Below are 56,407 nucleotides of genomic sequence, written 5' to 3'. Positions count from 1 at the left end.
TGACCGCAATGACCTCAAGCCTGGCGATCTGATTTTCTTCAACATCAAGAGCCGCCGAGTCAATCATGTTGCCATTTACCTGGGCAATGACCGCTTCATCCACGCCCCACGCACCGGTAAGCGGGTCAGCATCGACACCCTGAACAAGCCCTACTGGCGTAGCCGTTATGTCGTCGCCAAGCGGGTTCTGCCGAAAAGCCAGCAACTGGCACTGGCCAGCACCCACTAGATACTGCCATGCGCCCGCTCACGGGCGCAGTCAGGCTTGATTTCCCCGCGCGTTAAAAGGCCTTGCAGACAACTCTCCAGGGTCTGCATACCCAATGCCCCACCCATTTGTATCGTCGAATGAAGCTGCGCAACCTTGCCTTCGCGGATCAGATTGCGCACCGCCGGCGTGGCCAGCAGAATTTCATGGGCCGCCACCCGGCCACCTCCGACTCGCTCGACCAGCACTTGGGCCACCACCGCCTGCAGCGCTTCACTGAGCATGGCGCGTACCAATTGCTTCTCCTCGGCGGCAAACACATCCACCAGACGGTCGATCGTCTTGGCGGCCGATGCGGTATGCAGAGTCGCCAACACTAGATGCCCGGTTTCAGCAGCGCTCAGGGCCAGGCGAATACTTTCCTGGTCGCGCAGCTCGCCGAGCATGATCACATCCGGGTCCTGGCGCAGCGCCGCGCGCAGAGCCTGGGCAAAGCCATGGCTGTGCCTGCCCATCTCGCGCTGACTGATCAAGCTGCGCTTTGGGCTGTGGATAAATTCGATAGGATCTTCCAGGGTCAGAATGTGGAGCTGCCGCTCACGGTTCAGATGATCGAGCAGCGCCGCCAATGTGGTGGATTTGCCTGACCCAGTAGGTCCAGTGACCAGCACCAGGCCACTGGGCAACTCGGCAATCCGCCGAAACACCTCACCCAGGCCCAGCTCGGCCAGGCTGCTGACCTGCTCTGGAATTATTCGCAGCACAGCCCCTGGACCTCGCAGTTGATTGAAGGCATTGACGCGAAAACGGCCAATGCCCGGCACGGCCAGCGAAAAATCGACCTCCAAGCGTGTTTCAAAATCCTCTTTCTGCCCCTCGGACATAAGTTGCGCGAGAATGTTTTGCACTTGCTCGACGCTCAATATCGGCAGCTGCAGGCGGCGAATGCGTCCGTCCAGGCGAATTGCCGGTACTTCATCGGTAGCCAAGTGCAGGTCCGAAGCCCCTTCCCTTATTGCCAGGGCCAGCAGTTCAGTCACATCCATGAGACTCCCCAAAGGCTTCCAAGCAGGTAGAATGCCGCAGACCCAAAGAGCCGCTGGCATCGATCAATGTCCACCATAGCAGACAACCTTTTCACGCTCGCCACACGTATCCGTGCCGCCGCGCTGGCCGTCGGGCGCGAGCCCTCGGCCGTCCAGTTGCTGGCCGTGAGCAAGACCAAACCCGCCGCTGCCGTGCGCGAAGCCTTCGCCGCCGGGGTGCGCGATGTCGGTGAGAACTACCTGCAGGAAGCCCTGAACAAACAGGGCGAATTGACCGACCTGCCCTTGACCTGGCACTTCATCGGCCCCATTCAGTCGAACAAGACTCGTGCAATTGCCGAACATTTTGACTGGGTACATTCCGTGGACCGCCTGAAAATCGCCCAACGCCTGTCCGAGCAACGACCTGAGGGCCGCGAACCACTGAACATCTGCCTGCAGGTGAACGTCAGTGGCGAGGCCAGCAAGTCCGGCTGCACGCCTGCAGAGCTACCCGCGCTGGCCACGGCCATCGCCGCGCTGCCCCGGCTGAAGCTGCGCGGACTGATGGCGATTCCCGAGCCGACCGATGATCGTGCCGCGCAACAGGCCGCTTTTGCCCAGGTTCGCCAATTGCAAGACAGTCTCGGCCTGGGCCTGGACACCCTTTCCATGGGCATGAGCCACGACCTGGAAGCAGCCATTGCCCAGGGCGCAACCTGGGTCCGTATCGGTACTGCGCTGTTCGGCGCACGTGACTACGGCCAGCCCTGACCTATGCCATTTTCAACTTTCCCCCTAAAGGACCTGACATGAGCAAGACTCGTATTGCCTTTATCGGCGCCGGCAACATGGCTGCCAGCCTGATCGGCGGCCTGCGCGCCCAGGGCCTGGACGCCGCGCAGATCCGCGCCAGCGACCCGGGTGCCGAACAACGGGCAAAAATCCACGCTGAGCATGGGATTGAACTGTTCGCCGACAACGCCCAAGCCATCGAAGGCGCCGACGTTGTTGTACTGGCGGTCAAGCCTCAGGCCATGAAGGCGGTGTGCGAAGCACTCAAGCCGAACCTCACGCCTGAACAACTGGTGGTCTCGATCGCCGCCGGGATCACCTGTGCGAGTATGAACAAATGGCTTGGCGCACAACCCATCGTGCGCTGCATGCCCAATACCCCCGCGCTGCTGCGCCAAGGTGTCAGCGGCTTGTACGCCACTGCTGAGGTCTCTGGCGCACAGCGCCAACAGGCCGAACAACTGCTGTCGGCCGTAGGCATTGCCCTGTGGCTGGACAACGAGCAACAGCTCGACGCTGTCACCGCCGTCTCCGGCAGTGGCCCGGCGTATTTCTTCCTGTTGATCGAAGCCATGACCGCTGCGGGTGAGAAACTGGGCCTGCCACGGGAAACCGCCGCCAAACTGACTCTGCAAACCGCCCTCGGTGCGGCTCACATGGCCGTCAACAGCGATGTTGACGCCGCTGAACTGCGTCGCCGTGTCACCTCCCCTGCCGGCACTACTGAAGCGGCGATCACGTCGTTCCAGGCCGATGGATTCGAAGCGCTGGTGGAAAAAGCGCTGGGCGCGGCCGCACATCGCTCGGCCGAAATGGCCGAACAACTGGGCAACTAAGGAGCCGAACATGATCGGATTGAACACCGCTGCCATTTACATCCTGCAAACCCTGGGCAGCCTTTACCTGCTGATCATCATGCTGCGTTTCATCCTGCAGCTGGTTCGCGCCGACTTCTACAACCCGCTCAGCCAGTTCGCCGTGCGCGCAACTCAGCCGCTGCTCAAACCCATGCGCCGGATTATTCCGAGCCTGTTCGGCCTGGATATGTCGTCGCTGCTACTGGCGATCATTGTCCAGTTGCTGATCATGGGCCTGACCCTGCTGTTGGCCTATGGCACTACCGGCAACCCGCTGCAGTTGCTGGTCTGGTCGATTATCGGCGTGACTGCGCTGTTCCTGAAGATTTTCTTCTTTGCCCTGATCATCAGCGTGATCCTCTCCTGGGTTGCCCCGGGCAGCCACAACCCAGGTGCTGAACTGATCAACCAGATCTGCGATCCGTTCCTGGCGCCGTTTCGACGCATCCTACCGAACCTTGGCGGCCTGGATATCTCGCCGATCCTGGCGTTCATGGCGCTGAAACTGATCGATATGCTGGTGATCAACAATCTGGCGGCAATGACCGGGATGCCAGAGATGCTGCGGCTTTTGGTCTGATCCGAAACCTCGCGGTAACCATCGCCGGCAAGGCCGGCTCCTACAATGGGAGCCTACCTCGCCGGCGATGCTGTTAATGGCCCGGGTACATTGCTTGCTGCATACCCCAGTGGTCTTTAGACTTACGCCTCATTTAAGCGTGAGCAGGGTCGATGTCCACTGTCTTTCCCGAAGATTCGGTCGGTCTGGTAACACCGCAACTGGCACAGTTCAATGAGCCATTGGCTCTGGCTTGCGGGCGCTCGCTGGCCAGCTATGAACTGATCTACGAAACCTACGGCGCCCTCAACAGCACGGCCAGCAATGCTGTGCTGATCTGCCATGCGTTGTCCGGTCACCATCATGCGGCGGGCTACCACAGCGCCGATGACCGCAAGCCAGGCTGGTGGGACAGCTGCATCGGACCGGGCAAGCCGATCGATACCAATCGCTTCTTCGTGGTCAGCCTGAATAACCTCGGCGGTTGCAACGGCAGTACCGGCCCCAGCAGTGTCAATCCGCTTACCGGCAAACCCTACGGCGCCGACTTCCCGGTACTGACCGTGGAAGACTGGGTGCACAGTCAGGCACGTCTGGCCGACCGCCTAGGTATCGGCCAGTGGGCTGCGGTCATCGGCGGCAGCTTGGGCGGCATGCAGGCCCTGCAATGGACCATCACCTACCCCGATCGCGTACGTCATTGCCTGGACATCGCCTCGGCGCCCAAGCTTTCGGCACAGAACATCGCCTTCAACGAAGTGGCCCGCCAGGCCATCCTCACCGACCCGGAGTTCCATGGCGGCTCGTTCCAGGACCAGGGCGTGATCCCCAAGCGCGGCCTGATGCTGGCGCGCATGGTCGGCCATATCACCTACCTGTCCGACGACTCCATGGGCGAAAAATTCGGCCGCGAGCTGAAAAGTGACAAGCTCAACTACGACTTCCACAGCGTCGAGTTCCAGGTCGAAAGCTACCTGCGCTACCAGGGTGAAGAGTTCTCCGGGCGCTTTGATGCCAACACCTACCTGTTGATGACCAAAGCGCTGGACTACTTCGACCCGGCCGCCGCCCACGGTGGCGACCTGGCCAAGACCCTGGCCAATGTCAGCGCGGATTACTGCGTGATGTCGTTCACCACCGACTGGCGCTTCTCGCCAGCGCGTTCGCGGGAGATCGTCGACGCCCTGATTGCCGCGCGCAAGAACGTTTGTTACCTGGATATCGACTCGCCCTACGGCCACGATGCCTTCCTGATCCCGACCCCGCGTTACATCACGGGATTCACGAACTACATGAACCGCATCGTCTGCTGAGGACCTTATGAGAGCCGACCTGGAAATCATCCAAGACTGGATCCCCGCCGGCAGCCGGGTGCTCGACCTCGGTTGCGGTACCGGTGAACTGCTGGCATCGCTGCGTGACAACAAGCAAGTTGCCGGTTATGGCCTGGAAATCGACCCTGAGAACATTGCCCAATGCGTGGCCAAGGGTGTCAACGTCATCGAGCAGGACCTGGACAAGGGCCTGGGTAATTTCGCCAGCAACAGCTTCGACGTGGTGGTCATGACCCAGGCCCTGCAGGCCGTGGAGTACCCGGACCGGATCCTCGACGAAATGCTCCGTGTCGGTCGCCAGTGCATCATCACCTTCCCCAACTTCGGTCACTGGCGCTGCCGTTGGTACCTGGCGACCAAAGGTCGCATGCCGGTTTCGGACTTCATGCCGTATACCTGGTACAACACGCCGAACATCCACTTCTGCACCTTTGAAGACTTCGAGGCGCTGTGTAGCGAACGTCGCGCGCAGGTTCTCGACCGTCTGGCCGTCGACCATTTGCACCGTCACGGGTGGGCGAGCAAGCTATGGCCTAATCTTCTAGGGGAGATCGGCATTTATCGTGTTAGCAGCCCCGGCCTTACCGAACACAAGGTCGCGGTTTAATCCGCACACTGGAGGAGAACGATCATGCGCCGCTTGTTGAGTTTTTTACTGGTCGCCTGCCTGAGCGCAACGGCAGTCGCTGCCGACGCCATCAAGGGCGAACGCAAGGAAGTTTTCGGTGATACGACGGTGCACTACAGCACCTTCATCTCAACCTTTCTGCAGCCGGATACCGCCAAGGCCGCCGAACTGGTGCGCAGCAAGAACCAGGGCGTCATCAATGTGTCGGTGATCAAGGCCGGCAAGCCGGTGGTCACCCAGGTCAGCGGCAACGTTAAAGACCTGACCAGTGCTTCGATCCCCCTGAAGTTCAAGCAGATCAACGAACAAGGGGCGATCTACTACATCGCCCAGTTCCCTGTGGAGCAACAGGAAACCCGCACCTTTACCATCAACGTTGGAATTGACGGCAAGTCCGAAACCATCAGTTTCAACCAAGAGCTTTTCCCAGGCGACTAATGACTTTTCCACAACTCGTATTGGCCAGCCACAACGCCGGCAAACTCAAAGAGCTGCAGGCTATGCTCGGTGATACCGTGCAACTGCGCTCGATTGGTGAATTCAGCAGCGTCGAGCCGGAAGAAACCGGTTTGTCGTTTGTCGAGAACGCTATCCTCAAGGCGCGCAATGCTGCACGCATTTCCGGCCTGCCAGCGCTGGCTGATGATTCGGGTCTGGCCGTGGACTTTCTCGGCGGCGCGCCAGGCATCTACTCGGCGCGCTACGCCGATGGCAAGGGCGATGCCGCCAACAATGCCAAGCTGCTGGAGGTCCTCAAGGACGTTCCCGAAGCTGAGCGCGGCGCGCAGTTCGTCTGTGTGTTGGCGCTGGTGCGCCACGCTGATGACCCGCTGCCGATCCTCTGTGAAGGCCTGTGGCACGGCCGTATCCTTACCGAAGCCAGCGGCGAACACGGTTTTGGCTACGACCCGCTGTTCTGGGTGCCTGAGCGGAATTGCTCGAGCGCCGAGTTGAGCCCTGCCGACAAGAACCAGATCAGCCACCGTGCCCGTGCCATGAGCCTGCTGCGTCAACGTCTGGGCCTGGCATGACCGATCGTTCGCCGGCACAGCCACTGCACCTGGGCGAGGCTGGTTTTACTTCCCAAGCACCGCGGGCGGCCTTGTCACAGCTGCCGCCCCTGGCGCTGTACATCCATATCCCCTGGTGCGTACGCAAATGCCCGTACTGCGACTTCAACTCCCACGCCGCCACGCCTGAGCTGCCGGAAGAGGCCTATGTCGACGCCTTGCTGGCTGATCTTGAGCAGGAGTTAGGCGCGGTCTATGGCCGACCGATCAGCTCGATTTTCTTCGGTGGTGGTACACCAAGCCTGTTCAGTGCTCGTGCACTGGGCCGCCTACTGGTGGGTGTTGAGCAGCGCATCCCGTTTGCCAGCGATATCGAAATTACCCTGGAAGCCAACCCTGGTACCTTCGAGCAGGAGAAGTTCAAGGCCTACCGGCAACTGGGTATCAATCGCCTGTCGATCGGCATCCAGAGCTTCCAGCAAGCCAAACTTGAGGCCCTGGGCCGCATCCACAATGGTGACGAAGCCATTCGCGCCGCCGACATGGCGCGCAATGCCGGCTTCGACAACTTCAACCTGGACCTGATGCATGGCCTGCCTGATCAGTCCCTGGATGATGCCCTCGGCGACCTGCGCCAGGCGATTGCCCTGAACCCCACACACTTGTCCTGGTACCAGTTGACCCTGGAACCGAACACGGTCTTCTGGAACCAACCGCCGCTACTGCCTGAAGACGACATCCTCTGGGACATCCAGGAAGCCGGCCAAGCCCTGATGGCCAGCCATGGCTATAGCCAATACGAAGTCTCTGCCTACGCTCAGCCTGGTCGTGCTGCACGGCACAACCTCAACTACTGGAGCTTTGGCGACTTTATCGGTATCGGCGCCGGTGCACATGGCAAACTCAGCCATCCGGACGGACGCATCCTGCGTACCTGGAAGACGCGTCTGCCCAAGGACTACCTGAACCCGGCCAAGGCCTTCAAGGCGGGCGAAAAGCTGCTGCCATTGGATGAGCTACCGTTCGAGTTCCTGATGAATGCCCTGCGCCTGACTCAGGGCGTGGATGCCGAACTGTTCAGCCAACGCACTGGATTGCCGCTGGATCAGCTCACAGCGGCACGGCGTGAAGCCGAACAAAAGGGCCTTTTGCAGGTCGAAACGACGCGACTGGTCGCTACCCCGCGAGGCCAGTTGTTCCTCAACGACCTGCTGCAGTATTTCTTGACCTAAGGATTTCGAATGGACTTGGTACTCGACCTGCTTTCGACCGTTTCTCGCTGGAGTCGCAGCAACCTGTCGGAGATCGCACTGGCGCTCGTGGGCTGCTTACTGGTGCTGTTCGGCACCGACATCAAAGGCTGGGTAGAACAACGCCTGGGCGGCCTGGCAGGCGCCTTGCGCGTACCGTTCATGGCGCTGCTGGTGATGATCGGCAGTGGTGCGGCGCTGATCTACGCCACGCCGTGGGTGGTGAAAGGCCTGGCGCAGTTCAACAACTATGCGTTGGCGCCGGTGTTGCTGATTGTGCTGGTGTTGATTGGCGTGGTTGCGGATCGTCGCTGAAAAATAGCGCGCTTTCAGGGCTGCTTCGCAGCCCATCGCTGGCAAGGCCGGCTCCTACGTAGGAGCCGGCCTTGCCAGCGATCGAGCACAAAGCGGTCGCGAGGTTTACGCCAGCTTTTCGAACTTCAAATCCCAAACACCGTGCCCAAGCCGCTCGCCGCGGCGCTCGAACTTGGTGATCGGGCGCTCGGCCGGACGCTCCACGCATTTGCCGTCAGCCGCCAGATTGCGATAACCCGGGGCGACATTCATCACTTCCAGCATGTATTCGGCATAGGGTTCCCAATCGGTAGCCATATGGAATACGCCACCAACCTTGAGCTTGCTACGCACCAGCTCAGCAAACTCAGGCTGCACGATCCGACGCTTGTGGTGACGGCTCTTGTGCCAGGGATCGGGGAAGAACAGCATCAGCCGATCTAGGCTATTGTCCGCCACACACTTGTTCAGCACTTCGATGGCATCGCAGTCGTACACCCGCAGGTTCTTCAGGCTCTGGGTAAGCACGCCATTGAGCAGCGCACCAACACCCGGACGGTGTACTTCAACACCGATGAAGTCCTGCTCCGGCGCGGCAGCTGCCATTTCCAGCAGGGAATGGCCCATGCCGAAACCGATCTCCAGGGTGCGCGGCGCCGAGCGGCCGAAGACCTGGTCGTAGTCCACCGGGCTATCGGCCAGCGGCAGAATGAACAGCGGGCCACCCTGCTCCAGACCACGTTGCTGGCCTTCGGTCATGCGCCCGGCGCGCATCACGAAACTCTTGATGCGGCGGTGTTGGCGCTCTTCGCCTTCGGTGGAGATCGGCGTTTCTTGCGATTCAGTCATCAGGGGCTCTTACTTGATCAGACCATCCAGCGGCGACGAGGCGCTGGCATAGAGTTTTTTCGGCATACGCCCGGCGAGGTAGGCCAGACGGCCGGCAACGATGGCGTGTTTCATGGCTTCAGCCATCATGATCGGCTGCTGGGCGTTGGCGATTGCCGAGTTCATCAGCACCGCTTCACAGCCCATTTCCATGGCGATGGTGGCATCCGAAGCGGTACCGACACCCGCGTCGACCAGTACCGGCACTTTCGATTCTTCGAGGATGATCTGCAGGTTGTAAGGGTTGCAGATACCCAGGCCAGTACCAATCAGGCCAGCCAGCGGCATCACTGCGATACAACCGGCTTCGGCCAGCTGACGGGCAATGATCGGATCATCACTGGTGTAGACCATCACGTCGAAACCGTCCTTGACCAGCACTTCGGCGGCCTTGAGAGTTTCGATCACGTTGGGGAACAGGGTTTTCTGGTCGGCCAGCACTTCCAGCTTGACCAGGTTGTGGCCATCGAGCAGCTCACGGGCCAGACGGCAAGTTCGCACCGCTTCAACGGCGTCATAGCAACCAGCGGTGTTCGGCAGGATGGTGTAGCGATCCGGCGGCAGCACATCGAGCAGGTTCGGTTCGCCCGGGTTCTGGCCGATGTTGGTACGACGCACGGCAACAGTGACGATCTCGGCACCCGAGGCTTCGATGGCCAGGCGGGTTTCTTCAAGGTCACGGTATTTGCCAGTGCCGACCAGCAGGCGCGACTGGAAAGTACGGCCGGCCAGAGTGAAAGGCTTGTCGCTGCGAAGGTTGCTCATCGGAAATCCTCTGAAAGGTTGAGGGACTTGCACGGTAATCCTGGGGCTCTAGCCGCCGCCGATGGCATGCACGACTTCGACCTGATCGCCTTCACACAGCGCCGTCGCTGCGTGCTGGCTACGTGGCACGATATCCAGGTTGAGCTCTACCGCGACACGGCGCCCGACAAGGTCCAGGCGGGTCAGCAGGGCCTCGACGCTTTCGCCATCGGGCAATTCGAAGGGTTCACCGTTCAATTGAATGCGCATGCGCACGGCCACCATTATTTTTAGGGGCCCGCATTCTAGCCCCGATCAGGTGCTGCGACCAAGGCCAAGCATCGCCATTCGTCTCGATTCGGACCGCCGAGTCAACCCAGACGCCAGGCGGCAAGCCCCAGACACAGCCAGCCGCCGAGGAAGGCCAGGCCACCGATTGGAGTGATCATGCCCAGTTTGCCAATGCCACTGAGGGTCAACAAGTACAGGCTGCCGGAGAACAGCACGATCCCCACGGCGAACAAGCCCCCCGACCATGCTACCAAACGGCCAGGCAACTGCGTGGCCAGCACCGCAACGCCGAGCAAGGCCAGGGCGTGGACCAGTTGATAGGTTACCGCGGTATGAAAGATTGCCAGGTATTCGCTGCTCAGGCGGCCTTTGAGGCCGTGCGCGGCAAAGGCTCCGAGCGCAACGCCGGTGAACCCGAAAAAGGCAGCGAGCAAGAGCAAACTACGCAACATGAGGCGACTCCTAGTCATCACAGGGTCTGTATAATGGCCCGCTCATTCGGTTCGGCCAAGCCATCTCTATGTTGTCGTCCATTATCCGCCGTCTTACCCGCGCCCTGCTCTGGTTCGCCGCTGGCAGCGCCTTGCTGGTGCTGGTACTGCGCTGGGTACCGCCGCCGGGCACGGCGCTGATGGTCGAACGCAAGGTCGAATCCTGGTTCAACGGCCAGCCAATTGACCTGCAGCGCGACTGGGAGCCGTGGGAACGTATCTCCGATGAGCTCAAGGTCGCAGTGATTGCCGGCGAAGACCAGAAATTCGCTAATCATTGGGGCTTCGACTTCATCGCCATCCAGGCCGCTCTGGCCCATAACGAACGCGGTGGCAGCATTCGCGGTGCCAGTACCCTGAGCCAGCAAGTGGCCAAGAATCAGTTTCTCTGGTCGGGCCGTAGCTGGCTGCGCAAGGGCTTGGAAGCCTGGTTTACTGCGCTGATTGAGTTGCTGTGGTCCAAGGAACGGATACTTGAGGTCTACCTCAACAGTGCCGAATGGGGCGAAGGCGTGTTTGGTGCACAAGCCGCCGCGCAGCATCATTTCGGTGTCGATGCCAGCCGCCTGAGCCGTCAACAGGCCAGCCTGCTGGCCGCCGTGCTGCCTAGCCCGCTGAACTGGAGCGCCAGCCGCCCCAGCAGTTACGTGGCACGGCGTGCCGGCTGGATACGTCAGCAGATGCGTCAGTTGGGTGGCAGTGGCTATCTGGCGCAGTTGGAAAGCCCGCGCAAGGCGCCCTGGCATCAATAAAAAACCCGGCAAAGCGAAGACGTTGCCGGGTTTTTATTGTTTGCTGATTACTGGGTAATCGCCTTAGAACGCGCCCATGTAGTCACGCTTGCCCACTTCCACACCATTGTGACGCAGGATTGCGTAAGTGGTGGTGACGTGGAAGAAGAACTGCGGCAGACCGTAGGTCAGCAAATAGGCCTGACCACTGAAGCGCTTCTCTTTCGGCGTGCCCGGACGGGTGACGATTTCGATGCCTTCCTTGCCATCGATCTGTGCCGGCGCAACGCCATCCAGGAAAGCCAGAACCTTACTGATCAGCGCTTGCAGTTCAGCAAAGGTGGTTTCGCTGTCTTCGTATTTTGGCAACTCGACCTCTGCCAAGCGCGCCGATACACCCTTGGCGAAATCAACAGCGATCTGCACCTGGCGAACCAGTGGAAACATATCCGGATACAGGCGAGCCTGCAGAAAGATACTCGGATCAATGTTTTTCGCCGTAGCGTGAGCTTCGGCCTTGTTCAGAACCTCACTCAAGGCGTTGAGCATTTGCTTGAAAACAGGAACAGAAGCGGCATACAAGGAAATGGTCATAACAGTCTCGATATGGGTGACGGAAAAAGTGGCGGGGCCAGCGTGGCGCGATTATAGACCTGCGCTGGCGCCTGAAAGAGCTGGCACCATAAAAAAGCCCCGACAAGTCGGGGCCTTTTGTTTATTGCCGTTTCGCGATTCAGATTGCGATCAAGGCTTTCACCTTGTTCATCGCATTCTTCTCCAGCTGACGAATCCGCTCAGCGGATACGCTGTATTTCTCAGCCAGGTCATGAAGCGTGGCCTTTTCCTCGGCCAGCCAGCGCTGGTAGAGGATGTCACGGCTACGGTCGTCCAGGCCCTGCAGGGCTTCGTGCAGGTTGCTGGTGGAGTTGTCGCTCCAATCAGCATCTTCCAGCTGCAGCGCCGGGTCGTAACGATGGTCTTCCAGATAGTTGGCCGGCGACTGGAACGCGCTGTCGTCGTCGGCTTCGGCCGCTGGGTCAAAAGCCATGTCGTGACCGGTCAGGCGACTCTCCATCTCGCGCACTTCACGAGGCTCTACCCCCAGGCTTTCGGCAACACGATGAACTTCATCGTTGTTCAGCCAGGCCAGACGCTTCTTCTGGCTGCGCAGGTTGAAGAACAGCTTGCGCTGAGCCTTGGTGGTAGCGACCTTGACGATGCGCCAGTTACGCAGGATGAACTCGTGAATCTCGGCCTTGATCCAGTGCACAGCAAAGGACACCAGACGCACACCCATTTCCGGGTTGAAACGCTTGACCGCTTTCATCAGGCCAACATTGCCTTCCTGAATGAGGTCGGCCTGGGCCAGCCCGTAGCCGGAATAGCTACGAGCGATATGTACGACAAACCGCAGGTGGGCGAGCACCATTTGCCGAGCTGCCTCAAGATTCTGCTCATAGTAGAGACTCTCGGCCAGTTCACGCTCCTGCTCCGGCGTCAGCAATGGAATGCTGTTGACCGTGTGCACATAGGCTTCCAGGTTTGCGCCGGGAACCAGGGCATAGGCAGGTTGCAACGAAGTGGTCATACGAAAAAACCTCCGACTCACTAAACTCGTGCCCGCAGGCACTGCCAACATTGACCGGGAACCACGAAACAAGTTCCCTAAAAATGAAAAGAGTCAATACAAGCAAAAAGACACTATCGCGGTGCAAGCTCGCTCAGGTGGCGGGCGACCGCAATCCAAGCACCGATATACCCTAACAGTACCGCTCCAAGCAAGAGCGACAGACCATCGGCAGGTGGAACCCCGGCTAAGGAGAAATCACTGCCGTACAGCCCAGAGAGCCCGATTACCGCATCGTTCAACCAATTCAGGCCAAACGCCAGCACGCCCCAGGCCAATACCCCCGCACCCAGGCCGTACAAGGCGCCCATGTACAGGAAAGGCCGACGCACATAGCTGTCGGTGCCACCCACCAGCTTGATCACTTCAATCTCGGTACGGCGGTTCTCGATGTGCAGGCGAATTGTGTTACCAATTACCAAAAGCAGCGCCGAAACCAGCAAAACGGTCAACCCGAAGACAAAGCGATCACCCAGCTTGAGAATCGCCGCCAGGCGCTCGACCCAGACCAGATCAAGCTGCGCCACATCCACCTTTGGCAGCTCCGCAAGGCGCTGGCGCAAGGCTTCGAGGGCCGGCTTGTCAACCTCTGCCGGGGTTACCACGACCACACCGGGCAATGGATTCTCTGGCAGCTCGCGCAGGGCATCCCCCAACCCGGACTGTTGCTGGAACTCTTCCAGGGCCTGCTCGCGACTGACGTACTCTGCCTCGGCAACGCCCGGCAAGCCCTTTATCTGCTCGCGCAGGGCCTCACCATCGCGGCTACTGGCATCGAGCTTGAGGTACAGGGAAATCTGCGCTGCACGCTGCCAGGACCCACCCAGACGCTCTACATTGCTCAGCAGCAACGACAGGCCCATCGGCAAACTCAGCGCCACGGCCATCACCAAACAGGTGAAAAAACTGCCGATCGGCTGCTTGCCCAGACGGCGCAAGCTGTCGAGCAGGCTCGAACGGTGGCTTTCCAGCCAGGCATGCAACAAGGTGCGAAAATCCGGACCGTCGTCATCATGACTGCTGCGTTTGTTCTTTTCCGGCGCAGGATCAGCGGCTTTGGGCGCTACTCGCTCGGAAACCTTGGGACTGCGTGTCGCACTCATTGCCCGGCCTCCCCGTCGCCGATCAAGCGGCCGCGCTGCAGGGTCAGCATGCGATGGCGCATGCGCGCGATCAGTGCCAGGTCGTGACTGGCAATCAGCACGCTGGTGCCCAAGCGGTTGATATCTTCGAAAACACCCATGATCTCTGCGGCTAGACGTGGGTCGAGGTTACCGGTCGGTTCATCGGCCAGCAGCAAGGCTGGGCGGTGAACGATGGCACGAGCAATACCGACACGTTGTTGCTGGCCAGTGGACAGGTCACCGGGATACAACTCAGCTTTATCCGACAAGGCCACTCGCTCAAGCGCCGAGTCGACGCGTTTGGCCACTTCAGCTTTGGACAAGCCAAGGATCTGCAGCGGCAACGCGACGTTGTTGAACACGGTACGGTCGAACAATAGCTGGTGATTCTGGAACACCACACCAATCTGTCGGCGCAGGAAGGGAATCTGCGCATTGCTGATCTGCCCCAGATCCTGACCAGCCAGCAGCAGTTTGCCGCTGGTTGGTCGTTCCATGGCCAGCAGCAGGCGCAGCAACGTGCTTTTGCCGGCGCCGGAATGGCCGGTGACGAACAGGAATTCACCCCGACGCACCCGAAAACTCAACTCATGCAGGCCTACGTGGCCATTGGGGTAGCGCTTGGCGACCTGTTCGAATCGAATCATGGATGCTCCCGCTCGGCAAACAGTGCTTTCACGAAGGGTTCGGCTTCGAAGGTGCGCAGATCGTCAATACCCTCGCCCACGCCAATATAGCGGATCGGCAGGCCGAACTGCTTGGCCAGGGCGAAGATGACCCCGCCTTTGGCAGTGCCATCGAGCTTGGTCAGGGCCAGGCCAGTGAGTTCAACGCTCTGGTTGAAGTGCTTGGCCTGGTTGATTGCGTTCTGTCCCGTGCCTGCGTCCAGCACCAGCAGCACTTCATGCGGCGCGTCGGCATCAAGCTTGCCGATGACCCGACGGACTTTCTTCAACTCTTCCATCAGGTTGTCTTTGGTGTGCAGGCGACCAGCGGTATCGGCAATCAGTACATCGATGCCACGCGCCTTGGCCGCCTGAACGGCGTCGAAGATCACCGAAGCGGAGTCGGCACCCGTATGCTGGGCGATGACCGGGATCTGGTTACGCTCGCCCCAGACCTGCAGTTGCTCGACGGCAGCGGCACGGAAGGTATCACCGGCGGCGAGCATGACTTTTTTACCATCCAACTGGAGTTTTTTCGCCAGTTTGCCGATGGTAGTGGTTTTGCCCGCACCATTGACGCCGACGACCAGGATTACGAACGGCTTGCTCTGCGCCTGGATGCGCAGTGGTTGCTCGACCGGCTTGAGGAGGTCTGCCAGCTCATCTTGCAGGGACTTGTACAGCGCATCGCTGTCGGCCAACTGCTTGCGTGCGACCTTCTGGGTGAGGCTCTGGACAATCACCGAGGTGGCTTCGACGCCAACGTCAGCGGTCAGTAGACGGGTCTCGATCTCGTCGAGCAAGTCGTCGTCAATGGCCTTTTTGCCCAGGAACAGGCTGGCCATGCCTTCGCCAATGCTGGCGCTGGTCTTCGACAAGCCCTGTTTAAGGCGGGCGAAGAAACCACTTTTGCTCTCTTCGCTGCGAACCGGGGCGACTTCTTCGACAGGCGCGGGTTCGACAATCGGCTCGACGGTGGTTACAGGCGCTACAGGCGCTACAGGCGCAGGTTCGGGCGCTACCACCGGGGCCGCAACAGGTTCAGGTGCGACGAAAACCGGTTCAGGCGTCAGCACAACCGGCTCAGGTTCAGGCTCAACAATCACCGGTACAGGTTCGACCTGGGGCGCCAGCACAGGTGCCGGGCGCTCTGGGATTGGTGGCGGTGTGTGCGGTTCCAGGTCGGCCACCAGTGCTACTGGCTCTTCCGGAACAGGCAGAACTAACCCGACGGGCGGCATCTGCGGTGCGGGTGCGGGAGCGACCTGAACGGGCTCAGGTGCCGCAACCGGAGCGGGTGCGACTTCAACCGCAGCAACAACGGCTGGCGCGTCGCTGATCAGCGCGGCAGGCTGCTCCGATTCAATCGGTTCAGGGGCTGGTGGCTGCTCGGCAACGGGTTGCTGGGGCTTTTTACGCAGCCAGCCGAACAGGCCTTTTTTTTCACCGGGCGCGGCCGGCGTCTTTTTGTCGTCGTTGGAACCAAACATGGAAGACGGCTATCTCAGGGTAGCGATGCGCCACTGCGGCGCCTCGAAAATTCTTTTAACGCAGAACAGACTACTTTTATTCCGGCTCGTTCATGCGCAGCATTTTGTCATCAAGCCTGCGGGCTAGATCCGCAACAGGCATGGTCGTCAGGCAACCGGATCAGTATCCTAGCACCTCCTAGCCCGCCGACGCTAAGATCACGCGGGCAGTCCTACAGGTTAAACAACGTATGAATGCTCTAGCCCGCCGCGCCGCTGGCCTGTTGCTCAGCACAGTTTGTCTGCCGTTCGCCGCTTTTGCCGCCGATCCGCAACCCACCCACGAGTTCATTCTCGACAACGGCCTGAAAGTGGTCGTACGTGAGGACCACCGGGCGCCAGTGGTGGTCTCGCAAATTTGGTACAAGGTCGGCTCGACTTATGAATCACCCGGCCAGACCGGTCTTTCCCATGCGCTGGAACACATGATGTTCAAAGGCAGCGAGAAGGTCGGCCCTGGCGAAGCCTCGCGCATCCTGCGTGACATCGGCGCCGAAGAGAACGCCTTCACCAGCGACGATTACACCGCCTACTACCAAGTGCTGGCGCGTGATCGCCTGCCGATCGCCCTGGAGCTGGAGGCTGACCGCATGGCCAGCCTGCGCCTGCCGGCCGACGAATTCAGCCGCGAAATCGAGGTGATCAAGGAAGAGCGCCGCCTGCGCACCGACGATCAGCCCAATGCCAAAGCGTTCGAGCTGTTCAGCGCCATGGCCTTCCCGGCCAGCAGCTACCGCACTCCGACCATCGGCTGGATGGCAGACCTCAACCGCATGAAGGTTGAAGAACTGCGCCACTGGTACGAATCCTGGTACACACCAAACAACGCCACGTTGGTGGTAGTAGGCGACGTCACCGTTGACGAGGTCAAAGGTCTGGCCCAACGCTTCTTTGGTGCCATTCCCAAACGCGCCACTCCACCGGCCAAACTGCCACTTGAACTGGCTGAACCGGGCCTGCGGGAAACCACCCTGCATGTGCGTACCCAGTTGCCAAGCCTGATCTACGGCTTCAACGTCCCGGGCCTGGCCACCGCCAAAGACCCACGCACCGTGCATGCCCTGCGTCTTATCTCGGCATTGCTTGATGGCGGCTACAGCGCCCGCCTGCCAAGCCAGCTGGAACGCGGCCAGGAGCTGGTCTCCGGGGCTTCATCCAACTACAACCCGTTCACTCGCGGCGACAGCCTGTTCCTGATCTCGGCCACACCGAACCAGCAAAAGAACAAAACCCTCGCTGAGGTCGAAAAAGGCATCTGGAAGCTGCTCGACGAACTCAAGACCACACCACCCTCGGCGCAAGAACTGGAGCGCGTACGCGCCCAAGTGATCGCCGGGCTGGTCTACGACCGCGACTCGATCAGCAGCCAGGCCACCGCTATCGGCATGCTGGAAACCGTCGGCCTGTCGTGGAAGTTGATCGACCGTGAACTCGACGAACTGAAAAGCGTAACCCCGGCTGACATCCAGAACGCTGCGCGCACCTATTTCACCCGCGAACGCCTGAGCGTTGCCCACGTACTGCCCGAGGAGACCGCCCATGAGTGATCGCAGCGCACCCCGCTACACCCTGATCGGCCTCGGCGTGCTGGGACTGGTAGGCGCACTGGCCTTCTTTCTCGCCAACCCGGCGCAATCGGACAATGCCAGCCAGCCTGCTGTCAGCACTGCGGCCAAGCCGGCCAACACCCTACAGACATTGGCCGAGCTGGATGGCAAAGCACCCAGCCGCCGTCAGCTGAACATCCAGACCTGGAACACCGCCGAAGGTGCCCGCGTGCTGTTCGTCGAAGCCCGCGAGTTGCCGATGTTCGACCTGCGCCTGACCTTCGCCGCCGGCAGCAGCCAGGACGGTGATGCGCCAGGCTTGGCCACGCTGACCAACGCCATGCTCAACGAAGGCGTGGCCGGCAAGGACGTCACCGCCATCGCCGAAGGCTTCGAAGGCCTCGGCGCCGACTTTGGCAATGGCGCCTACCGCGACATGGCCGTGGCTACCTTGCGCAGCCTGAGCGCCGCCGATAAGCGAGACCCCGCACTGAAGCTGTTTGCCGAGGTAGTGGGCAAGCCGACCTTCCCGCAGGGCGCGCTTGATCGCATCAAAAACCAGATGCAGGCCGGTTTCGAATACCAGAAGCAAAACCCTGGCAAGCTGGCCGGCATCGCGCTGTTTGAGCATCTTTACGGCAATCACCCCTACGCCCACCCAAGCGATGGCAATGCCAAGAGCATCCCGCCAATCACCCTGGAACAACTGCGCGCCTTCCATGCCAAGGCCTATGCCGCTGGCAATACCGTCATTGCCTTGGTTGGCGATCTGAGCCGCAGTGAAGCCGAAGCCGTTGCCGCCCAGGTTTCGGCGGCCTTGCCGAAAGGCCCGGCCCTGGCCAAGGTACCTCAGCCCACTGAGCCCAAGCCTGGCACCACGCACATCGACTTCCCGTCCAAGCAGACCCACCTGATGCTGGCCCAGCTGGGCATCGACCGTAATGATCCGGACTACGCGGCGCTGTCGCTGGGTAATCAGATCCTCGGTGGTGGCGCCTTTGGCACGCGCTTGATGACTGAAGTGCGCGAGAAGCGTGGCCTGACCTACGGCGTATACTCGGTCTTCAGCCCGATGCAGGTGCGTGGCCCGTTCATGATCAACCTGCAGACTCGTGCCGAACTCAGCGAAGGCACGCTCAAGCTGGTCCAGGACATCCTCGGCGACTACCTCAAGACCGGCCCGACCCAGCAGGAGCTGGAAGATGCCAAGCGCGAACTGGCCGGCAGCTTTCCGCTGTCCAACGCCAGCAACGCCAGCATCGTTGGCCAACTCGGTGCGATCGGTTTCTACAACCTGCCGCTGACCTGGCTGGAAGACTACATGCAGCAATCCCAGGCCCTGACCACCGAACAGGTCAAGGCTGCACTGAACAAGCACCTCACTGCTGACAAGATGGTCATCGTCACGGCAGGTCCTAGCGTGCCGCAGCAACCGCTGCCGCCGCCCACTGACAAACCCGCCGAGCAAGCGCTTGGCGTACCGGAGCATTAATGGCCAATCCATCTGCAAAATCGGCCAAGCCGCACAACGGCCAAGGCCAGCTGCGTATCATCGCTGGCGAATGGCGCAGCCGTCGCTTGAGCTTCCCTGACGCGCCGGGCCTGCGTCCGACGCCGGACCGGGTGCGCGAAACCCTGTTCAACTGGCTCGCCCCGCACATCGAAGGCGCCAAGGTGCTGGATGCCTTTGCCGGTAGCGGCGCGCTGTATCTGGAAGCGCTGTCTCGCGGTGCCGCCGAGGCGGTAGCACTGGACAGCAATGCAGCCGCCATCGCCAGCCTGCGGCAGAACCTGGAACTGCTGCGCTGCCCGCGTGGCCAGTTGATCCAGAGCGATGCCCAGCGTTACCTGCAAGGCGAGCCCAAACTTGCTTTCGACCTGGTGTTCCTCGACCCACCGTTCCACCAGGACCTGCTGCCCACCACGTGCGCCCTGCTTGAAGAGCGCCAGTGGCTGGCGGCCAATGCCTGGATCTACACCGAAAGCGAAACCCCGCCTTCAACCTTGCAGCTGCCTGGCAACTGGCGCCTGCACCGGGAGAAGAAGGCTGGTCAGGTGTACTACGCACTCTGGCAACGTGGCTGATTCAAAGCACAAAGGCGCAACGGGCATTACACTTCAAGGCAACCGTTGCGCTTTCTTCAAGAGATTCCTCCGATGTCTTCTGTCCCCGCCAGCCCCTTCAAACCCGCCCTGGGGCTGGGCAATCCGCATATGCAAACATTGTGGGGGCCGCTGTGGCGCAAATCGACCGTATTGACCCGCCAACGCGAGCGGTTGTGGCTGACCGATGGCGACTTTCTCGACCTTGACTGGCATGGTCCGCACGAAGCGACAGCGCCCTTGGTGCTGGTGCTCCATGGCTTGACTGGATCATCCAGCTCACCCTATGTCCTTGGCTTACAGCAAGCACTGGCCGGTCGCGGCTGGACCAGTGTGGCCCTGAACTGGCGCGGTTGTTCAGGCGAACCCAATCTACTCCCGCGCAGCTACCATTCCGGCGCCAGCGAAGACCTTGCCGAAGCCATAGGACACCTGCGCACCAGTCGACCTCAGGCCCCGCTCTACGCCGTGGGTTACTCGCTAGGCGGCAATGTGCTGCTCAAACATCTCGGTGAAGCAGGCTCGAACAGCCAGTTGCAGGCCGCCGTGGCGGTGTCGGTGCCCTTTCGCCTGGACCACTGCGCCGACCGAATCGGCCTGGGTTTCTCCAGGGTCTACCAGGCACATTTCATGCGCGCCATGCTCGCCTACGTGAAAGACAAGCAACGGCATTTCCAGCATCACGGCCACCATGAAGGACTGGCGGCGTTAGAGCGTCTTGGATCACTGGAAAATTTGCGTACGTTCTGGGATTTTGACGGTCGGGTGACCGCGCCGCTCAACGGCTTTGTCGACGCCAAAGACTATTACCGCCGGGCATCCAGCCGCTATTTCCTTGGCGAAAACCGCACGCCGACGCTGATTATCCACTCCAGCGACGATCCGTTCGTGTTCAGTCATAGCTTGCCGTCGACCAACGAATTGCCAAAACAGACCACCTTCGAGTTGCACCCCCGTGGTGGTCATGTCGGCTTTGTCGATGGCAGCCTGCGCAATCCCGGGTATTACCTGGAAAGGCGCATTCCGCAGTGGTTGGAAGGCGCCTGAACCTTCGCGACTAGATCCCTTCCAGCACTCAGTCGCCCTTGGCTACCTGTCGCTGCGGATCGGTAATCCACTCGCTCCACGACCCCGCATACAGCTTGCCCAGCGGATAGCCCGCCAGTGCCAAGGCGAACAGGTTATGGCACGCCGTCACCCCTGAACCGCAATACGCCACCAGCTGCTCAGGTGCACGCTTGCCCAGTTTCTCGGCGAAGCGCTTTTTCAGTTGATCCGCCGACAGAAAACGCCCATCAGGCCCGAGGTTGTCGGTAAAGGCGGCGCACTGCGCCCCCGGAATATGCCCGGCCACCGGGTCGATCGGCTCGACTTCTCCGCGAAAGCGCGGGAGGCCACGGGCATCGATCAGGGTCAGGTCGGATTTGCCCAAACGTTCACCAAGCTGCGCAGCATCAAGTACCAGGCTCACGTCCGGTTCGCCGTTGAAGGTGCCTTCACGTTTTGCAGGAGAGTCCAGGCTCAGCGGCAACCCGGCCGCATGCCAGGCTTTCAAACCGCCATCCAGAATCGCCACGCCGCTACGCTTGCCGAGCCAGGTCAACAACCACCAGGCACGGGCGGCAAAGGCACCGGGACCGTCGTCATACAGAACGATTTCACTGTCATTGTCGATTCCCCAGGTACGCAGCCGTTCGACCAAGCGCTGCGGATCCGGCAAGGGGTGGCGACCGGTCACACCCTTGATGACCGGGCCACTCAGGTCCCGCTCCAGGTCGGCAAAATGCGCGCCTTCGATATGCCCCTCGGCATAACTACGCTGGCCATAATCGATGTCTTCCAAGGCAAAACGGCAATCCAGTATCACCAGCGCCGGCGCCTCCAGGCGTTCGGCCAATTGCTGGGCGGTGATCAGTTGCGCGAGGGGCATGACAATCTCCTGAACGATTGAACGGGTAGCGTCTGGGCCTTATTGCTCCAGCGCCTGATTGAGCGAAACGTAGAACTCCTGACACAGGGCATCCACCGCTGGGCGGGCCTGCGGCGTGACAAAACCGAGCTCCAACACCAGCACCTGATAAATGCCACGCTTGATCGCGTCTTCACTGAGGTGCGCGGTGTTCTCCCGAGTGGTGCACAGAAAACGCACCCAGGAGGTCAGCACGATCCAGGCATTGAGGGTCAACGACTCAATCTGCACAGCGTCCATCTGCACGATTCCGGCCTGAACGAAGCCACGATAGATGGCTTGGGCCTGGATCAGGCAACGTTGAGAAAAGCGCCGGTAACGCGCTGCCAGCTCCTTGTCGCTGTCGAGCAGATGTTCGAGATCGCGGTGCAGAAAGCGGTAGTTCCACATCGCCGCCAGCAGTTCCTTGAGGTAGTAACGCTTGTCGTCGACCGTCGAGGCTCGCCCTTGCGGCGGGCGCAGGAAGCTTTCCACCAGCTCTTCGTACTGGGTGAAGATGACGGCGATGATTTCCTGCTTATTGGCAAAGTGGTAGTACAGATTGCCCGGGGAAATCTCCATGTGGGCAGCAATGTGATTGGTACTGACGCTGCGCTCGCCTTGCTGATTGAACAACTCCAGGCTGTTCTGCACGATGCGCTCGCGAGTGTTGATACGCGGGGCCATGATCAGTTTCCGATGTCAGGCTCGAAGGAATACCCCCATCTTACGGTGTATCCGAACCAGGATGTACCTGCTTGTCCGACAAAAAACAGTCGCTAACGCCACGAATTAGAGTATAAGCTCTATAAAAACAACATGCCGTGGAGTTCCGTATGACCGCTGACGCTGCTCGCCTACTGCCTCCCACCGCCCTGGATGACCTCGCCGTGCAGTTCAGCGCCCAGCGACAGGCATTCGCTGGCAACCCGATGCCATCTCTGGAGCAGCGCCGCCAATGGCTCAAAAGCCTGCGCGAGCTGCTGGTCGCGCATCAACAAGCCTTGATAACAGCCATCAACGAGGACTTCAGCGGGCGCAGCGCCGATGAAACCCGCTTGGCCGAACTGATGCCGAGCATTCAGGGTGTGCGCCATAGCGAACGGCATCTCAAACAATGGATGAAAGCGTCACCACGCAACGTCGGCCTGGCATTCCAGCCCGCCAGTGCCAAGGTGGTGTACCAACCGTTGGGCGTAGTCGGCATTATTGTGCCGTGGAACTACCCGTTGTTTCTGGCCATGGGGCCTTTGACCGGGGCCCTGGCCGCCGGCAACCGGGTCATGCTCAAGCTCAGCGAAGCCACACCGGCAACCGGTTTGCTGCTCAAGCAGTTACTGGCATCGGTATTCCCGCAAGACCTGGTCAGCGTAACCCTTGGTGAAGCGGATGTCGGCGAAGCCTTCTCGCGCCTGCCCTTCGATCATTTATTGTTCACTGGCGCCACCAGCATCGGTCGCCATGTAATGCTCGCCGCCGCGCAGAACCTGACCCCGGTGACTCTTGAGCTGGGCGGCAAGTCGCCGGCGATCATCTCGGCCACCGTGCCGCTGGTCGATGCCGCCGAACGCATCGCCTTCGGCAAGACCATGAATGCCGGCCAGACCTGTGTAGCCCCTGATTATGTGTTGGTGCCGCGTGAGCGCATGGAGGATTTCATCAGCGCCTATCGCAAGGTTGTGCATGGTTTTTACCCGAGCCTGGCAAACAACCCGGACTACAGTGCGATCATCAACCCACGTCACTTGGCTCGTCTGGAAAGCTACTTGACCGATGCCCGCGACAAGGGCGCGACCGTCATCGACCTGTATCCGCAAGAGCCGCGCCAAGGCCGGCGCATGCCGCCTCACCTGCTGCTCCAGGTCAGCGATGAAATGCGTGTGATGCAAGATGAAATCTTCGGCCCCCTGCTGCCGTTAGTGCCTTACGACCATCTTGATCAGGCCCTGGATTACATCAACCAGCGCCCTCGCCCATTGGCGCTCTACTATTTCGGCTACGACCGTGCCGAGCAGCAAAAGGTACTGGAACAAACGCACTCCGGAGGCGCCTGCCTCAACGACACTTTGCTGCATGTAGCCCAGGATGACCTGCCCTTCGGCGGTGTCGGCCCGTCAGGCATGGGCCACTACCATGGACACGAAGGCTTCCTCACCTTCAGCAAGGCCAAAGCGGTGTTCGCCAAGCAGCGTTTCAATGCCGCGCGACTGATCTACCCGCCTTATGGCAAGTCTTTGCTCAAGCTAGTGTTCAAACTGTTCATTCGCTAACACACCCTTCAGGCACAACAACAATGACCACAAGCCTGCCAACCACTGCGAACCTGAGCCGCCGCGGGCTGCTCAAGTTCAGCCTCGGCGCCACGGCCTTCCTGGCCACCGCCGGGCTGGGCGCCAGCCTCACTGGCTGCACGGCGCAAACACCCGCCAGCGGTTTCATCACCTTGCGCCAGAGCGATCTGCCGATCCTTCACGCGCTGATGCCGGTGATTCTTGCTGGCACTGCGGCTGCCGACACCCGTGAGGCACTCCTGCATCGGCTGGACAACAAACTCGCCAGCCTGTCCCCGGCCATGCTCAAACTGACCCAGCAATTATTCGATGTGCTCGCCTTGCCGGTAACCCGCGGACCGTTGACGGGCATCTGGGGCCGCTGGGACAACGCCAGCAATGAGCAGATCGAAGCTTTTCTGCGACGCTGGGAGAACAGTTCGCTCAACCTGTTGAAAATGGGCCATGCCTCACTGCTGCAGCTGCTGCAAATGGCCTGGTACGAAATGCCTGAGTCCTGGGCCCAATGCGGCTACCCCGGGCCACCCAAAGTTTGATCCGAGAATAACGACAAGAGGCTGAAGATGCCCGTACCCGATTTGTTTCGTGAAGGCCTTGCGCGCGGCTGGAGAGCCCGTGACGCGTCGCGGTTGGACCAGGACCTGACCCTGGAAGCCGATGTCGCCATCATCGGTAGCGGCGCTGGTGGCGCCACCAGCGCTGAACTGCTCAGTGCCGCTGGTTTCAAGGTGCTGTTGATTGAAGAAGGCCCGCTCAAGACCAGCAGCGACTTTCACCTGCTCGAAGATCAGGCCTATGCCAGCCTCTATCAAGAAGGCATCGGCCGCATGAGCAAAGATGGCGCCATTACTATCCTGCAAGGCCGCGCAGTGGGTGGCACCACCCTGATCAACTGGACTTCAAGCTTCCGCACCCCTGAGCAAACCCTGCAACACTGGGCCAGCGAGCACGGCGTCAAAGGTTTGAGCAGTGCCGAACTGGCGCCCTGGTTCGAGCGCATGGAACAGCGCCTGGGCATCGCCCCCTGGATCATGCCGCCCAATGCCAACAATGATGTCCTACGGCGCGGCTGCGAGGCCCTCGACTATCACTGGAAAGTCATCCCGCGTAACGTTCGCGGGTGCTGGAACCTGGGTTATTGCGGCATGGGTTGCCCGGTCAATGCCAAGCAATCGATGCTGGTGACCACTATTCCGGCCACTCTGGACAAGGGTGGCGAGCTTCTCTATCTGGCCCGCGCTGAACGCCTGGTCCACGATGGCGAACGCATAAGCAGCCTGCAATGCATGGCCATGGATGAGCGCTGCGTGAACCCTACCGGGCGGCAGATTCAGGTCAAGGCGCGGCATTACATCCTCGCCGGTGGCGGCATCAACAGCCCGGCCTTGCTCCTTCGCTCGGACGCCCCGAACCCACACGAACGCCTGGGCAAGCGCACGTTCCTGCACTTGGTCAACTTCAGTGCCGGTCTGTTCAAAGAAAAGGTCAATCCGTTTTACGGCGCCCCACAATCAATCTACTCCGATCACTTTCAGTGGCTTGACGGCGTCACCGGCCCGATTGGCTACAAACTCGAAGTGCCACCGCTGCAGCCGGCGCTGGCGGCGACCTTGCTCGGTGGGTTTGGCAAAGACAGTGCCCTGCGCATGGAACAATTGCCCAACACCCATGTAATGCTCGCCCTGTTGCGTGACGGTTTTCACCCAGAAAGTATCGGCGGCCAAGTGCAGTTGCGTGACGACGGCTCGCCAGTGCTCGACTACCCTGTTTCGCCCTATGCCTGGAACGGTATACGCCGTGCATTTCACACCATGGCCGAGATCCAGTTCGCCGCTGGCGCCGAGGCAGTACTGCCATTGCATAGTGATGGCCGCTACGTGAAGACCTTGAGCGAAGCCCGCAAGCTTATCGATAACTTGAGCCTGGAACTGTTCCGTACGCGCCTGGGCAGCGCCCATGTCATGGGTGGCTGCGCCATGGGCGAAGACCCGCGCCAGGCGGTCTGCAACAGTCTGGGGCAGCATCATCAGCTGGCCAACCTGTCGATTCACGACGGCTCTTTGTTCCCCACCAGCATCGGCGCCAACCCGCAATTGTCGGTGTACGGGCTCACTGCGCGGCTCACTGATGGTTTGATCGAACGCCTGGTTGCCGGTAGATGACAACAAATGGGCACACTGTCTATAGTGCCTTCAGCATGCGCGGGCGACTTGGCCGACCGCCACTGCTGCGATACCATCCGACTCCCCAACGCACTCCTGCCAGGACGACGCGATGAACCGAGTGTTGTACCCAGGTACTTTCGACCCTATTACCAAGGGCCATGGCGATCTGGTCGAGCGAGCCTCACGGCTGTTCGACGAGGTGATCATTGCGGTCGCCGCCAGCCCCAAGAAAAACCCTCTGTTCCCGCTGGAACAACGGGTGGAACTGGCTCGTGAGGTCACCAAGCACCTGTCCAATGTCAGAGTCATCGGCTTCTCAACGTTGCTGGCGCATTTCGCCAAAGAGCAGCAGGCCAATGTGTTCCTGCGCGGCTTGCGTGCAGTCTCCGACTTTGAGTACGAGTTCCAGTTGGCGAACATGAACCGCCAGCTCGCGCCGGACGTGGAAAGCCTGTTCCTCACCCCTTCAGAGCGTTATTCATTCATTTCCTCGACCTTGGTCCGGGAAATTGCAGCGCTGGACGGCGACATCAGCAAATTCGTCCATCCAATCGTGGCCGAGGCGCTGACCGAACGCTTCAAGAAGTGACATCGGCGATTTGACCACGGCGCCCGCGTGCACTGCGGGCGCTAATGCGGCACAATTGTGCCCATTGGTTTTCAAATGCCAGGGTTACGAGCCCTGGCCGGAGTCCCCATGTCCCTGATCATCACCGACGATTGCATCAATTGCGACGTCTGCGAACCCGAGTGCCCGAACGCTGCCATCTCTCAAGGCGAAGAGATCTACGTGATCGACCCCAACCTGTGCACGCAGTGCGTCGGCCACTACGACGAGCCTCAATGCCAGCAAGTCTGCCCGGTTGACTGCATCCCACTGGATGAAGCCCATCCGGAGACCGAAGAAGAGTTGATGGCCAAATACCGTAAAATCACTGGCAAGGCCTGATGCCGTTTGTCGGCAAGTTCGTTCCGTTAGTACTTGGCGCCGCGCTGGCGCTAGGGGCCGTCAGTGCTCAGGCACAAGGCCCGGGACGTGCTGCGATTGCCAGCCCGCACGCTGACGCCAGCGCTGCGGCACGGGAAATCCTTGAGCAAGGTGGGAACGCCTTCGACGCCGCGATTGCCGTCAGCGCTGCCCTGGCTGTTGTTGAGCCCTATGGTTCCGGCCTGGGTGGCGGCGGATTCTTCCTGCTGCGCGAAGGCGACACACCCGCGCGCTATGTCTTCATTGATGCTCGCGAACGTGCGCCGGCCAAGGCCAGCGAAGCGATGTACCTGAAGGACGGCAAGGTGCAACCCGGCCTGTCGATCAACGGTCCACTGGCAGCGGCGATTCCCGGCTTGCCAGCAGCGCTCGCCGACCTCGCGGCGCACTACGGCAAACTGCCGCTGAAAAGCACCCTGGCTCCGGCCATTCGCCTGGCCAACCAGGGCTTTGCCGTTGACCGTATTTACCGTGATCGAGCCAAGATGCGCCTGAGCGCCCTGCGCGATGACCCTGAAAGCGCCCGGCTGTTTCTCATCAACGGTGAAGTACCCGCCCTTGGCGCACGAATCCGCCAACCTCAATTGGCTGTCACCCTTGAGCGCCTGGCCAACCACGGCAGTGACGGTTTCTATGCCGGCCCCACCGCCCAGGCCATGGTCCAAGGCGTACAGGCTGCTGGCGGTATCTGGAGCCTGGATGACCTGGCCAACTATCGCACGGCCAAACGCGAGCCGTTACGCTATAAGCTGGCAGACCAGCGTGAATTGATCAGCGCTCCGCCACCGTCAGCCGGTGGCGTTGCCCTGGCACAGAGCTTGGCTATGCTTCAACGCCTGCCGTGGCAAAGCGCCGAGCCGGTGCAGCGCAGCCATTACGTGCTGGAAGTACTGCGCAGGGCCTACCGCGACCGTGGCCTGCTGGGCGACCCCGATTATGTCGCCAACCCTGTTACCCAACTGCTTTCGCGCCCGTACCTGACAAGCCTGGCCGATAGCATCGAGGTGCACCAGGCGACGCCGAGCAGCCAGCTGCCGCCCGCGCCGCCCTGGCGTGAAGGCGATCACACTACCCATTTCGCAGTTATCGATGCCCAGGGCAACGCCGTGGCGGCAACACTGTCGGTCAACCTGCCCTTCGGTGCAGCCTTCAGTGCGCCGGGCACCGGCGTGGTGCTGAACAATGAAATGGACGACTTTGCCGCCGACCCTCACGGTAGTAACAGTTACGGTCTGGCGGGCAGCCAGGCAAATGCCGTGGCCGCTGGCAAGCGACCGCTGTCGAGCATGAGCCCAAGCTTCATCGAAAGTCCGACTCAGTTCGCTGCGTTCGGCACCCCGGGTGGCAGCCGCATTCCGAGCATGGTGCTGTTATCGATGCTGGGCTTTCTCGAAGGCAAACCAGTCGCCAGCTGGCCGGCAGTGCCACGCTATCATCACCAGTACCTGCCGGATGTGGTTGAACACGAGTTGGGCGCGTTCAACACCGAGCAGCAGCGTGAACTACAGGCGCGCGGCTACCAGCTCAAGGACCTCGGCCGGACCTACGGCAATCAGCAAGTGTTGTACTGGGACAAGGCCAAGCAGACCCTGGAGGCCGCCAGCGACCCGCGTGGCGTTGGCGTCGCTGAAGTGCTCAGCCCACGCTGAGCACCGTCACTTCTGGCAGCGCGGGCAGAACACGCTGGCACGCTGGCCTAGCTTGACCTCACGCAGAATGCTGCCGCAGACCTTGCACGGTTCTTCGCGCCGTCCATAGACAAACAACTCCTGCTGGAAGTAACCCGGCTGACCATCGCCGCCGACAAAGTCGCGCAATGTGGTACCGCCGCGCTCGATGGCACAAGCAAGGATGCGTTTGATTTCAATCGCCAGCTTCAGGTAGCGCGCCCGGGAAATCCCACCGGCTTCACGGCGCGGGTCAATTCCCGCTGCGAACAACGCCTCGGTCGCATAAATGTTGCCGACCCCGACCACCACCGCGTTGTCCATGATGAACGGCTTGACCGCCATGGCCTTGCCCCGCGACAGCTGGAACAGCCGCTCGCCATCGAACAGGTCGGTCAGCGGCTCAGGGCCGAGCTTGATCAGCAACTCATGGTTGAGCGGATCAAGGCTCCAGAGCATCGCACCGAAGCGTCGCGGATCGGTATAGCGCAAGGCCAGGCCCGACTCCAGCTCGATATCCACATGCTCATGCTTGGCTGCCGGCAAGCCGATTTCAACCAAGCGCAAATTACCCGACATACCCAAGTGACTGATCAGCGTACCGACCTCGGCATTGAGCAGCAGGTACTTGGCGCGCCGCTCCACTTTCACGAAGCGCTGCCCGGACAGGCGGATATCGAGATCTTCAGGGATCGGCCAACGCAAGCGCCGGTCGCGCACGATCACCCGGCTGACGCGCTGGCCTTCCAGGTACGGCGCGATACCGCGTCGGGTGGTTTCGACTTCTGGTAATTCCGGCATGAATCAGTGGCTGCCCATTTCGCGAATAGTCTGCTTGAGGTTCTCGAAGTCGTACTCGGAAAGCCCCACATAGTCGAGCACCAGGTGCCCAACGGCGTTCCACTCATGGTCGACACTCTGATTGCCCAGCACCCGGTACGAGGAACAGATGTGCTCAGCCATCTTCAAGATCGCCAAGAGGTTTTTCAGCTGGCTGTTACGCGCCGAGTCATCGCTGAACACAGCCAGTGCGTTGTGATGGTTGGCAATCGCGTTGCTCAGGTGCTCAGGCAAGCGCCAAGACTTGGCAGTGTAATAGCCGACCACCGCGTGGTTGGTATTGAACACCTGGTTCTCGGTGTCCACTACTCGCTGGCGGCTGCCAGCATTGGCGTACGCGTCTTCGAGTACGCCCATGTAATCAGGGAAGCGTTTGAGCATCAGCGGCACGCCGCAGTCGTGAAACAAACCCAAGGCGTAGGCCTCATCCACCGCTTGCGAGCCGATGCGCTTGGCCAGGGTCAGGCAGGTCATGGCCACATCCTGGGCGGTATCCCAGAATCGGTTGAGGGTGACAATCGTGTCGTCGCTCATCTCGCCCTTGATCGACTGGGCATTGATCAGGTTGATGATCGACCGGCTGCCGAGCAGGTTCACCGCGCGCTGGATCGAGGCAATCTTGTTGGTGAGGCCGTAGTAAGGCGAGTTGACCAGCTTGAGCAAAGCACCAGACAGGCCTGGGTCCTGGGCGATCAGTTTGGCGATCACCTCAAGGTCGGGATCAGGCATGTATTGCTCGAACTGCAGGTCAACCATGATCTGCGGTTGTGGCGGCACGCTGATGCCTTGCAAGGCGTGCTGGATCTGTTCGGCGGAGAGTTCCTGGGACATATGTACACACTCGGGGCTGAGCGGCGATTCTAACCCGATCATGCTGGCCAGAGGTGAAGCGAAAGGCCATCGCTTTAATGCAATTTGTCGCTATTCACGTCGGCGTAGCGAGCGTCAGGTTATACTCCCGCTCTTTTTTCCGGAGCGACGTCATGTCCCTGCCCAGCCTTCGTCTCAAAGCCAATGCCGACCGCCGCCTACGCGCCGGGCACCTGTGGGTCTACAGCAACGAAATCGACGTCGCCGCGACCCCGTTGCATGGTTTCAAGGCCGGTGACCAGGCGATTCTGGAAACCGCCGGAGGCAAGGCCCTGGGCGTCGTTGCCATGAGCCCGAACAACCTGATCTGCGCACGCCTGCTGTCGCGTGACGCTAAGCTTGCGCTGGACAAGTCGCTGCTGGTGCATCGCATCAACGTTGCCCTGTCGCTGCGCGAGCGTCTGTTCGACAAGCCGTTCTACCGCCTGGTTTACGGCGACTCTGACTTGCTGCCAGGCCTGGTGGTTGATCGTTTCGGCGACATTCTGGTGGTTCAGCTGGCTTCGGCGACCATGGAGCAGCACAAGGAAGACGTCATCGCCGCGCTGGTGCAAGTGCTCAAGCCTAGCGGCATTCTGTTCAAGAACGATTCGGCCGCACGCGATGCCGAAGGCCTGAACCGTTATGTCGAAACCGTATTCGGCCTGGTGCCGGAGTGGGTCGCTCTGGAAGAGAACGGTGTCAAATTCGAAGCCCCGGTAATGGAAGGCCAGAAAACCGGCTGGTTCTACGACCACCGCATGAACCGCGCCCGACTGGCCCCGTACGTTCAGGGCAAACGCGTTCTCGACCTGTTCAGCTACATCGGTGGCTGGGGTGTGCAGGCCGGCGTGTTCGGCGCCAGTGAAGTGTTCTGCGTCGATGCCTCAAGCTTTGCCCTCGATGGCGTCGAGCGCAACGCCGGGCTCAACGGCATTGCCGAGAAGCTCACCTGCATTGAAGGTGACGTTTTCGAAGCGCTGAAGGAACTCAAGGCCTCCGAAGAGCGTTTCGACGTGATCGTTGCCGACCCGCCCGCGTTCATCAAGCGCAAGAAAGACCTGAAAAACGGTGAAGGCGCCTACCGCCGCCTGAACGAGCAAGCCATGCGCCTGCTGACCAAGGACGGCATTCTGGTCAGTGCTTCGTGCTCGATGCACCTGCCCGAAGACGATCTGCAGAACATTCTGCTGACCAGCGCCCGTCACCTGGACCGCAACATCCAGTTGCTCGAACGCGGCGGCCAAGGCCCAGATCATCCGGTGCATCCGGCGATTCCAGAAACTCGCTACATCAAGAGCATCACCTGCCGCTTGCTACCTAACAGCTAAGGCTGTGCAGTTATAAATATCCCGGCCAAGTGCCGGGATTTTTTTTGCCAGCTGCATTACGAACAATCAACAGATAATGTTTCGCAAACAAATAACAGAAAGATAAATCATACAAACGTTCACGAAATCTCCCACACGCCACCCTATTGCTCATTAAAAATAAACGCATATTCTTTAAATCGATCCGTTCCATAACAATCAAAATTGCCACTCCACCCTCATTACTTCCAACAACTATAAAAAGGGGCTGTCATGCATCACCAACCGACATTCGTTGTCACTGCAAAACACGTGAACATCAAAACGGAACCGCTACATTAAAAAGGGCTATAAAAATGATAACAAGCCCATCCACAATCAAGAAAACCAACCCCGAACGGGCCATCGCGCTGTTACTAATAATGAGCCTGCTTGGGGTATTCCCGCTAGATGTAATACTGCCGTCGTTTCCAGCACTCAGCATTCACTTTGAAGTCGACACGACTCACATTGCCTATTCCATTAGTTTGTTTGCCTTATCCGTCGCTGCTGCACAACTTGTTTTAGGACCGTTGTCCGATAAAATTGGCCGCAAAAGGCTACTCCTGCTTGGTTTATTGACCTCTATCGTTGGCGCAGTGGGCTGTGTAATGAGTACCCACTACCTGACGTTCATCGGTTTCAGGATACTGCAAGCCGTGGGCTGCGGCTGTTTTGTGCTTACCCAGGCACTCGTTCAGGATCTGTTCGAGGGTAAGCAACGTAATGCGATGCGAATTCTGCAGACCAGTGCCAGCGGTCTATTCATCTCGTTGTCCCCCCTGACTGGAAGTTGGCTGCAGCAGGCGTTCGATTGGCCTGGCAGTTTCATAACTTTCACTCAGCTCGCTTGTATCGCACTACTGATGTCTTTATTTTTGCTCAGGGATGACACTCACAAAAACACGTCGAAGGTTGATTATTTCGCCATCTACCGCACACTTGTCCACGATCGTGAGTTTGTTGCCTATAGCGTAATCGCAGCCATAGCCTTTACCTGTCATTTCTCGTTCATTGTCGTAAGCCCACTGCTGTTCATAGACCAATTGGGGCTATCCCCTCACGATTTCGCACAGGTCTTCGTACTGTACGCGATTGCCTTTGTGGTGGGCGGTCTGGTCGCCGGATGTTTTAACCAGCGTCTGAGCACCTCGGTACAAATTTTGATCGGTCTTGGCTTGATTGTCCTGGCGGGTCTGATGATGGTGGTCGGGGCCTGGGCGCAACCACAGTCACTGATGTCGATACTGATACCCATGATTGTCGCCACCACTGGCACTACCTTAGCGCGCCCGGCAGCCACGAGTTGTGCGTTGGCGTTACAGCAAACCCGCGTGGGCGCAGCGGCATCAATGATCAATACCTTGGTACTCGCCGTGGGCGCCGCAGGAAGTGGTGTAATCACGCTGTTCAGTGAGCAAGTGGCAACGAGCCTAGGTATCGGCTTCATGCTACTGGCCACAGGATCAATGCTACTGCTGCCTCGTTATCCACACCGCCCACTAGACCCTGCCTGTTGATCGTACAGCCCCAGCGCCAACTGCTCAGCAGCCTGGCTGAGCAGCTAGCAAAGGTGGCCTACCTTCAGATATCCAGCACCTGTGAAGCTATCCCGAAATAGACAAGTACTCCGGCGGCATCGGCAATCGACGTCACCAAGGGCCCGCTAGCGGTGGCCGGGTCGAGTTTCATGCGGCTGAGCAGAAACGGCAGGCTCATGCCGATCAAGCTGCCTAGCAGGACAATCACCAGCATGCTGCTGGCCACGATCAGGGCAATATCCGGACCGCCGCGCAGGACGCCAAGCGAAGCCACTGCGACGGCCATGGTCGCGCCTAGGGCCAACGCTACCCCGCACTCACGGCCGAGCAGACTCAGCCAGTCGCGCATGACGACCTCTCCGGTAGCAAGTGCGCGAACCATCAGCGTTGCCGATTGGGCTCCGGCATTGCCGCCACTGTCGACCAGCAGAGGCAGGAAGAACACCAGGGCGATATGTGCGGCGATAGTGTCTTCAAATGCAGCGATACCTGCCCCGGAAAACAAATTGCCAAATACCAGCAACACCAACCAAAGCACCCGTTTGCGGTAAAGCAAGCCAACAGTAGCCGTCTTCAGGTTACCCAGATGAGTACCGATAAGAGCACCTTTGTGAAAGTCTTCGGTGGCCTCCTCGACCACCACATCCATGGCATCGTCACAGGTGACGATACCTACCAGCCGCCCACCGTGGTCCAACACCGGCATTGCCAACAGGTCGTGTTTACTGATCAGCCTGGCCACTTCTTCCTGAGCGGTAGAGGTACTCACACTGAGCACCGGGCGCACCATCAGTTGCTCAACGGGCAACTCGGGAATGGCCAGGATCAGCTCGCATAGGGACAACGTACCGAGCAGATTGCCCTGCTCGTCGAGCACATAGGATTGGTATATGGTCTCGGCGTCAGCCGCTTCGCGGCGCAGCATGTCGATGGCCTGGCTCGCACTCAGACCACTGCAGATGCAGGAATAGTGGCTACTCATCAGGGCACCGGCGGTGCCTGGTGCGTAGTGGCCGGCCTGCAGCAAGTCGTCACGACGGGCTTGTGCCTGCTCGCGGGGCAATGTCAGGCCGGCGATTTTCGCTTCGTGGGCAAATGTCATATCGATCTCCAGGCAGCAACGCAGGCGCCTGGAGGCCGACCGGCTGTCGGTCAGCTAACGGGCAGCCCTGACGCTACTGCGTTCAGTACCAGAATGTGGGTTCGCGATGAACTGAAACTGGGAAGGTCCATTAAGGGTGTCGTCTCGTGAGCCGCACATGCGGCGCGGGGATAATACCCAGTTGAACAGCCAAGAACAGCCGCTTTTCCGGGCTTCCAGGACTTTTCAGAACGGTCTTACACAGAGCGCCGACACAGCGATCGCAGAACAGGCTCAGCGCTGATCGGCACCAACCCTCTACAACGCCATTCCTTCACGGCGCCAGCGGTGTAGAATCGGGCTATTCATCGCCAGTCATCCCGGCGGGTTTATGAGCTCTGGCCGAGCGCACGGCGATCCCGCGGCGATCTCGGCTTCATCCGTACCAGCGGCCACATGCCTTCGGTGCAAAGGACAAGAGAAGCTCACTCCCCTTTTTGTTACCTGATTAGCCGCCAGGAGTGCTTCATGCCTGATTACCGCTCGAAAACGTCCACCCACGGCCGCAATATGGCCGGCGCACGCGCCCTGTGGCGTGCCACCGGGATGAAAGACGAAGATTTCAAAAAGCCGATCATCGCCATCGCCAACTCGTTCACCCAGTTTGTCCCAGGTCACGTACACCTTAAGGACCTGGGCCAACTGGTCGCTCGCGAGATCGAACGCGCCGGTGGCGTGGCCAAGGAGTTCAACACCATTGCGGTCGACGATGGCATCGCCATGGGCCACGACGGCATGCTCTATTCGCTGCCTAGCCGCGAAATCATCGCCGACTCGGTCGAGTACATGGTCAACGCCCACTGCGCCGACGCCATTGTCTGCATCTCCAACTGCGACAAGATCACCCCTGGCATGCTCATGGCCGCGCTGCGTCTGAACATCCCAGTAATCTTCGTCTCTGGCGGGCCGATGGAAGCCGGTAAGACCAAACTGGCCAGCCACGGTCTGGACCTGGTCGATGCCATGGTCATCGCTGCAGACTCGACCGCTTCCGATGAAAAAGTCGCCGAATACGAGCGTAGCGCCTGCCCGACTTGCGGTTCCTGCTCCGGCATGTTCACCGCCAACTCGATGAACTGCCTGACCGAAGCACTGGGCCTGGCCCTGCCGGGCAACGGTTCGACCCTGGCCACCCACAGCGACCGCGAACAGCTGTTCCTGCAGGCTGGCCGTACCATCGTCGAGCTGTGCAAGCGCTACTACGGCGACAACGACCAGAGCGTCCTGCCGCGCAACATAGCCAACTTCAAGGCGTTCGAGAACGCCATGATGCTCGACATCGCCATGGGTGGTTCGACCAACACCATCCTCCACCTGTTGGCCGCCGCTCAAGAAGCCGAGATCGATTTCGACCTGCGCGATATCGATCGCCTGTCGCGCAAGGTGCCGCAGCTGTGCAAGGTTGCGCCGAACATCCAGAAGTACCACATGGAAGACGTTCACCGCGCCGGTGGCATTTTCAGCATCCTCGGTTCGCTGGCCCGTGGTGGCCTGCTGCACACCGACCTGCCGACTGTGCACAGCCCGAGCATGGAAGAAGCCATCGCCAAGTGGGACATCACCCAGACCAACGACGAAGCGGTGCACCACTTCTTCAAGGCGGGCCCGGCCGGTATTCCGACCCAGACCGCATTCAGCCAGTCGACCCGCTGGCCGAGCCTGGATGACGACCGTGAAAACGGCTGCATCCGTAGCGTAGAGCACGCCTATTCGCAAGAAGGTGGCCTGGCCGTGCTGTACGGCAACATCGCACTGGATGGCTGTGTGGTGAAGACTGCAGGTGTCGATGAGTCGATCCATGTCTTCGAAGGCAACGCCAAGATCTTCGAGAGCCAGGACAGTGCGGTGCGCGGTATCCTCGCCGATGAAGTGAAAGAAGGCGACATCGTCATCATTCGCTACGAAGGTCCGAAAGGCGGCCCGGGCATGCAAGAAATGCTCTACCCGACGTCCTACCTGAAGTCCAAAGGCCTGGGCAAAGCCTGCGCCCTGCTCACCGACGGGCGCTTCTCCGGCGGCACCTCGGGCCTGTCCATCGGCCACGCTTCCCCAGAAGCTGCTGCCGGCGGTGCTATCGGCCTGGTGCAAGACGGCGACAAGGTACTGATCGACATCCCGAACCGTTCGATCAACCTGTTGGTCAGCGATGAAGAGCTGGCTGCTCGCCGCGTTGAACAGGACAAAAAAGGCTGGAAGCCAGTGGAGACACGGCCACGTAAAGTGACCACCGCGCTGAAAGCCTATGCTCTGCTGGCTACCAGTGCGGACAAGGGTGCGGTGCGTAACAAGGCGATGCTCGACGGGCTGTAAGCCGAGGCAGCAAACAAAAAAACCGGCGCCTTGAGCGCCGGTTTTTTTATGCCTGCGATTTATGCACTGTGGCCATCGCTACCCTGCGGCTCCCTGATTTTGTACCAGGCCACATACAGCGCTGGCAGGAACAGCAACGTCAGCAAGGTGGCAACGATGATCCCGCCGATCATCGCGTAGGCCATCGGCCCCCAGAACACCTCACGGGCAATCGGGATCATGCCCAGACTCGCCGCCGCGGCAGTGAGCAAGATCGGTCGACGCCGATGGTTGGTGGCCTCAAGCACCGCCGCCCAAGGTGAGTAACCCTGAGCCTCGTACTCGTCGATTTGGGTCACCAGGATCACCGAGTTTCGGATGATGATACCGATCAGCGCGAGAATCCCCAGGATCGCCACAAACCCCATCGGCGTTCCTGTCGGCACCAGCGCCAACACCACCCCGATCAGGCCCAACGGCGCCACACTGATCACCAGGAACAGCTTCTGTACGCTCTGCAGCTGGATCATCAGGAAGGTGCCCATCATGAACAGCATCAGCGGGATGACCTTGGCGATTGGCCCTTGCGCCTTGCCACTCTCTTCCACGGTACCGCCGGTTTCCACGTAATAGCCCACTGGCAGCTTACTGGCGAAATCGTCGATTTCGGGCTTGAGCTGATCGACCAGGTCGGTCGGCTGGATATCGCCACGCACCGAGGCCTTGATGGTGATGGTCGGTTTGCGGTCGCGACGCCATACCAATGGCTGCTCCAGCTCGTAGCGCACGGTGGCGAAGGCCAGCAGCGGGATCGAGGTACCGTTCGGCGTGACAATCTGCAGGTTCTGCAAGGTCTGCGGCGAACCACGCTCGGCATCCTCGGCGCGGGCAACTACATTGATCAGGTAGATGTTGTCGTTCACCTGGGTGATCGGCGCGCCGGTGACGATGCTGTTCATCACCTGGGCTACATCCTCCGACGACAGGCCTAACTGACGCGCCTTGTCCTGAGCGATCTCGACACGCAGCACCTTGCCCGGCTCGTTCCAGTCGTAAATCATCTCACCAATGTTGTCGTTGCGATCAAGCAGGGAGGCCAGGGCGATGGCATGCTTGCGCACTTCATCGATCTCCTTGCCACTGACCCGGTACTGGATCGGCCGGCCCACCGGAGGGCCCATCTCCAGCGACTGGACGTTGGTGCCGATGCCGACGAAATCCTCACGCAGACGCTTTTTCAAACGATCCATCAGCACTTCACGAGACTCGAAGCCCTTGCTAACAATCACCAACTGGGCGTAGTAAGGGTTCTGCAACTGTTGGTCCAGAGGCAGGTAGAAACGAATCGCGCCCTGGCCGATATAGGTGCTCCAGCGCACGATGTCCGGATCACCCTTGAGTGTCGCTTCAAGCCGGTCCACCGCCTTGCGGGTTTCCTCAATCGAGGCGTTTTGCGGCAGGTTGAGGTCGACCAGAATCTCTGGACGATCTGAAGACGGGAAGAACTGGTTCTGCACGAACCGCATGCAGAACACCGCCAGCACAAACAGCAGCACCGTGCCGATGATGGTCAACCAACGATTGCGCATGCACCACAGCAAACTGTGCTCGAACGCCTTGCCGACGCGCCCTGGCTCTTCATTGTGAGGTTTCACCTTGGCGCTGAGAATATGCACGCCAAGCACCGGGGCGAATAGCACCGCCACCACCCAGGACACCAGCAACGCTGCCGCAATAACCGCGAACAGGGTGTAGGTGTACTCCCCCGCCGAACTGCCATTGAGGCCGATCGGCACGAAGCCCGCCACCGTCACCAAGGTACCGGTGAGCATCGGAAAGGCGGTTGAGGTATAGGCGAACGTCGCCGCCTGCTCTTTACTCTCGCCCATCTCCAGACGCGTGACCATCACTTCCACCGTGATCATCGCATCGTCCACCAGCAGCCCCAGGGCAATGATCAACGCACCCAAGGAGATCCGCTGCATGGTGATGCCGCTGTACTCCATGAAGATGAATACCATGGCCAGTACCAGCGGAATCGAGCAGGCCACCACCAGCCCGGCGCGTACGCCGAGGCTGATGAAACTCACCACCAGCACGATGACGACGGCCTCAAACAGCGCGCTGGTAAAACCGCCAACGGCCTCTTCAACCACTACCGCCTGGTCGGACACGGTGTGCACACCGACGCCCACCGGCAACTCGGCGACCACACTGTCCATCTTCTTGTGCAAATCGGCACCGAAGACCTGGATGTTGCCGCCGGCTTTCATGCCAATGGCCAGACCGATGGCCGGCTCACCGTTGAAGCGGAACATCGGCGCCGGCGGGTCCACGTAGCCACGCTGGATCTCGGCAATGTCGGCCAAGCGGAAGAAGCGATCATTGATACGCAGGTTGACCGCCTCCAGGTCTTTCTCGGAGGCGAACTGCCCGGTGGTGCGCACCGAAATACGCTCCGGCCCAGCTTCGATCACCCCGGCTGGGGTCACCGCGTTCTGGGTCTGCAGGGCTTGCAGCACCTGGCGTTGATCGATACCAAAGGACGCCAGTTTGCGAGTGGAGAAGTTCAGGTACAGCACTTCATCCTGGGTTCCGATCATCTCGATTTTGCCCAGATTGGGCACTTCGCGGATCTCGGCACGCACCTGCTCGACGTAATCGCGCAACTGGCGCATGGTCAGGCCGTCGGCAGTAAAGGCGTAAATCGAACCGAACACGTCGCCGAACTCGTCGTTGAACGCCGGGCCCTGGATGCCTTGGGGAAACTGTCCACGAATATCCTGAATCTTCTTGCGTACCTGGTACCAGATCTCCGGGATATCTTCGGCCTTGGTGGTATCTCGCAGGTTGACGTACACCGTCGACTCACCCGGGCGGGTGTAGCTTTTCACATAGTCGAGCGAGTCCAGCTCTTCGAGCTTCTTTTCGATACGGTCAGTGACCTGATAGAGCGTTTCATCCTGAGTTGCGCCCGGCCAGCGGGTCTGAATAACCATGGTCTTGATGGTGAAGGAAGGATCTTCCTCACGCCCAAGGTTCATGTAGGAAAACACGCCCATCAGCAGGCCGACGAACATCAAGTACCAGACAAAGGATTGGTGCTTCAGCGCCCACTCCGACAGGTTGAAGCTTCCTTTCATTGCGGGTCTTCCTCGTCGACGATGACCTTCTGGCCTGGTTTGAGACTGTTCACGCCCGCTGTCACCACCCGCTCGCCGGCCTGTACGCCCGACGCCAGCACCACGGTGCCAGGCGTGCGCTCAAGCAGCTTCACATCGCGAGTAGCAACGGTTTTTTGCTGCGGATCGACGATCCATACGCGGGTCTTGCCTTCACTCTCCAGCAACGCTGATGCCGGCAGCTCGCTGCGCGGTGACACGCTGGAGGTCAACGTGACACTGATCGCCGTTCCCAGACGAAACGCAGTTGGCGTTTCGGCCAGGGTCAGTCGGGCGCGCCGGGTACGGGTGGTGGCCTCAGCCTGAGGCTCAAGCTCACGTAAGGTTGCGACGGTGTTGATGCTGGGGTCCAGCTGCGAGGCCACCAGAAATTTCAGCTCGGTCGTCAATTGTTCGGCCAGATACGTCGGCAAATCGATGACCGCTTCTTTGATCTCCGGGCGCGCCAGGGTGACCACAGCCTCACCAGCGCTGACGGTCTGCCCAGCCTCGGCCTGCCAATTGGTGACCACTGCAGCGTGATCACTGCGCAGGTCGCTATAACTGAGCTGATCGCGCGCTTGATCAACCGCCGCACGGGCTTGCTCCAGGGAGGCACCCGTGGTTTTCAGATTTGTCTGGGCGATATCCAATTGCGCCTGAGCGCCAACCCCTCGATCAAACAACTGCTGCTGACGACGGGCATCGGCCTGGGCGTTGATCCACAACGCCTGCACTTTGGCCAGGTCGCCCTCGGCAGCGCGCAACTGGTTGCGTTGATCGGTGGGGTCAAGGCTGGCCAGCACATCACCCGCTTTCACTTGGGCGCCGACATCGACCCAGCGCCTGGCGATGCGCCCGGGTACTCGAAAGCCCAGGGTGCTTTCAAATCGCGCCTGGATACTGCCGGCAAAACGCCCGAGACTGGCCTGCACCTGAGGCTCGACGATAACCGACAACACCGGACGAACCGGTTCAGGGGCGCTGGCCTCTTTTCCGCAACCAGCAAGCAGCAGTGCGCTGCCGATGACAAGGACGAGTGGTTTCATTGCACCACCCCGCTGTCCTTGAGCGGCGCGATTTCAACCTGCATACCTGGATTGAGCAGCTGCCCGCCTGACACCACCACCGTTTCCCCTCCTTTAAGGCCCTCGCCCACCACCACTTTCGAGGTGAGATAGCGAATGACCTGGACCTTGCGCAAACTGACCTTGTTGCCGTCACCCACCAGCCACACCGCAGGCTCGTGCAGGTCCTTGGTCAAGGCCGACCACGGCAGCTCGACGCTTGGCTTGCCCTGGACATTGCCGGTGGCGGTGACCGGTGAGCCCAGCTCCATGCCCGGTGGCACGTTGCGCAACGCTACCTTGACTTGCACCGTGCCGCTTTCTGCCGAGACCGTCGGGGTGACTTCGCGCAATTGTCCCTGCGCGGTGATTTTCGGGTTGTCGACCAAAGTGACTGTGATCGACTCATGGGTCGGTGGGGCGAGCAACAAGGCTTCGTAAACGTTGAATACCGCATCGCGGTCGCCATCGCGGGCCAAGGTGAAAATCGGCACCGTGGCCTGCACTACCTGGCCAACTTCGGCCTGGCGTTCGGTGATCACGCCGTCCGCTTCAGCCACCAGCGAGGTGTAACTCAGTTGATCACGAGCATTGGCCAACTGCGCTTGGGCAGCTTTCAAGGCGCTTTGGCTACTGCGCAATTGCGCCTGCGCCGAGTCGTACTCGCTCTGGCTGGTATAACCTTTGGGTAGCAACTTCTGTTGCCGAATAAAAGCGGCGCTCGATTGTGTAACCCGCGCCTGCTCGGCGAACACTTCGGCCTTGGCCGAGTCGAGATTGGCTTGCAGATCTTTGGGGTCGAGTTTGGCCAACACCTGATTAGCTTTCACATGATCGCCAACGTCGACGCTACGGGAGATAATCTTGCCGCCCACGCGAAATGACAGATCACTCTGCACCCGCGCCTGAATGTCGCCGGTCAGGGTCACGGACGCGGCGAAATCACTAGGTTCAACATGTTGAATGGCCACTCTGGGCAGTTCGGCTTCAGCGGCTTTTTTCTCGCCGCAGCCGCTCAGCACGAGCAACAATCCTAGGCTGACGATCAATACAGGATGCAACACCGTCATGCAGGCTCCTTGCATGTGCCAATTCGATATAAAGATGCGAGTGTTAGCGTAGATCAGGGTTCCATCTGCCGCTTGGAACAAAGGTAATTCATTCAAGCTTTTACAATCAGAAATACTTTATATCCGTTGCCCACGCAAGGACGCACTGATGCTAATCAACTTGGCCGTCGCCAACTACCGCTCGATCAATCACCTGGTGCTGCCGCTGGCGCGCCTGAATGTCATCACCGGGCCCAATGGCAGCGGCAAATCCAACCTGTACAAGGCCTTACGATTGCTGGCGGAAACCGCTCAGGGCGGGGTGATCAACGCCCTGGCGGGGGAAGGCGGTCTGGAGTCGACCTTCTGGGCCGGCCCTGAACGTATCAGCCGCCGTATGCGCCTTGGCGAGGTGGCCGTTGAAGGTGGCCCACGTCAGGAGGCCAAGCGTCTGCGACTGGGCTTTGCCGACGAGAATTTCGGTTATGCCATCAACCTTGGTCTACCGAGCGCCAGCGGTCACTTCATGCTCCCAGGGCAAGATTCGCCAATTCCCTCGCGCTTTACCCTCGACCCGCAGATCAAACGTGAATGCATTTGGGCCGGCCCACTCTACCGCCCGGCGAGCTTGCTGGTGGACCGCCAAGGCGCAATGGTTCGTGCACGCGAAGGACGTCAGTGGGAGGTGCTAGCCCAACACACACCAGACTTCGACAGCCTCTATGACCAGGTCGGCAACCTGCGTTCATCGCCGGAAGTGCTGCACCTGCGCGAGCGCATTCGCGGCTGGCGCTTCTACGATCACTTTCGCACCGACCGCGATGCCCCGGCGCGACGACCACAACTGGGGACGCGCACCCCGGTACTGCACCACGACGGTCGCGACCTGGCCGCCGCCCTGCAGACCATCATCGAGATCGGTGACGCTCAGGCGCTGTGGGAAACCATCAGCGATGCTTTTCCAGGCTCGCACCTGACCATTGATGCAGTACCCGGTGGCCTTTTCAGTTTGCAGTTCCATCAACAGGGCCTGCTGCGGCCACTGTCGGCGGCGGAGTTGTCGGATGGGACCTTGCGCTTCCTGCTGCTGATAGCCGCTCTGCTGAGCCCAAGAGCACCGACCATGATGGTGCTCAATGAACCGGAGACCAGCTTGCACCCCGATCTGCTACCCGCCTTGGCGCGTTTGATCATTCGCGCGACGGAACATTGCCAGGTATGGGTGGTGTCGCACGCACGCCGATTGGTGGCCGCGCTGGAACAGGATGCGACCTGCAATTCGATTGTGCTGGAGAAGGAATTGGGACAGACCCGAGTGGCGGGTCAGGGGATGCTCGATGCGCCGGCCTGGCATTGGCCGGATTGAGCTCACTCCAACGTGAGGCTTGCGTGACCTGTAGGGGCTGGTCTTGCCAGCGATGCAGGCGACGGGCAGTTACTGACACCGCGTCGACAGCATCGCCAGCAAGGCCGGCTCCTACACAGATCGCCTCAATCAGGAATCAGGCCGAAACCGGTGCCGGTGCGCGACGCACGTCTGGTTGTTTCCAGCCGTCAGCCGCGCTTTCTTCGATGGCTTGCTGGATCGCCCGACGACGACGCTCTTCAGCCCGACGGCTGAAGTACCAGACCATGAAGGTCACCAGCGAAACCGACAACAGGATCAAACTGGCTACTGCGTTGATCTCCGGCTTCACGCCCAGACGCACGGCAGAGAACACTTCCATCGGCAAGGTGGTCGAACCCGGACCGGACACGAAACTGGCCAGAACCAGGTCATCCAGCGACAGCGCGAACGACATCATGCCGCCCGCCGCCAGCGAAGGCGCGATCATCGGGATGGTGATCAGGAAGAACACCTTCCACGGCCGTGCACCAAGGTCCATGGCCGCCTCTTCGATCGACAGGTCCAGCTCACGCAGACGCGCCGACACCACCACCGCCACATAGGCCGCACAGAAGGTGGTGTGGGCGATCCAGATGGTGACGATGCCACGCTCCTGCGGCCAGCCGATCATCTGTGCCATGGCCACAAACAGCAGCAACAGCGACAGACCGGTAATCACCTCAGGCATTACCAGCGGCGCGGTGACCAAGCCACCGAACAGGGTACGGCCCTTGAAGCGTGTCACCCGGGTCAGCACGAAGGCCGCCAGGGTGCCCAGCGCCACGGCGGCGATCGCGGTGTAGCAGGCGATCTCCAGCGAGCGCATCACCGAGCCCATCAGTTGGCTGTTGTCGAGCAGGCCGACGTACCACTTCACCGACCAACCGCCCCACACTGTTACCAGTTTCGAGGCGTTAAAGGAGTAGATCACCAGGATCAGCATGGGCAGGTAGATGAACAACAAGCCCAACACCAACATCAGTTTGGAGAAACTGAAACGCTTCATGCCCGGCCCTCCATCTCTTTAGCCTGACTACGGTTGAAGAGCAGGATCGGCACAATCAGGATCGCCAGCATCACTACCGCCAGGGCGGACGCCACCGGCCAGTCGCGGTTGTTGAAGAACTCTTGCCAGAGCACTTTACCAATCATCAGGGTTTCCGGACCGCCGAGCAATTCCGGGATCACGAACTCACCCACCACCGGGATGAACACCAGCATGCAGCCGGCGATGATGCCGTTCTTGGATAGCGGCACGGTGATCTTCCAGAAGCTGTTGAACGTGCTCGAACCCAGGTCCGAAGCAGCCTCAAGCAGGCTCTGGTCGTGTTTGACCAGGTTGGCATAGAGCGGCAGGATCATGAACGGCAGGTACGAATAGACCACGCCGATATACACCGCCAGGTTGGTGTTGAGGATCTGCAGCGGTTGATCGATCAGGCCCAGCCACATCAGGAAGCTGTTGAGCAGGCCGTTGTTGCTGAGAATGCCCATCCAGGCATAGACGCGGATCAGGATCGCGGTCCAGGTCGGCATCATGATCAGCAGCAACAGCACCGTCTGAGTCTCTTTGCGCGCGTTGGCAATGGCATAAGCCATCGGATAGCCAATCAGCAGGCACAGCAGCGTGCTGAAGAAGGCCATCTTCAACGACCCCAGGTACGCGGCGATGTACAGCTCATCCTGAGTCAACAGGCCGTAGTTGGCCATGTTCAGGACCAGCTGAATCTTGTCTTCGACGTAGCTGTAGATTTCGGTGTATGGCGGGATCGCCACGTCTGCTTCGGCAAAGCTGATCTTCAGAACGATGAAGAACGGCAGCATGAAGAACAGGAACAGCCAGATGAATGGCACGCCGATGACAACATGGCGCCCCTCGGGCTTTATTCGACTGAAGGCTCGCTTGAGCTTGCGCATGTTCATGACCGCAGTACCACGCCGCTGTCATCTTCCCACCACACGTAAACCTGGTCGTCCCAGGTTGGACGGGTGCCCTGACGCTCAGCGTTGGCAACGAACGACTGGACAATCTTGCCGCCAGGCAGCTCAACGTAGAACACCGAGTGGCCACCGAGGTAGGCGATGTCGTGAACCTTGCCGCGCGACCAGTTGTGCTCGCAGGTCGGTTGCTCGGTGGTCACCAGCATTTTTTCCGGGCGCAGGGCGTAGGTGATGCGCTTGTCTTCGACCGAGGTGGTGACGCCGTGACCGACGTATATTTTGCGCTCAAGCTCTGGGGTGGCGATGACAGCGTGGCCTTCGGCATCTTCGACCACTTCACCGTCGAACAGGTTGACGTTGCCGATGAACTCGCAGACCAGGCGGCTGGTCGGCGTCTCGTAGATGTCGATCGGGCTGCCGATCTGGGCGATCCAGCCCAAGTGCATAATGGCGATACGCTGGGCCATGGTCATGGCCTCTTCCTGGTCGTGGGTCACCATCACGCAGGTCACGCCTACGCGCTCGATGATCTGCACCAGTTCCAGTTGCATCTGCGAACGCAGCTTTTTGTCCAGGGCGCCCATCGGCTCATCGAGCAGCAGCAGCTTCGGCCGCTTGGCCAGGGAGCGGGCCAGGGCCACACGCTGACGCTGACCGCCAGAGAGCTGGTGCGGCTTGCGCTTGGCGTACTGAGTCATGTGCACCAGCTTGAGCATCTCGCCGACGCGTGCATCGATCTCGGCCTTGGGCATGCGGTCCTGCTGTAGGCCGAAGGCGATGTTTTGCGCAACAGTCATGTGCGGGAACAATGCATAGGACTGGAACATCATGTTGATCGGCCGTTCGTACGGCGGCATGTCAGTGATGTCTACACCATCGAGGAAAATTCGCCCCTCGGTTGGTCGCTCGAAACCGGCCAGCATGCGCAGCAAGGTGGACTTACCCGAACCCGAGCCACCGAGCAGAGCAAAGATCTCACCCTTCTTGATTTCCAGGGACACATCGTCCACGGCGACTGTTTCGTCGAACTTTTTTGTAACCCGGTCGATTTTGACCAGCACCTGTTTAGGTTGCTGGTCGCCCTCGAGGGCTTTCTTATAGGCACCGGAGGCAACAGCCATTTGTGAAACTCCCAACAAGATTTTTTGCGTCCGCCCCTGCCGTGACGGACCCTGGATATTTACTTGCCCGACTTGACCTTGGTCCAGCTACGGGTCATCAAACGTTGCACTTTGGGTGGTAACTCGGAGCTTACGTACAACTTGTCCAGCACTTCTTGCGGTGGGTAAACCGCTGCGTCGGTTCGCACGCTCTGGTCCATCAGATCGCCAGCCTTGAGGTTCGGGTTGGCATAACCGACGTAATCGCTCACCTGGGCTATCACCTCAGGCTTAAGCAAATAGTTGATCAAGGCATGGGCCTCTTTGACGTTGGTGGAATCCTTGGGGATTGCCAGCATGTCGAACCAGAGGTTGCCGCCTTCTTTGGGAATCACATAAGCCACATCCACACCTTTGCCGGCTTCTTCGGCGCGGGACTTGGCCTGGAACACATCACCGGAGAAACCGGCGGCTACGCAGATGTCGCCGTTGGCCAGGTCAGAGATGTATTTGGAGGAGTGGAAGTAGGTCACGTAAGGACGCACTGCCAGCAGTTTTTTCTCGGCGTCAGCGTAGTCCTTGGGATCGGTACTATTAGGGTTACGCCCCATGTAGTTGAGCACCGCCGGAAGCATTTCATCGGCCGAGTCGAGGAAGGCGACGCCACACTTGGAAAGCTTTTTGATGTTCTCCGGCTCGAACAGCATGGCCCAGGAGTCAATCTTGTCGGTGCCCAGTGCCGCCTTGACCTTCTCGACGTTGTAGCCGATGCCATTGGTGCCCCACAGATAAGGCACGGCGTACTGGTTACCCGGGTCGTTCTTTTCCAGGCGTTTCATCAGCGCCGGGTCCAGGTTCGAATAATTCGGCAACTGCGCCTTGTCGAGCTTCTGGAACGCGCCCGCCTTGATCTGCTTACCGAGGAAATGGTTGGACGGCACTACCACGTCATAACCGGTACGACCAGCCAGTAGCTTGCCTTCCAGGGTTTCATTGGAATCGAAGACATCTTGCACTGGCTTGATGCCGGTGGTTTTTTCGAAGTCTGCGAGGGTGGTCTGCCCGATGTAATCCGACCAGTTATAAAAGTGCACCGTGGGCGCCGCTTGGACACTGATCGCCAGCGTCAGACCCGCTCCAGCCAGCATGGCCTTGCGAAATATAGAAATAGACAAGTGAGAGGTCCTCTACAAAAGTGCCCATGCCATGCGGCAGAAATCACTGCCGGATAACTAAACCGGCGCGCAACTTACCTTCGATACACTCATACAGCAAAAAAAAATTACCCTTCAAGCCCTCTCGGACACGGCTTTCACCGCATCCGAGGGGGGGTAAACCGGGTTTATTTACCCGATTTGATCTTGGTCCAGCTACGGGTCAGAACGCGCTGGGCCGCAGCCGGCAGATCGCTGATCGCGTACAGCTTGGCTTTTACATCAGCCGGCGGATAGATGCTTGGGTCGCCGGAGATTTCTTTGTCCACCAGCGGGGTAGCCGCGGCGTTACCGTTCGGGAAGCGTACGGCGTTGGTAATTTCAGCCATGATTTCTGGCTGCATCAGGAAATCCATGAACTTGTACGCGGCGTCGACGTTGGCGGCATCCTTGGGAATGGCGACCATGTCGTAGAAGGTACCCGCGCCTTCTTTCGGAATGATGTAATCCACTTTGACCTTGTCACCGGCTTCGTGGGCGCGGGCCTTGGATTGCTCCAGGTCACCCGAGTAGCCGACAGCTACGCAGATATTGCCGTTGGCCATGTCCGAGATGTACTTGGACGAGTGGAAGTAGGCGATCGACGGACGCACCTTGAGGAACAGGGCTTCGGCTTCAGCCAGCTGCTTCTTGTCGGTGGAATCGGTTGGGTAGCCCAGGTAGTGCAGAGCGGCCGGGATCATTTCGGTCGGCGCGTCGAGGAAGCTCACGCCGCAGCTTTTCAGCTTTTCCATGTTCTCTGGCTTGAACACGAAGTCCCACGAGTCGATCTTGTCGACGCCCAGTGCAGCCTTGACCTTCTCTGGGTTGTAACCGATACCGATGGAGCCCCACATATATGGGAAGGCGTGTTCGTTGCCCTTGTCGCTGGCATCGCCAACGGCCTTGAGCAGGTCGGTATCGAGATTCTTCCAGTTCGGCAGCTTGGATTTGTCCAGCTTCTGGTAAACGTCAGCCTTGATCTGCTTGGCCAGGAAGTTGTTGGACGGCACGACCACGTCGTAGCCCGACTTGCCTGCCAGCAGTTTGGCTTCCAGGGTTTCGTTACTGTCGAAGACGTCGTAAACAACCTTGATGCCGGTTTGCTTTTCGAACTTGGCGACGGTGTCTGGTGCGATGTAGTCCGACCAGTTGTAGACGTGCAGCACTTTGTCATCCGCCTGAACAGCACTGGCCATGGCGCCCATCAAGGACACAGCCAACAACGTCTTGCCCAATTTCTTCATGCGTAATGCTCCAGAATTTTTTATTTAGCCATCTGTTCAGTGGCCGGCTCTTTACGGCGCAAGCAGGGCGACTGAAACAGTCGCTAGTCTGGCAAGTTCCAAGGCGCTCTTTCAACCAAAGCGCGCCTCGAAACAGGATGATGCCATTACGCTAGCCTAGCACTTGGCTATTTCAGCGCTTCGAGCGTCAAGTCCAGGCATTTGCGTGCCTTTTCCACCAGCTCGTCGATCTCTTCACGGCTGATAACCAGCGGTGGTGCAATGATCATGGTGTCACCTACTGCGCGCATGATCAGGCCGTTGTCAAAACAGAACTGGCGACAGATCATGCCCGCACCCTGATCTTCGTAACGCGCGCGGGTGGCCTTGTCCTTGACCAGCTCAATGGCACCCAGCATGCCCAGACCGCGAACTTCCCCCACCAACGGGTGATCGTTGAGCTCGCGCAGACGTTTCTGCAAATACGGTGCCGTTTCTTCGCGAACCCGTTCGATGATTTTCTCATCGCGCAGAATCCGCAGGTTTTCCAGGCCCACAGCCGCCGCGACCGGGTGACCGGAGTAGGTGAAACCGTGGTTGAAGTCACCGCCCTCGCTGACCACTTTGGCAACTTCGTCACGTACGATCACACCACCCATGGGGATGTAACCGGAGGTCAGGCCCTTGGCGATGGTCATCAGGTCAGGCTTGAGGTCGTAATAATCGGAGCCGAACCACTCACCGGTACGCCCGAAACCACAGATCACCTCGTCGGCAATGAACAGAATTTCGTACTTGGCGAGGATCTCTTTGATCTTCGGCCAGTAGGTATCTGGCGGAATGATCACTCCGCCCGCGCCCTGGATCGGCTCGGCGATAAAGGCAGCGACGTTGTCTTCGCCGACTTCAAGGATTTTCTTTTCCAGTTGCTCGGCCGCCCACACCCCGAACTCGTCCGGGGTCATATCGCCGCCTTCACCAAACCAGTACGGCTGCGGGATATGCACGATGCCTGGCAGCGTACCGCTCTGCGCATGCATACCGCTCATACCACCCAGCGCGGCACCGGCCACGGTGGAACCGTGATAGCCGTTGATTCGGCCGATGATCACTTGCTTCTGCGGCTTGCCCTTGACTGCCCAGTAGTGGCGGACCATGCGCAAGTTGGTGTCATTGCCTTCGGAACCGGAACCGGTGAAGAACACATGCGTCATACCTTCCGGAGCCACGGCGGACACCGCCTTGGCCAGCTCTAGCGCAGGTGGGTGCGCGGTCTGGAAGAACAGGTTGTAGTACGGCAGCTCACGCATTTGCTTGGCCGCCACGTCTACCAGCTCTTCACGACCGTAGCCGACCGCCACACACCACAGACCAGCCATGCCGTCGAGGATCTTGTTACCCTCGCTGTCCCACAAGTGCACGCCTTGAGCTTTGGTAATGATGCGCGGCCCTTTTTCTTTCAACTGCTTATAGTCAGTGAAAGGCGCCAGGTGATGATCACGGCTCAGGTCTTGCCACTCGCGGGTTTGCGGGTTGTTGACACTCATGTGCTTCTCCGTTTCTGACGGCCGCGATCCTGCGGCTCCGGGTTGATCAGACCGCGAACAGCAGGAACTCACGTTCCCAGGAGCTGATTACGCGTTTGAAGTTTTCATGTTCGGCGCGTTTGGTGGCGACGTAACCGGTGATGAATTTCTTGCCCAGGTACGGTTCCAGCGCCTTGCAGTTCTCCATGCGCTCCAGAGCATCTTCAATGGTCAACGGCAGACGCAGATTGCGTCGCTCGTAACCACGGCCCTGCACCGGTGCGCTTGGTTTGATCCCTTCGACCATGCCGATATAGCCGCACAGTAAGCTGGCAGCGATCGCCAGGTACGGGTTGGCATCGGCGCCTGGCAGACGGTTCTCGACCCGCCGGTTTTGTGGACCGGCATCCGGCACACGCAAACCAACGGTACGGTTCTCTTCGCCCCACTCGACGTTCACCGGCGCCGAGGTATCGGGCAGGAAGCGGCGGAACGAGTTGACGTTCGGTGCGAACAGCGGCAGGACCACAGGGATGAACTTCTGCAGACCGCCGACGTGGTTGAGGAACAGCTCGCTCATCCGCCCGTCATCAGTAGAGAAGATGTTCTTGCCGGTGTGCACGTCGATAATGCTCTGGTGCAGGTGCATGGCGCTGCCCGGCTCACCCGTCATCGGTTTGGCCATGAAGGTGGCGGCGACGTTGTGCTTGAGCGCTGCTTCGCGCATGGTCCGCTTGAACACCAGGATCTGGTCGGCCAACGCCAGGGCATTGCCGTGACGGAAGTTGATTTCCATCTGCGCGGTGCCGTCTTCGTGGATCAGGGTGTCCAGGTCCAGGTTCTGCAGCTCGCACCAGTCGTAGACATCTTCGAACAGCGGGTCGAATTCGTTGGCCGCTTCAATGGAGAACGACTGACGACCTGTTTCTGGACGGCCAGAGCGACCAATTGGCGGCTGCAGCGGAAAGTCCGGGTCTTCGCAACGCTTGGTCAGGTAAAACTCCATTTCTGGCGCCACGATCGGCTGCCAGCCCTTGTCGGCATAGAGCTTCAACACCTTCTTGAGCACGTTGCGTGGCGACAGCTCAACCGGATTGCCCTGCTTGTCGTAGGTATCGTGGATCACCTGAGCGGTCGGCTCGATGGCCCAAGGCACGAGAAACACCGCGTTCTCGTCAGGGCGGCAGATCATGTCGATGTCGGCCGGGTCCAGCAGTTCGTAATAGATGTCGTCATCGACGTAGTCGCCGGTAACGGTTTGCAGCAGGACACTCTCGGGCAAGCGCATGCCTTTTTCGGCAATGAACTTGTTGGTTGGAGAAATCTTGCCACGGGTGATCCCTGTCAGGTCGCTGATCAAGCACTCGACTTCGGTGATCTTGTGTTCTTTCAACCAATCGGTGAGCTGGTCGAGGTTGTTACTCATAAATACCTCAGGAGGTAAATGTCTGGACAGACGTCAGGACACCCGGAGTGGGCCGTCGTAGACATTCTGGATGCCTCGCGGAGCTAAAGCAAAAGCCACGCAGGGGCAAGTCGCGACGAGGGCCGCTATAGTGAAGGCAGAGGATATTCGAAGATGCAGCGACAACAGGCAGGTTGCCCGGGCCGTCAATTATTTCAGCCGGGTGAATGCGTACAGACGCGTCGCGATTATCGCTCGCGTAAAATGCGTGCAAACCGATCTGCGAGCGGCAGGCGGTGATGCCGGTTGTCGGCAGGCGTGACATATAACCCCCGGTATTATTGATGTTATGGGTTGCCACCGAGCTTAGCCTTGTTCATTTTTTTACACAACACCCCCGTAAAAAATAGAACACGGCCCGCTCAAAATCGCTCTTATCGTACGAAAGCAGCGATTGTCTGCGCCCTCAATTGCAGCAAAAATGCCGCTTGAGGGCCATTTTAGGGCATCATGGGCTTGGCTTGACTTCAGTAGGGCTTTCCGATTGACTGGAGCTGCAAGCCCCCATTGATTGATATTTTTAACAACAAAGGTGTTGCATCATGTCGGTACCCCCGCGTGCCGTTCAGCTTAACGAAGCGAACGCGTTCCTTAAGGAACATCCTGAGGTTCTCTACGTTGACCTTCTGATTGCAGATATGAATGGTGTGGTGCGTGGCAAGCGCATCGAGCGCACCAGCCTCCACAAGGTTTACGAGAAAGGCATCAACCTGCCGGCCTCCCTCTTCGCATTGGATATCAACGGTTCGACGGTCGAAAGCACCGGTCTGGGCCTGGACATCGGCGATGCCGACCGCATTTGCTATCCAATCCCCGACACCCTGTCCAACGAGCCATGGCAGAAGCGCCCTACCGCGCAGCTGTTGATGACCATGCACGAACTCGAAGGCGAGCCGTTCTTTGCCGACCCGCGGGAAGTCCTGCGCCAGGTAGTGAGCAAGTTCGACGAGATGGGCCTGACCATCTGCGCCGCATTCGAGCTGGAGTTCTACCTGATCGACCAGGAGAACGTGAACGGCCGTCCACAGCCGCCGCGCTCGCCGATTTCCGGCAAACGCCCGATGTCGACCCAGGTCTACCTGATCGATGATCTGGACGAGTACGTCGACTGCTTGCAGGACATCCTCGAAGGCGCCAAGGAGCAGGGCATCCCTGCCGACGCCATCGTCAAGGAAAGCGCCCCGGCGCAGTTTGAAGTCAACCTGCATCACGTTGCCGACCCGATGAAGGCCTGCGACTACGCGGTACTGCTCAAGCGCCTGATCAAAAACATCGCCTACGACCATGAGATGGACACCACCTTCATGGCCAAGCCATATCCTGGTCAGGCGGGTAATGGTCTGCACGTCCATATCTCGGTGCTGGACAAAGATGGCAAGAACATCTTCACCAGCGAGGATCCCGAGCAGAACGCCGCATTGCGTCACGCGATCGGCGGTGTGCTCGAGACCCTACCGGCATCGATGGCGTTCCTGTGTCCGAACGTCAACTCCTACCGCCGTTTCGGCGCCCAGTTCTATGTACCGAACTCGCCAAGCTGGGGCCTGGACAACCGCACCGTCGCCCTGCGCGTACCAACCGGTTCGCCAGACGCTGTGCGCATCGAACACCGCGTGGCCGGTGCCGACGCCAACCCGTACCTGCTGATGGCCGCCGTGCTGGCCGGTGTTCACCATGGTTTGACCAACAAGGTCGAGCCTGGCGCACCGACCGAAGGCAACTCCTACGAGCAGAACGAGCAGAGCCTGCCGAACAACCTGCGTGATGCCCTGCGCGAGCTGGACGACAGCGAGATCCTGGCCAAGTACATCGATCCGAAATACATCGATATCTTTGTGGCCTGTAAGGAAAGTGAGCTGGAGGAGTTCGAACACTCCATCTCCGACCTTGAGTACAACTGGTACCTGCATACCGTGTAAGCGGTTGGATACTGGAATCACCTGCGGGAGCGGATTTATCCGCTCCCGCAGGAGTTTATAGAGCCTTCTCGAAAATCTTCGAATTGCGCTGATAGTTGTACAGCGAAGCCCTGGCCGCCGGCAGTCGCTCGACGCCACTGGGCACAAAGCCCCGCTCCCTGAACCAGTGCGCCGTCCGTGTCGTCAGAACAAACAGGGTGTTAAGCCCCATCTCCCGCGCCCTCGTCTCGATACGCTCCAGCAGTTCATCACCCCGCCCCCCGTGACGATACTCGGGATTGACCGCCAGACACGCCAGCTCCCCAGCCTCGGAATCAGCAATCGGATACAACGCCGCGCAGGCGATGATCATCCCTTCACGCTCGACCACACTGAACTGCTCAATCTCTCGCTCCAGCACCTCACGCGAGCGACGCACCAGGATGCCCTGCTCTTCCAGCGGGCTGATCAGATCAAGCAAACCACCGACATCTTCGATTGCAGCCTCACGAACCTTCTCGAATTGCTCCTGGGCCACCAGCGTGCCGCCACCATCACGGGTAAACAGTTCGGTGAGCAAGGCGCCGTCTTCGGCATAGCTGACGATATGGCTGCGCGCTACGCCGCCACGGCAAGCCTCGGCGGCGGCATCGAGCAGTTCACCCTGATAATCACTGCCTAGGCGCTGCAAATGTGCAGGCACCTGCTGCGGACGCAACTCACGTACCAGCCGGCCCTGCTCGTCGAGCAGTCCGCGCTCAGCACCGAACAGCAGCAACTTGTCAGCCTCCAGTTCGATGGCAGCACGAGTGGCGACATCTTCGCAGGCCAGGTTGAAGATCTCACCCGTCGGCGAGTACCCCAGCGGCGACAGCAAGACAATCGAACGCTCATCGAGCAAACGGTTGATACCTTTGCGGTCAACCCGGCGGACTTCACCGGTGTGGTGATAGTCGACACCTTCAAGCACGCCGATCGGCCGCGCCGTCACCAAGTTGCCAGCCGCAACACGCAAGCGCGAACCCTGCATCGGCGAAGCGGCCATGTCCATCGACAGCCGCGCTTCGATGGCGATACGCAAGTGGCCCACGGCATCAATCACGCACTCCAGGGTGGCCGCATCGGTGATGCGCATGCCGCGATGGTAGTGCGGGGTCAGGCCGCGATTGGCCAAGCGGGTTTCGATCTGCGGGCGTGATCCATGCACCAGCACCAGGCGAACGCCAAGGCTGTGCAGCAGGACCAGGTCGTGGACGATATTGCCGAAGTTAGGGTGTTCGACCCCGTCACCGGGCAGCATGACCACAAAGGTGCAGTCCCGGTGGGCGTTGATGTAAGGCGAAGCATGACGCAGCCAGTTGACGTAATCGGGCATAACCACAGAGCCTGTAAAAAATTGGACAAGAACGGGAAGGCACACAGCGCTCGAAGGGTTATCGTCGGAACAGGCTTGGCGTCACGCGCAATCTCCTTAGGCAAAACGGCTGAACTCAGCGGGCAATTACCGGGGTCAGGCAATAATGTTCGATCAACTCACGCAATAGACGCACAGTAGGCTGCAAGCGTGACATTTCAAGGTATTCACCCGGCTGGTGGGCGCAGGCAATGTCGCCTGGGCCAAGCACCAGGGTTTCGCAGCCCAGGCGCTGAAGATAAGGCGCTTCGGTGCCAAAGGCTACCGCTTCGGCGCGGTGACCGGTAAGACGTTCGGCCAGGCGCACCAGTTCAGCATCGGCGGCCTGCTCAAAAGGCGGTACTTCAGGAAACAGGGGAGCGTAGTCGATCTTCACCTGATGCTGCTCGGCCAGCGGTGCAAGTTTCTGCCGGATGGCGGCACGCAGCACCTTCGGGTCCATCCCCGGCAATGGCCGCAGGTCGAACTCCAGTGCGCATTGGCCACAGATCCGGTTGGGGTTGTCACCGCCATGAATACAGCCGAAGTTCAGGGTCGGTTGTGGCACGCCGAATTGGGCATTGTTGAATTCTTTCTGCCATTGCTGGCGCAGCTTCATCAATTCGCCCATCACCTGGTACATCGCTTCCAGCGCGCTGTGACCAAGACTCGGGTCCGACGAATGGCCGCTGCGGCCAAGAATGTCGATACGGTCCATCATCACGCCTTTGTGCAGGCGCACCGGTTTGAGCCCGGTTGGTTCACCAATCACTGCTGCCCGACCCAGCGGGCGACCGGCCTCGGCCAAAGCGCGGGCGCCAGACATCGAGCTTTCTTCATCGCAAGTGGCGAGAATCAGCAATGGCTGCTTGAAGTCATGTGCCAGCAACGGCTGCACCGCCTCAATGATCAAGGCAAAAAAGCCTTTCATGTCGCAGCTGCCAAGGCCCACCCAACGACCGTCGACTTCGGTCAGCTTGAGCGGATCGGTCTGCCACAAGCCAGGGTCATAGGGCACCGTATCGCTGTGCCCAGCCAGCACCAAGCCGCCAGGCCCAGTGCCGTAACTGGCCAACAGATTGAACTTGCCTGGGGTTACCTGCTGGATATCGCAAGCAAAACCCAAGTCGCCCAGCCACCCGGCCAACAGGTCGATCACCGCCCGGTTGGATTGGTCCAGCGCGGCTTGGGTACAGCTGACCGAGGGCGCAGCAATCAGTGCGGCAAACTGGT

General features: G+C 59.7%; 52 protein-coding genes and 1 pseudogene (2 of these 53 only partly in view). 26 read left to right on the top strand and 27 right to left on the bottom strand.

The genetic code is table 11. The features are described 5' to 3' along the window. Window positions 1-229 carry the 3' end of a C40 family peptidase gene (locus ACQRAX_RS09120; protein WP_412040000.1) on the top strand. 473 nt of this gene lie to the left of the window's left edge, so 229 of the gene's 702 nt are visible here — the last part of the coding sequence; its start codon lies beyond the left edge, outside the window; the stop codon is at window positions 227-229. On the opposite strand, the gene ACQRAX_RS09115 is transcribed toward ACQRAX_RS09120, so the two are convergent. Then, on the bottom strand, window positions 226-1,254 hold the full coding sequence (locus tag ACQRAX_RS09115; protein ID WP_412040001.1) for a type IV pilus twitching motility protein PilT: 1,029 nt from the start codon (window positions 1,252-1,254) through the stop codon (window positions 226-228). The genes ACQRAX_RS09120 and ACQRAX_RS09115 overlap by 4 nt on opposite strands. 66 nt (window positions 1,255-1,320) lie before the next feature. Between ACQRAX_RS09115 and ACQRAX_RS09110 the strand changes: the two genes are divergently transcribed. From ACQRAX_RS09110 to ACQRAX_RS09070, 9 genes are all read left to right on the top strand, one after another. Further along, window positions 1,321-2,007, top strand: a complete 687-nt coding sequence (locus ACQRAX_RS09110) for a YggS family pyridoxal phosphate-dependent enzyme (protein WP_412040002.1) — start codon at window positions 1,321-1,323, stop codon at window positions 2,005-2,007. 38 nt (window positions 2,008-2,045) lie between these two features. After that, entirely contained in the window at window positions 2,046-2,864 is an 819-nt protein-coding gene (gene proC, locus ACQRAX_RS09105) for a pyrroline-5-carboxylate reductase (RefSeq protein WP_412040003.1), read from the top strand. Between the two features lie 10 nt (window positions 2,865-2,874). Next, window positions 2,875-3,465 carry a YggT family protein gene (locus ACQRAX_RS09100; RefSeq protein WP_412040004.1) on the top strand — a complete coding sequence of 197 codons (591 nt, stop codon included), beginning with the start codon at window positions 2,875-2,877 and terminating at the stop codon, window positions 3,463-3,465. A gap of 152 nt (window positions 3,466-3,617) precedes the next feature. After that, window positions 3,618-4,757, top strand: coding sequence for a homoserine O-succinyltransferase MetX (gene metX, locus ACQRAX_RS09095; protein ID WP_412040005.1), 1,140 nt, complete (start codon window positions 3,618-3,620; stop codon window positions 4,755-4,757). A gap of 7 nt (window positions 4,758-4,764) precedes the next feature. Next, entirely contained in the window at window positions 4,765-5,385 is a 621-nt protein-coding gene (gene metW / locus ACQRAX_RS09090; RefSeq protein WP_412040006.1) for a methionine biosynthesis protein MetW, read from the top strand. A 24-nt stretch (window positions 5,386-5,409) separates the two neighbouring features. Continuing rightward, entirely contained in the window at window positions 5,410-5,844 is a 435-nt protein-coding gene (locus tag ACQRAX_RS09085; RefSeq protein WP_412040007.1) for a DUF4426 domain-containing protein, read from the top strand. Further along, on the top strand, window positions 5,844-6,437 hold the full coding sequence (rdgB, locus tag ACQRAX_RS09080) for an RdgB/HAM1 family non-canonical purine NTP pyrophosphatase (protein ID WP_101293742.1): 594 nt from the start codon (window positions 5,844-5,846) through the stop codon (window positions 6,435-6,437). Before ACQRAX_RS09085 ends, rdgB begins: the two co-directional genes overlap by 1 nt. Further along, window positions 6,434-7,648 carry a radical SAM family heme chaperone HemW gene (gene hemW, locus ACQRAX_RS09075; protein ID WP_412040008.1) on the top strand — a complete coding sequence of 405 codons (1,215 nt, stop codon included), beginning with the start codon at window positions 6,434-6,436 and terminating at the stop codon, window positions 7,646-7,648. Before rdgB ends, hemW begins: the two co-directional genes overlap by 4 nt. Window positions 7,649-7,657: 9 nt before the next feature. Continuing rightward, complete coding sequence (locus ACQRAX_RS09070; protein ID WP_045181683.1) at window positions 7,658-7,981, top strand: DUF3392 domain-containing protein; 324 nt, start codon at window positions 7,658-7,660, stop codon at window positions 7,979-7,981. A gap of 105 nt (window positions 7,982-8,086) precedes the next feature. Here the strand turns inward: ACQRAX_RS09070 and trmB are convergent, their stop codons facing one another. The 4 genes from trmB to ACQRAX_RS09050 all read right to left on the bottom strand — a co-directional run bounded on the left by trmB (window position 8,087) and on the right by ACQRAX_RS09050 (window position 10,335). Beyond that, the gene (gene trmB, locus ACQRAX_RS09065; RefSeq protein ID WP_412040009.1) at window positions 8,087-8,809 is read right to left on the bottom strand and encodes a tRNA (guanosine(46)-N7)-methyltransferase TrmB; all 723 of its coding nucleotides are present in this window, start codon (window positions 8,807-8,809) and stop codon (window positions 8,087-8,089) included. A 9-nt stretch (window positions 8,810-8,818) separates the two neighbouring features. Next, a complete protein-coding gene (locus ACQRAX_RS09060) occupies window positions 8,819-9,613 on the bottom strand; it encodes a thiazole synthase (RefSeq protein ID WP_038615579.1) in 795 nt (264 codons plus the stop codon). A 48-nt stretch (window positions 9,614-9,661) separates the two neighbouring features. Next, entirely contained in the window at window positions 9,662-9,862 is a 201-nt protein-coding gene (thiS, locus tag ACQRAX_RS09055; RefSeq protein WP_038617011.1) for a sulfur carrier protein ThiS, read from the bottom strand. Window positions 9,863-9,963: 101 nt separating this feature from the next. Beyond that, window positions 9,964-10,335, bottom strand: coding sequence for a DUF423 domain-containing protein (locus ACQRAX_RS09050; RefSeq protein ID WP_412040010.1), 372 nt, complete (start codon window positions 10,333-10,335; stop codon window positions 9,964-9,966). A gap of 33 nt (window positions 10,336-10,368) precedes the next feature. Here ACQRAX_RS09050 and mtgA point away from each other — a divergent pair. Further along, window positions 10,369-11,126, top strand: a pseudogene (mtgA, locus tag ACQRAX_RS09045) (monofunctional biosynthetic peptidoglycan transglycosylase). A 63-nt stretch (window positions 11,127-11,189) separates the two neighbouring features. On the opposite strand, the gene ACQRAX_RS09040 reads toward mtgA, so the two are convergent. The 5 genes from ACQRAX_RS09040 to ftsY form a co-directional block, all read right to left on the bottom strand. Beyond that, window positions 11,190-11,699: a DUF1993 domain-containing protein gene (locus ACQRAX_RS09040; protein ID WP_412040011.1), complete on the bottom strand. Its 510-nt coding sequence runs from the start codon at window positions 11,697-11,699 to the stop codon at window positions 11,190-11,192. A 139-nt stretch (window positions 11,700-11,838) separates the two neighbouring features. Beyond that, window positions 11,839-12,693, bottom strand: a complete 855-nt coding sequence (rpoH, locus tag ACQRAX_RS09035; RefSeq protein ID WP_045181671.1) for an RNA polymerase sigma factor RpoH — start codon at window positions 12,691-12,693, stop codon at window positions 11,839-11,841. 113 nt (window positions 12,694-12,806) lie between these two features. After that, window positions 12,807-13,835: a permease-like cell division protein FtsX gene (ftsX, locus tag ACQRAX_RS09030; protein ID WP_412040012.1), complete on the bottom strand. Its 1,029-nt coding sequence runs from the start codon at window positions 13,833-13,835 to the stop codon at window positions 12,807-12,809. Then, the gene (gene ftsE / locus ACQRAX_RS09025) at window positions 13,832-14,503 is read right to left on the bottom strand and encodes a cell division ATP-binding protein FtsE (protein ID WP_010222191.1); all 672 of its coding nucleotides are present in this window, start codon (window positions 14,501-14,503) and stop codon (window positions 13,832-13,834) included. Before ftsE ends, ftsX begins: the two co-directional genes overlap by 4 nt. Further along, entirely contained in the window at window positions 14,500-16,011 is a 1,512-nt protein-coding gene (ftsY, locus tag ACQRAX_RS09020; protein WP_412040013.1) for a signal recognition particle-docking protein FtsY, read from the bottom strand. Before ftsY ends, ftsE begins: the two co-directional genes overlap by 4 nt. A 230-nt stretch (window positions 16,012-16,241) precedes the next feature. On the opposite strand from ftsY, the gene ACQRAX_RS09015 reads away from it, so the two are divergent. The 4 genes from ACQRAX_RS09015 (at window position 16,242) to ACQRAX_RS09000 (ending at window position 20,747) form a co-directional block, all read left to right on the top strand. After that, a complete protein-coding gene (locus ACQRAX_RS09015) occupies window positions 16,242-17,597 on the top strand; it encodes a M16 family metallopeptidase (RefSeq protein ID WP_412040014.1) in 1,356 nt (451 codons plus the stop codon). Then, window positions 17,590-19,089 (top strand): M16 family metallopeptidase, encoded by a 1,500-nt coding sequence (locus tag ACQRAX_RS09010; RefSeq protein WP_412040015.1) that lies wholly within the window; start codon window positions 17,590-17,592, stop codon window positions 19,087-19,089. The genes ACQRAX_RS09015 and ACQRAX_RS09010 overlap by 8 nt, the downstream gene beginning before the upstream one ends. Continuing rightward, the gene (rsmD, locus tag ACQRAX_RS09005; protein ID WP_412040016.1) at window positions 19,089-19,682 is read left to right on the top strand and encodes a 16S rRNA (guanine(966)-N(2))-methyltransferase RsmD; all 594 of its coding nucleotides are present in this window, start codon (window positions 19,089-19,091) and stop codon (window positions 19,680-19,682) included. The genes ACQRAX_RS09010 and rsmD overlap by 1 nt, the downstream gene beginning before the upstream one ends. A gap of 72 nt (window positions 19,683-19,754) precedes the next feature. After that, a complete protein-coding gene (locus ACQRAX_RS09000; protein WP_412040017.1) occupies window positions 19,755-20,747 on the top strand; it encodes a hydrolase in 993 nt (330 codons plus the stop codon). 28 nt (window positions 20,748-20,775) lie between these two features. On the opposite strand, the gene ACQRAX_RS08995 is transcribed toward ACQRAX_RS09000, so the two are convergent. Beyond that, entirely contained in the window at window positions 20,776-21,630 is an 855-nt protein-coding gene (locus ACQRAX_RS08995; RefSeq protein ID WP_412040018.1) for a sulfurtransferase, read from the bottom strand. A 39-nt stretch (window positions 21,631-21,669) separates the two neighbouring features. Next, window positions 21,670-22,335 carry a TetR/AcrR family transcriptional regulator gene (locus ACQRAX_RS08990; protein ID WP_412040019.1) on the bottom strand — a complete coding sequence of 222 codons (666 nt, stop codon included), beginning with the start codon at window positions 22,333-22,335 and terminating at the stop codon, window positions 21,670-21,672. A 149-nt stretch (window positions 22,336-22,484) separates the two neighbouring features. Here ACQRAX_RS08990 and ACQRAX_RS08985 point away from each other — a divergent pair, with 149 nt between their 5' ends. From ACQRAX_RS08985 to ggt, 6 genes are all read left to right on the top strand, one after another. Then, on the top strand, window positions 22,485-23,918 hold the full coding sequence (locus ACQRAX_RS08985; protein WP_412040020.1) for a coniferyl aldehyde dehydrogenase: 1,434 nt from the start codon (window positions 22,485-22,487) through the stop codon (window positions 23,916-23,918). A gap of 23 nt (window positions 23,919-23,941) precedes the next feature. Next, window positions 23,942-24,475 (top strand): twin-arginine translocation pathway signal protein, encoded by a 534-nt coding sequence (locus ACQRAX_RS08980; protein WP_412040021.1) that lies wholly within the window; start codon window positions 23,942-23,944, stop codon window positions 24,473-24,475. Between the two features lie 27 nt (window positions 24,476-24,502). Beyond that, a complete protein-coding gene (locus tag ACQRAX_RS08975) occupies window positions 24,503-26,101 on the top strand; it encodes a GMC family oxidoreductase (protein WP_412040022.1) in 1,599 nt (532 codons plus the stop codon). Between the two features lie 112 nt (window positions 26,102-26,213). Next, window positions 26,214-26,693, top strand: coding sequence for a pantetheine-phosphate adenylyltransferase (coaD, locus tag ACQRAX_RS08970; RefSeq protein ID WP_412040023.1), 480 nt, complete (start codon window positions 26,214-26,216; stop codon window positions 26,691-26,693). A 108-nt stretch (window positions 26,694-26,801) separates the two neighbouring features. Next, the gene (locus ACQRAX_RS08965; protein ID WP_007921257.1) at window positions 26,802-27,053 is read left to right on the top strand and encodes a YfhL family 4Fe-4S dicluster ferredoxin; all 252 of its coding nucleotides are present in this window, start codon (window positions 26,802-26,804) and stop codon (window positions 27,051-27,053) included. Beyond that, window positions 27,053-28,741: a gamma-glutamyltransferase gene (ggt, locus tag ACQRAX_RS08960; RefSeq protein WP_412040024.1), complete on the top strand. Its 1,689-nt coding sequence runs from the start codon at window positions 27,053-27,055 to the stop codon at window positions 28,739-28,741. Before ACQRAX_RS08965 ends, ggt begins: the two co-directional genes overlap by 1 nt. Before the next feature lie 6 nt (window positions 28,742-28,747). Here ggt and mutM read toward each other — a convergent pair whose 3' ends face one another. Continuing rightward, a complete protein-coding gene (gene mutM, locus ACQRAX_RS08955) occupies window positions 28,748-29,560 on the bottom strand; it encodes a bifunctional DNA-formamidopyrimidine glycosylase/DNA-(apurinic or apyrimidinic site) lyase (RefSeq protein WP_412040025.1) in 813 nt (270 codons plus the stop codon). Window positions 29,561-29,563: 3 nt separating this feature from the next. Next, window positions 29,564-30,376 (bottom strand): HDOD domain-containing protein, encoded by an 813-nt coding sequence (locus ACQRAX_RS08950; protein ID WP_412040137.1) that lies wholly within the window; start codon window positions 30,374-30,376, stop codon window positions 29,564-29,566. Window positions 30,377-30,582: 206 nt separating this feature from the next. On the opposite strand from ACQRAX_RS08950, the gene ACQRAX_RS08945 reads away from it, so the two are divergent. Then, window positions 30,583-31,779: a class I SAM-dependent rRNA methyltransferase gene (locus tag ACQRAX_RS08945; protein WP_412040026.1), complete on the top strand. Its 1,197-nt coding sequence runs from the start codon at window positions 30,583-30,585 to the stop codon at window positions 31,777-31,779. A 335-nt stretch (window positions 31,780-32,114) separates the two neighbouring features. Then, window positions 32,115-33,317 (top strand): Bcr/CflA family efflux MFS transporter, encoded by a 1,203-nt coding sequence (locus ACQRAX_RS08940; protein WP_412040027.1) that lies wholly within the window; start codon window positions 32,115-32,117, stop codon window positions 33,315-33,317. 64 nt (window positions 33,318-33,381) lie between these two features. Here ACQRAX_RS08940 and mgtE read toward each other — a convergent pair whose 3' ends face one another. Then, window positions 33,382-34,440, bottom strand: a complete 1,059-nt coding sequence (gene mgtE, locus ACQRAX_RS08935; protein WP_412040028.1) for a magnesium transporter — start codon at window positions 34,438-34,440, stop codon at window positions 33,382-33,384. Window positions 34,441-34,947: 507 nt separating this feature from the next. Here mgtE and ilvD point away from each other — a divergent pair. After that, on the top strand, window positions 34,948-36,789 hold the full coding sequence (ilvD, locus tag ACQRAX_RS08930) for a dihydroxy-acid dehydratase (protein ID WP_412040029.1): 1,842 nt from the start codon (window positions 34,948-34,950) through the stop codon (window positions 36,787-36,789). Window positions 36,790-36,848: 59 nt separating this feature from the next. On the opposite strand, the gene ACQRAX_RS08925 is transcribed toward ilvD, so the two are convergent. From ACQRAX_RS08925 to ACQRAX_RS08915, 3 genes are read right to left on the bottom strand one after another with little or no spacing between them, the layout of a single operon-like run. Beyond that, a complete protein-coding gene (locus ACQRAX_RS08925; protein ID WP_412040030.1) occupies window positions 36,849-39,911 on the bottom strand; it encodes an efflux RND transporter permease subunit in 3,063 nt (1,020 codons plus the stop codon). Then, window positions 39,908-40,978 carry an efflux RND transporter periplasmic adaptor subunit gene (locus tag ACQRAX_RS08920; RefSeq protein ID WP_412040031.1) on the bottom strand — a complete coding sequence of 357 codons (1,071 nt, stop codon included), beginning with the start codon at window positions 40,976-40,978 and terminating at the stop codon, window positions 39,908-39,910. The genes ACQRAX_RS08925 and ACQRAX_RS08920 overlap by 4 nt, the downstream gene beginning before the upstream one ends. Then, window positions 40,975-42,066 carry an efflux RND transporter periplasmic adaptor subunit gene (locus ACQRAX_RS08915; RefSeq protein WP_412040032.1) on the bottom strand — a complete coding sequence of 364 codons (1,092 nt, stop codon included), beginning with the start codon at window positions 42,064-42,066 and terminating at the stop codon, window positions 40,975-40,977. The genes ACQRAX_RS08920 and ACQRAX_RS08915 overlap by 4 nt, the downstream gene beginning before the upstream one ends. Window positions 42,067-42,214: 148 nt before the next feature. Between ACQRAX_RS08915 and ACQRAX_RS08910 the strand changes: the two genes are divergently transcribed. Continuing rightward, window positions 42,215-43,411 (top strand): AAA family ATPase, encoded by a 1,197-nt coding sequence (locus ACQRAX_RS08910; protein ID WP_412040033.1) that lies wholly within the window; start codon window positions 42,215-42,217, stop codon window positions 43,409-43,411. Between the two features lie 136 nt (window positions 43,412-43,547). Here the strand turns inward: ACQRAX_RS08910 and ACQRAX_RS08905 are convergent, their stop codons facing one another. The 7 genes from ACQRAX_RS08905 to ACQRAX_RS08875 all read right to left on the bottom strand — a co-directional run bounded on the left by ACQRAX_RS08905 (window position 43,548) and on the right by ACQRAX_RS08875 (window position 51,844). Next, the gene (locus ACQRAX_RS08905) at window positions 43,548-44,438 is read right to left on the bottom strand and encodes an ABC transporter permease subunit (protein WP_412040034.1); all 891 of its coding nucleotides are present in this window, start codon (window positions 44,436-44,438) and stop codon (window positions 43,548-43,550) included. Beyond that, window positions 44,435-45,355 (bottom strand): ABC transporter permease subunit, encoded by a 921-nt coding sequence (locus ACQRAX_RS08900; RefSeq protein WP_412040035.1) that lies wholly within the window; start codon window positions 45,353-45,355, stop codon window positions 44,435-44,437. Before ACQRAX_RS08900 ends, ACQRAX_RS08905 begins: the two co-directional genes overlap by 4 nt. Continuing rightward, on the bottom strand, window positions 45,352-46,494 hold the full coding sequence (gene potA / locus ACQRAX_RS08895; RefSeq protein ID WP_412040036.1) for a polyamine ABC transporter ATP-binding protein: 1,143 nt from the start codon (window positions 46,492-46,494) through the stop codon (window positions 45,352-45,354). The genes ACQRAX_RS08900 and potA overlap by 4 nt, the downstream gene beginning before the upstream one ends. Window positions 46,495-46,553: 59 nt before the next feature. Further along, window positions 46,554-47,648 carry a polyamine ABC transporter substrate-binding protein gene (locus ACQRAX_RS08890; RefSeq protein WP_412040037.1) on the bottom strand — a complete coding sequence of 365 codons (1,095 nt, stop codon included), beginning with the start codon at window positions 47,646-47,648 and terminating at the stop codon, window positions 46,554-46,556. A 167-nt stretch (window positions 47,649-47,815) separates the two neighbouring features. Further along, window positions 47,816-48,913 carry a polyamine ABC transporter substrate-binding protein gene (locus ACQRAX_RS08885; RefSeq protein WP_412040038.1) on the bottom strand — a complete coding sequence of 366 codons (1,098 nt, stop codon included), beginning with the start codon at window positions 48,911-48,913 and terminating at the stop codon, window positions 47,816-47,818. Between the two features lie 167 nt (window positions 48,914-49,080). Next, on the bottom strand, window positions 49,081-50,439 hold the full coding sequence (locus ACQRAX_RS08880) for an aspartate aminotransferase family protein (protein WP_412040039.1): 1,359 nt from the start codon (window positions 50,437-50,439) through the stop codon (window positions 49,081-49,083). Window positions 50,440-50,485: 46 nt separating this feature from the next. Continuing rightward, a complete protein-coding gene (locus ACQRAX_RS08875; RefSeq protein WP_412040040.1) occupies window positions 50,486-51,844 on the bottom strand; it encodes a glutamine synthetase family protein in 1,359 nt (452 codons plus the stop codon). A gap of 581 nt (window positions 51,845-52,425) precedes the next feature. Here ACQRAX_RS08875 and ACQRAX_RS08870 point away from each other — a divergent pair. Further along, a complete protein-coding gene (locus ACQRAX_RS08870) occupies window positions 52,426-53,802 on the top strand; it encodes a glutamine synthetase family protein (RefSeq protein WP_045181598.1) in 1,377 nt (458 codons plus the stop codon). Window positions 53,803-53,857: 55 nt separating this feature from the next. Here the strand turns inward: ACQRAX_RS08870 and argA are convergent, their stop codons facing one another. After that, the gene (gene argA / locus ACQRAX_RS08865; RefSeq protein ID WP_412040041.1) at window positions 53,858-55,156 is read right to left on the bottom strand and encodes an amino-acid N-acetyltransferase; all 1,299 of its coding nucleotides are present in this window, start codon (window positions 55,154-55,156) and stop codon (window positions 53,858-53,860) included. A gap of 115 nt (window positions 55,157-55,271) precedes the next feature. Further along, on the bottom strand, window positions 55,272-56,407 hold the 3' portion of the coding sequence (argE, locus tag ACQRAX_RS08860) for an acetylornithine deacetylase (protein ID WP_412040042.1). The gene runs 22 nt beyond the window's last position; the window shows 1,136 of its 1,158 coding nt (coding positions 23-1,158); the start codon falls outside the window, past its right edge; the stop codon is at window positions 55,272-55,274.

The sequence above is a fragment of the Pseudomonas sp. UM16 genome, assembly GCF_050312595.1.
GTDB lineage: Bacteria > Pseudomonadota > Gammaproteobacteria > Pseudomonadales > Pseudomonadaceae > Aquipseudomonas.
The sequence above is the reverse complement of the archived record's forward strand: the minus strand, read 5'-3'. Positions and strand labels throughout refer to the sequence as shown.

Coding starts and splice junctions, on each gene's coding strand:
- ACQRAX_RS09115 (WP_412040001.1), bottom strand. CDS start 1,254: ATGGATGTGACTGAACTGCTGGCCCTGGCAATAAGGGAAGGGGCTTCG.
- ACQRAX_RS09110 (WP_412040002.1), top strand. CDS start 1,321: ATGTCCACCATAGCAGACAACCTTTTCACGCTCGCCACACGTATCCGT.
- proC (WP_412040003.1), top strand. CDS start 2,046: ATGAGCAAGACTCGTATTGCCTTTATCGGCGCCGGCAACATGGCTGCC.
- ACQRAX_RS09100 (WP_412040004.1), top strand. CDS start 2,875: ATGATCGGATTGAACACCGCTGCCATTTACATCCTGCAAACCCTGGGC.
- metX (WP_412040005.1), top strand. CDS start 3,618: ATGTCCACTGTCTTTCCCGAAGATTCGGTCGGTCTGGTAACACCGCAA.
- metW (WP_412040006.1), top strand. CDS start 4,765: ATGAGAGCCGACCTGGAAATCATCCAAGACTGGATCCCCGCCGGCAGC.
- ACQRAX_RS09085 (WP_412040007.1), top strand. CDS start 5,410: ATGCGCCGCTTGTTGAGTTTTTTACTGGTCGCCTGCCTGAGCGCAACG.
- rdgB (WP_101293742.1), top strand. CDS start 5,844: ATGACTTTTCCACAACTCGTATTGGCCAGCCACAACGCCGGCAAACTC.
- hemW (WP_412040008.1), top strand. CDS start 6,434: ATGACCGATCGTTCGCCGGCACAGCCACTGCACCTGGGCGAGGCTGGT.
- ACQRAX_RS09070 (WP_045181683.1), top strand. CDS start 7,658: ATGGACTTGGTACTCGACCTGCTTTCGACCGTTTCTCGCTGGAGTCGC.
- trmB (WP_412040009.1), bottom strand. CDS start 8,809: ATGACTGAATCGCAAGAAACGCCGATCTCCACCGAAGGCGAAGAGCGC.
- ACQRAX_RS09060 (WP_038615579.1), bottom strand. CDS start 9,613: ATGAGCAACCTTCGCAGCGACAAGCCTTTCACTCTGGCCGGCCGTACT.
- thiS (WP_038617011.1), bottom strand. CDS start 9,862: ATGCGCATTCAATTGAACGGTGAACCCTTCGAATTGCCCGATGGCGAA.
- ACQRAX_RS09050 (WP_412040010.1), bottom strand. CDS start 10,335: ATGTTGCGTAGTTTGCTCTTGCTCGCTGCCTTTTTCGGGTTCACCGGC.
- ACQRAX_RS09040 (WP_412040011.1), bottom strand. CDS start 11,699: ATGACCATTTCCTTGTATGCCGCTTCTGTTCCTGTTTTCAAGCAAATG.
- rpoH (WP_045181671.1), bottom strand. CDS start 12,693: ATGACCACTTCGTTGCAACCTGCCTATGCCCTGGTTCCCGGCGCAAAC.
- ftsX (WP_412040012.1), bottom strand. CDS start 13,835: ATGAGTGCGACACGCAGTCCCAAGGTTTCCGAGCGAGTAGCGCCCAAA.
- ftsE (WP_010222191.1), bottom strand. CDS start 14,503: ATGATTCGATTCGAACAGGTCGCCAAGCGCTACCCCAATGGCCACGTA.
- ftsY (WP_412040013.1), bottom strand. CDS start 16,011: ATGTTTGGTTCCAACGACGACAAAAAGACGCCGGCCGCGCCCGGTGAA.
- ACQRAX_RS09015 (WP_412040014.1), top strand. CDS start 16,242: ATGAATGCTCTAGCCCGCCGCGCCGCTGGCCTGTTGCTCAGCACAGTT.
- ACQRAX_RS09010 (WP_412040015.1), top strand. CDS start 17,590: ATGAGTGATCGCAGCGCACCCCGCTACACCCTGATCGGCCTCGGCGTG.
- rsmD (WP_412040016.1), top strand. CDS start 19,089: ATGGCCAATCCATCTGCAAAATCGGCCAAGCCGCACAACGGCCAAGGC.
- ACQRAX_RS09000 (WP_412040017.1), top strand. CDS start 19,755: ATGTCTTCTGTCCCCGCCAGCCCCTTCAAACCCGCCCTGGGGCTGGGC.
- ACQRAX_RS08995 (WP_412040018.1), bottom strand. CDS start 21,630: ATGCCCCTCGCGCAACTGATCACCGCCCAGCAATTGGCCGAACGCCTG.
- ACQRAX_RS08990 (WP_412040019.1), bottom strand. CDS start 22,335: ATGGCCCCGCGTATCAACACTCGCGAGCGCATCGTGCAGAACAGCCTG.
- ACQRAX_RS08985 (WP_412040020.1), top strand. CDS start 22,485: ATGACCGCTGACGCTGCTCGCCTACTGCCTCCCACCGCCCTGGATGAC.
- ACQRAX_RS08980 (WP_412040021.1), top strand. CDS start 23,942: ATGACCACAAGCCTGCCAACCACTGCGAACCTGAGCCGCCGCGGGCTG.
- ACQRAX_RS08975 (WP_412040022.1), top strand. CDS start 24,503: ATGCCCGTACCCGATTTGTTTCGTGAAGGCCTTGCGCGCGGCTGGAGA.
- coaD (WP_412040023.1), top strand. CDS start 26,214: ATGAACCGAGTGTTGTACCCAGGTACTTTCGACCCTATTACCAAGGGC.
- ACQRAX_RS08965 (WP_007921257.1), top strand. CDS start 26,802: ATGTCCCTGATCATCACCGACGATTGCATCAATTGCGACGTCTGCGAA.
- ggt (WP_412040024.1), top strand. CDS start 27,053: ATGCCGTTTGTCGGCAAGTTCGTTCCGTTAGTACTTGGCGCCGCGCTG.
- mutM (WP_412040025.1), bottom strand. CDS start 29,560: ATGCCGGAATTACCAGAAGTCGAAACCACCCGACGCGGTATCGCGCCG.
- ACQRAX_RS08945 (WP_412040026.1), top strand. CDS start 30,583: ATGTCCCTGCCCAGCCTTCGTCTCAAAGCCAATGCCGACCGCCGCCTA.
- ACQRAX_RS08940 (WP_412040027.1), top strand. CDS start 32,115: ATGATAACAAGCCCATCCACAATCAAGAAAACCAACCCCGAACGGGCC.
- mgtE (WP_412040028.1), bottom strand. CDS start 34,440: ATGACATTTGCCCACGAAGCGAAAATCGCCGGCCTGACATTGCCCCGC.
- ilvD (WP_412040029.1), top strand. CDS start 34,948: ATGCCTGATTACCGCTCGAAAACGTCCACCCACGGCCGCAATATGGCC.
- ACQRAX_RS08925 (WP_412040030.1), bottom strand. CDS start 39,911: ATGAAAGGAAGCTTCAACCTGTCGGAGTGGGCGCTGAAGCACCAATCC.
- ACQRAX_RS08920 (WP_412040031.1), bottom strand. CDS start 40,978: ATGAAACCACTCGTCCTTGTCATCGGCAGCGCACTGCTGCTTGCTGGT.
- ACQRAX_RS08915 (WP_412040032.1), bottom strand. CDS start 42,066: ATGACGGTGTTGCATCCTGTATTGATCGTCAGCCTAGGATTGTTGCTC.
- ACQRAX_RS08910 (WP_412040033.1), top strand. CDS start 42,215: ATGCTAATCAACTTGGCCGTCGCCAACTACCGCTCGATCAATCACCTG.
- ACQRAX_RS08905 (WP_412040034.1), bottom strand. CDS start 44,438: ATGAAGCGTTTCAGTTTCTCCAAACTGATGTTGGTGTTGGGCTTGTTG.
- ACQRAX_RS08900 (WP_412040035.1), bottom strand. CDS start 45,355: ATGAACATGCGCAAGCTCAAGCGAGCCTTCAGTCGAATAAAGCCCGAG.
- potA (WP_412040036.1), bottom strand. CDS start 46,494: ATGGCTGTTGCCTCCGGTGCCTATAAGAAAGCCCTCGAGGGCGACCAG.
- ACQRAX_RS08885 (WP_412040038.1), bottom strand. CDS start 48,913: ATGAAGAAATTGGGCAAGACGTTGTTGGCTGTGTCCTTGATGGGCGCC.
- ACQRAX_RS08880 (WP_412040039.1), bottom strand. CDS start 50,439: ATGAGTGTCAACAACCCGCAAACCCGCGAGTGGCAAGACCTGAGCCGT.
- ACQRAX_RS08875 (WP_412040040.1), bottom strand. CDS start 51,844: ATGAGTAACAACCTCGACCAGCTCACCGATTGGTTGAAAGAACACAAG.
- ACQRAX_RS08870 (WP_045181598.1), top strand. CDS start 52,426: ATGTCGGTACCCCCGCGTGCCGTTCAGCTTAACGAAGCGAACGCGTTC.
- argA (WP_412040041.1), bottom strand. CDS start 55,156: ATGCCCGATTACGTCAACTGGCTGCGTCATGCTTCGCCTTACATCAAC.